At 66.7% G+C, this 57,428-nt stretch carries 51 protein-coding genes (2 of these 51 only partly in view); 36 read left to right on the top strand and 15 right to left on the bottom strand.

What is annotated here, in order from left to right:
- Nucleotides 1-1,231, bottom strand: the 5' portion of a protein-coding gene (gene cydD, locus P0Y50_15720) for a thiol reductant ABC exporter subunit CydD (protein ID WEK39961.1). Its footprint begins 374 nt before the window's first position; the window shows 1,231 of its 1,605 coding nt (coding positions 1-1,231); the start codon lies at nt 1,229-1,231; the stop codon falls past the left edge of the window.
- Nucleotides 1,232-1,425: 194 nt separating this feature from the next.
- Here cydD and P0Y50_15715 point away from each other — a divergent pair, with 194 nt between their 5' ends.
- From P0Y50_15715 to pyk, 8 genes are all read left to right on the top strand, one after another.
- On the top strand, nt 1,426-3,006 hold the full coding sequence (locus P0Y50_15715; GenBank protein ID WEK41592.1) for a cytochrome ubiquinol oxidase subunit I: 1,581 nt from the start codon (nt 1,426-1,428) through the stop codon (nt 3,004-3,006).
- Nucleotides 3,007-3,032: 26 nt separating this feature from the next.
- The gene (gene cydB, locus P0Y50_15710) at nt 3,033-4,181 is read left to right on the top strand and encodes a cytochrome d ubiquinol oxidase subunit II (GenBank protein ID WEK39960.1); all 1,149 of its coding nucleotides are present in this window, start codon (nt 3,033-3,035) and stop codon (nt 4,179-4,181) included.
- 19 nt (nt 4,182-4,200) lie between these two features.
- Nucleotides 4,201-4,350, top strand: coding sequence for a cytochrome bd-I oxidase subunit CydX (gene cydX, locus P0Y50_15705; GenBank protein ID WEK39959.1), 150 nt, complete (start codon nt 4,201-4,203; stop codon nt 4,348-4,350).
- Nucleotides 4,337-5,731, top strand: coding sequence for an oxygen-independent coproporphyrinogen III oxidase (gene hemN / locus P0Y50_15700; protein ID WEK39958.1), 1,395 nt, complete (start codon nt 4,337-4,339; stop codon nt 5,729-5,731). Before cydX ends, hemN begins: the two co-directional genes overlap by 14 nt.
- A 173-nt stretch (nt 5,732-5,904) precedes the next feature.
- The gene (locus P0Y50_15695; protein WEK39957.1) at nt 5,905-7,113 is read left to right on the top strand and encodes an LL-diaminopimelate aminotransferase; all 1,209 of its coding nucleotides are present in this window, start codon (nt 5,905-5,907) and stop codon (nt 7,111-7,113) included.
- 6 nt (nt 7,114-7,119) lie between these two features.
- Entirely contained in the window at nt 7,120-8,064 is a 945-nt protein-coding gene (locus P0Y50_15690) for a DUF808 domain-containing protein (GenBank protein WEK39956.1), read from the top strand.
- An 83-nt stretch (nt 8,065-8,147) separates the two neighbouring features.
- Nucleotides 8,148-9,887, top strand: a complete 1,740-nt coding sequence (locus P0Y50_15685) for an alkaline phosphatase family protein (protein WEK39955.1) — start codon at nt 8,148-8,150, stop codon at nt 9,885-9,887.
- Nucleotides 9,888-10,003: 116 nt separating this feature from the next.
- Complete coding sequence (gene pyk / locus P0Y50_15680) at nt 10,004-11,449, top strand: pyruvate kinase (protein ID WEK39954.1); 1,446 nt, start codon at nt 10,004-10,006, stop codon at nt 11,447-11,449.
- On the opposite strand, the gene P0Y50_15675 is transcribed toward pyk, so the two are convergent.
- Together P0Y50_15675 and P0Y50_15670 are read right to left on the bottom strand one after the other, a co-directional pair.
- A complete protein-coding gene (locus P0Y50_15675; GenBank protein ID WEK39953.1) occupies nt 11,446-12,483 on the bottom strand; it encodes an oxidoreductase in 1,038 nt (345 codons plus the stop codon). The genes pyk and P0Y50_15675 overlap by 4 nt on opposite strands.
- Before the next feature lie 7 nt (nt 12,484-12,490).
- Entirely contained in the window at nt 12,491-13,915 is a 1,425-nt protein-coding gene (locus P0Y50_15670) for a short-chain fatty acyl-CoA regulator family protein (protein ID WEK39952.1), read from the bottom strand.
- 131 nt (nt 13,916-14,046) lie between these two features.
- Here P0Y50_15670 and P0Y50_15665 point away from each other — a divergent pair, with 131 nt between their 5' ends.
- From P0Y50_15665 to tdh, 9 genes are all read left to right on the top strand, one after another.
- Nucleotides 14,047-15,582, top strand: coding sequence for an acyl-CoA carboxylase subunit beta (locus P0Y50_15665; GenBank protein WEK39951.1), 1,536 nt, complete (start codon nt 14,047-14,049; stop codon nt 15,580-15,582).
- A 30-nt stretch (nt 15,583-15,612) separates the two neighbouring features.
- Nucleotides 15,613-16,248: a hypothetical protein gene (locus P0Y50_15660; protein WEK39950.1), complete on the top strand. Its 636-nt coding sequence runs from the start codon at nt 15,613-15,615 to the stop codon at nt 16,246-16,248.
- Between the two features lie 47 nt (nt 16,249-16,295).
- On the top strand, nt 16,296-18,275 hold the full coding sequence (locus P0Y50_15655; protein WEK39949.1) for an acetyl/propionyl/methylcrotonyl-CoA carboxylase subunit alpha: 1,980 nt from the start codon (nt 16,296-16,298) through the stop codon (nt 18,273-18,275).
- A gap of 154 nt (nt 18,276-18,429) precedes the next feature.
- Nucleotides 18,430-19,809, top strand: a complete 1,380-nt coding sequence (locus P0Y50_15650) for a methylmalonyl-CoA mutase family protein (protein ID WEK39948.1) — start codon at nt 18,430-18,432, stop codon at nt 19,807-19,809.
- A complete protein-coding gene (gene scpA / locus P0Y50_15645; GenBank protein ID WEK39947.1) occupies nt 19,806-21,965 on the top strand; it encodes a methylmalonyl-CoA mutase in 2,160 nt (719 codons plus the stop codon). The genes P0Y50_15650 and scpA overlap by 4 nt, the downstream gene beginning before the upstream one ends.
- The gene (gene mce, locus P0Y50_15640; protein ID WEK39946.1) at nt 21,962-22,384 is read left to right on the top strand and encodes a methylmalonyl-CoA epimerase; all 423 of its coding nucleotides are present in this window, start codon (nt 21,962-21,964) and stop codon (nt 22,382-22,384) included. The genes scpA and mce overlap by 4 nt, the downstream gene beginning before the upstream one ends.
- 62 nt (nt 22,385-22,446) lie before the next feature.
- On the top strand, nt 22,447-23,376 hold the full coding sequence (locus tag P0Y50_15635) for a DUF4232 domain-containing protein (protein ID WEK39945.1): 930 nt from the start codon (nt 22,447-22,449) through the stop codon (nt 23,374-23,376).
- 42 nt (nt 23,377-23,418) lie between these two features.
- The gene (locus P0Y50_15630; protein WEK39944.1) at nt 23,419-24,609 is read left to right on the top strand and encodes a glycine C-acetyltransferase; all 1,191 of its coding nucleotides are present in this window, start codon (nt 23,419-23,421) and stop codon (nt 24,607-24,609) included.
- A 161-nt stretch (nt 24,610-24,770) separates the two neighbouring features.
- On the top strand, nt 24,771-25,823 hold the full coding sequence (tdh, locus tag P0Y50_15625) for an L-threonine 3-dehydrogenase (protein ID WEK39943.1): 1,053 nt from the start codon (nt 24,771-24,773) through the stop codon (nt 25,821-25,823).
- A 76-nt stretch (nt 25,824-25,899) separates the two neighbouring features.
- Here the strand turns inward: tdh and P0Y50_15620 are convergent, their stop codons facing one another.
- A complete protein-coding gene (locus P0Y50_15620) occupies nt 25,900-28,299 on the bottom strand; it encodes a TonB-dependent receptor (protein WEK39942.1) in 2,400 nt (799 codons plus the stop codon).
- A gap of 101 nt (nt 28,300-28,400) precedes the next feature.
- Complete coding sequence (locus tag P0Y50_15615; GenBank protein WEK39941.1) at nt 28,401-29,423, bottom strand: DNA topoisomerase IB; 1,023 nt, start codon at nt 29,421-29,423, stop codon at nt 28,401-28,403.
- Between the two features lie 116 nt (nt 29,424-29,539).
- On the opposite strand from P0Y50_15615, the gene rlmJ reads away from it, so the two are divergent.
- Both rlmJ and P0Y50_15605 read left to right on the top strand, forming a co-directional pair.
- Nucleotides 29,540-30,355, top strand: coding sequence for a 23S rRNA (adenine(2030)-N(6))-methyltransferase RlmJ (rlmJ, locus tag P0Y50_15610; protein ID WEK39940.1), 816 nt, complete (start codon nt 29,540-29,542; stop codon nt 30,353-30,355).
- Nucleotides 30,356-30,378: 23 nt separating this feature from the next.
- Nucleotides 30,379-31,110 carry a type 1 glutamine amidotransferase gene (locus tag P0Y50_15605; protein WEK39939.1) on the top strand — a complete coding sequence of 244 codons (732 nt, stop codon included), beginning with the start codon at nt 30,379-30,381 and terminating at the stop codon, nt 31,108-31,110.
- Here P0Y50_15605 and P0Y50_15600 read toward each other — a convergent pair.
- On the bottom strand, nt 31,107-32,165 hold the full coding sequence (locus P0Y50_15600) for a putative sulfate exporter family transporter (protein ID WEK39938.1): 1,059 nt from the start codon (nt 32,163-32,165) through the stop codon (nt 31,107-31,109). The two genes, P0Y50_15605 and P0Y50_15600, sit on opposite strands and share 4 nt — an antisense overlap.
- Before the next feature lie 78 nt (nt 32,166-32,243).
- Here P0Y50_15600 and P0Y50_15595 point away from each other — a divergent pair, with 78 nt between their 5' ends.
- A complete protein-coding gene (locus P0Y50_15595) occupies nt 32,244-33,119 on the top strand; it encodes a LysR family transcriptional regulator (protein WEK39937.1) in 876 nt (291 codons plus the stop codon).
- Between the two features lie 147 nt (nt 33,120-33,266).
- On the opposite strand, the gene hemF is transcribed toward P0Y50_15595, so the two are convergent.
- Together hemF and P0Y50_15585 are read right to left on the bottom strand one after the other, a co-directional pair.
- On the bottom strand, nt 33,267-34,148 hold the full coding sequence (hemF, locus tag P0Y50_15590) for an oxygen-dependent coproporphyrinogen oxidase (GenBank protein ID WEK39936.1): 882 nt from the start codon (nt 34,146-34,148) through the stop codon (nt 33,267-33,269).
- Between the two features lie 65 nt (nt 34,149-34,213).
- A complete protein-coding gene (locus P0Y50_15585) occupies nt 34,214-34,669 on the bottom strand; it encodes a tRNA (cytidine(34)-2'-O)-methyltransferase (protein ID WEK39935.1) in 456 nt (151 codons plus the stop codon).
- 194 nt (nt 34,670-34,863) lie between these two features.
- Here P0Y50_15585 and petA point away from each other — a divergent pair, with 194 nt between their 5' ends.
- From petA to P0Y50_15555, 6 genes are all read left to right on the top strand, one after another.
- The gene (gene petA, locus P0Y50_15580; protein ID WEK39934.1) at nt 34,864-35,421 is read left to right on the top strand and encodes a ubiquinol-cytochrome c reductase iron-sulfur subunit; all 558 of its coding nucleotides are present in this window, start codon (nt 34,864-34,866) and stop codon (nt 35,419-35,421) included.
- A gap of 15 nt (nt 35,422-35,436) precedes the next feature.
- A complete protein-coding gene (locus P0Y50_15575) occupies nt 35,437-36,741 on the top strand; it encodes a cytochrome b N-terminal domain-containing protein (GenBank protein ID WEK39933.1) in 1,305 nt (434 codons plus the stop codon).
- Nucleotides 36,742-36,746: 5 nt separating this feature from the next.
- Nucleotides 36,747-37,622 (top strand): cytochrome c1, encoded by an 876-nt coding sequence (locus P0Y50_15570; protein WEK39932.1) that lies wholly within the window; start codon nt 36,747-36,749, stop codon nt 37,620-37,622.
- A gap of 184 nt (nt 37,623-37,806) precedes the next feature.
- Complete coding sequence (locus tag P0Y50_15565) at nt 37,807-38,151, top strand: hypothetical protein (protein WEK39931.1); 345 nt, start codon at nt 37,807-37,809, stop codon at nt 38,149-38,151.
- Nucleotides 38,152-38,277: 126 nt separating this feature from the next.
- Nucleotides 38,278-39,897, top strand: a complete 1,620-nt coding sequence (locus tag P0Y50_15560; protein WEK39930.1) for a M28 family metallopeptidase — start codon at nt 38,278-38,280, stop codon at nt 39,895-39,897.
- A 72-nt stretch (nt 39,898-39,969) separates the two neighbouring features.
- On the top strand, nt 39,970-41,613 hold the full coding sequence (locus P0Y50_15555; protein ID WEK39929.1) for a M28 family peptidase: 1,644 nt from the start codon (nt 39,970-39,972) through the stop codon (nt 41,611-41,613).
- A gap of 3 nt (nt 41,614-41,616) precedes the next feature.
- Here P0Y50_15555 and P0Y50_15550 read toward each other — a convergent pair whose 3' ends face one another.
- Nucleotides 41,617-43,047 carry a short-chain fatty acyl-CoA regulator family protein gene (locus tag P0Y50_15550; protein ID WEK39928.1) on the bottom strand — a complete coding sequence of 477 codons (1,431 nt, stop codon included), beginning with the start codon at nt 43,045-43,047 and terminating at the stop codon, nt 41,617-41,619.
- Nucleotides 43,048-43,203: 156 nt separating this feature from the next.
- On the opposite strand from P0Y50_15550, the gene aceA reads away from it, so the two are divergent.
- Together aceA and P0Y50_15540 are read left to right on the top strand one after the other, a co-directional pair.
- Nucleotides 43,204-44,484 (top strand): isocitrate lyase, encoded by a 1,281-nt coding sequence (gene aceA, locus P0Y50_15545; GenBank protein WEK39927.1) that lies wholly within the window; start codon nt 43,204-43,206, stop codon nt 44,482-44,484.
- A 17-nt stretch (nt 44,485-44,501) separates the two neighbouring features.
- Nucleotides 44,502-44,711, top strand: coding sequence for a hypothetical protein (locus P0Y50_15540; GenBank protein ID WEK39926.1), 210 nt, complete (start codon nt 44,502-44,504; stop codon nt 44,709-44,711).
- Between the two features lie 70 nt (nt 44,712-44,781).
- Here the strand turns inward: P0Y50_15540 and P0Y50_15535 are convergent, their stop codons facing one another.
- Both P0Y50_15535 and P0Y50_15530 read right to left on the bottom strand, forming a co-directional pair.
- On the bottom strand, nt 44,782-45,918 hold the full coding sequence (locus tag P0Y50_15535; GenBank protein WEK39925.1) for a hypothetical protein: 1,137 nt from the start codon (nt 45,916-45,918) through the stop codon (nt 44,782-44,784).
- A gap of 83 nt (nt 45,919-46,001) precedes the next feature.
- Nucleotides 46,002-46,937: a ribose-phosphate pyrophosphokinase gene (locus P0Y50_15530; protein ID WEK39924.1), complete on the bottom strand. Its 936-nt coding sequence runs from the start codon at nt 46,935-46,937 to the stop codon at nt 46,002-46,004.
- Nucleotides 46,938-47,131: 194 nt separating this feature from the next.
- On the opposite strand from P0Y50_15530, the gene P0Y50_15525 reads away from it, so the two are divergent.
- Together P0Y50_15525 and recN are read left to right on the top strand one after the other, a co-directional pair.
- Nucleotides 47,132-47,986: an outer membrane protein assembly factor BamD gene (locus P0Y50_15525; GenBank protein WEK39923.1), complete on the top strand. Its 855-nt coding sequence runs from the start codon at nt 47,132-47,134 to the stop codon at nt 47,984-47,986.
- Between the two features lie 89 nt (nt 47,987-48,075).
- Nucleotides 48,076-49,785 carry a DNA repair protein RecN gene (gene recN / locus P0Y50_15520; protein WEK39922.1) on the top strand — a complete coding sequence of 570 codons (1,710 nt, stop codon included), beginning with the start codon at nt 48,076-48,078 and terminating at the stop codon, nt 49,783-49,785.
- Nucleotides 49,786-49,794: 9 nt separating this feature from the next.
- Here the strand turns inward: recN and P0Y50_15515 are convergent, their stop codons facing one another.
- From P0Y50_15515 to P0Y50_15500, 4 genes are all read right to left on the bottom strand, one after another.
- Entirely contained in the window at nt 49,795-50,700 is a 906-nt protein-coding gene (locus tag P0Y50_15515) for a cobalamin biosynthesis protein CbiG (GenBank protein ID WEK39921.1), read from the bottom strand.
- A 90-nt stretch (nt 50,701-50,790) separates the two neighbouring features.
- Nucleotides 50,791-51,306 (bottom strand): hypothetical protein, encoded by a 516-nt coding sequence (locus P0Y50_15510; GenBank protein ID WEK39920.1) that lies wholly within the window; start codon nt 51,304-51,306, stop codon nt 50,791-50,793.
- 5 nt (nt 51,307-51,311) lie between these two features.
- Nucleotides 51,312-52,097 (bottom strand): exodeoxyribonuclease III, encoded by a 786-nt coding sequence (gene xth / locus P0Y50_15505; protein WEK39919.1) that lies wholly within the window; start codon nt 52,095-52,097, stop codon nt 51,312-51,314.
- Between the two features lie 104 nt (nt 52,098-52,201).
- Nucleotides 52,202-53,164 (bottom strand): hypothetical protein, encoded by a 963-nt coding sequence (locus P0Y50_15500; protein ID WEK39918.1) that lies wholly within the window; start codon nt 53,162-53,164, stop codon nt 52,202-52,204.
- 122 nt (nt 53,165-53,286) lie between these two features.
- Here P0Y50_15500 and P0Y50_15495 point away from each other — a divergent pair, with 122 nt between their 5' ends.
- From P0Y50_15495 to P0Y50_15470, 6 genes are all read left to right on the top strand, one after another.
- A complete protein-coding gene (locus P0Y50_15495; GenBank protein ID WEK39917.1) occupies nt 53,287-54,369 on the top strand; it encodes an MBL fold metallo-hydrolase in 1,083 nt (360 codons plus the stop codon).
- Entirely contained in the window at nt 54,366-55,139 is a 774-nt protein-coding gene (locus P0Y50_15490) for an enoyl-CoA hydratase (GenBank protein ID WEK39916.1), read from the top strand. The genes P0Y50_15495 and P0Y50_15490 overlap by 4 nt, the downstream gene beginning before the upstream one ends.
- A gap of 55 nt (nt 55,140-55,194) precedes the next feature.
- Nucleotides 55,195-55,698, top strand: a complete 504-nt coding sequence (locus tag P0Y50_15485) for an N-acetyltransferase (GenBank protein ID WEK39915.1) — start codon at nt 55,195-55,197, stop codon at nt 55,696-55,698.
- A gap of 95 nt (nt 55,699-55,793) precedes the next feature.
- A complete protein-coding gene (locus P0Y50_15480; GenBank protein ID WEK41591.1) occupies nt 55,794-56,477 on the top strand; it encodes an outer membrane beta-barrel protein in 684 nt (227 codons plus the stop codon).
- Nucleotides 56,478-56,548: 71 nt separating this feature from the next.
- On the top strand, nt 56,549-57,100 hold the full coding sequence (locus P0Y50_15475) for a DUF1285 domain-containing protein (GenBank protein ID WEK39914.1): 552 nt from the start codon (nt 56,549-56,551) through the stop codon (nt 57,098-57,100).
- Nucleotides 57,097-57,428 carry the 5' portion of a CoA pyrophosphatase gene (locus tag P0Y50_15470; protein ID WEK39913.1) on the top strand. 331 nt of this gene lie beyond the right edge of the window, so 332 of the gene's 663 nt are visible here — the first part of the coding sequence; it begins with the start codon at nt 57,097-57,099; its stop codon lies off the right edge, out of view. Before P0Y50_15475 ends, P0Y50_15470 begins: the two co-directional genes overlap by 4 nt.

Here is a 57,428-nt window from a genome sequence, read left to right as displayed (position 1 = left end):
CGATGCGCCCGGCGACGTCGCCGTCGATGCTCAGCCGGGCCGCGCCGATCTCGACCTCGCCGTCGGTCAGGGGCGCAAGGCCAAGCAGCAGGTGCAGCAGGCTGGACTTGCCCGCGCCGCTGGCGCCCATCAGGGCGACGATCTGTCCGGGCGCGACATCGAGATCGAAGTTGCGAACGACTGGCGCGCGGCCGTCGTAGGCGATGGCGACGTCCCGGAAACGGATGGCGGGTGCCAGGTCGCCGAGCGCCGCGTGCGAACGCCGTATCGACGGCGGCGTGACCAGCGACGGCGCGGCGGCCTCGGCGGCTTGCCGGTCGTGATAGGCGGCGGCCAGGCGGCGCAGCGGCTGATAGACTTCGGGCGCCAGGGCCAGGACAAAGAAGGCGCGCGGCAGGTCCAGGGTTTCCGGCACGGGGACGGGCAGCAGCCGCAGCAGGTTGAACCCGCAATAGACCGCGATCAGGGCGACCGACAGGGCCGAAAAGAACTCCAGGACGCCTGATGATAGGAAGGCGATACGCATCACCCGCGCGGTACGGCGTTCCAGCTCGTCGGCCGCCTTGGCGATCCGATCAGTGGTCGGCGCCACGGCGTCGAAAGCCAGGATCGCCGGAAGCGTGCGGATGCGGTCGACGAAGAGGCCCGACAGCCGCTCCAGCGCCTGGAATTGGCGCCGGCTTTCGCCCGCCGCCGCCGTGCCGGCCAGGGCCATGCCGACGATGAAGGGAAACAGGGTGAACAGAAGCACGCCCGCCGCGACAGGGCTGGCGACGGCCGCCGCCGCGATCAGCAGCAGGGGCGACAGACCGGCGGCCAGACGTAGAGGCGCAAACCGGGCGAAATAGCCGTCCAGGGCGCTCACGCCCTCGACCAGAGCGGTCAGACGGTCGTGGGACCGCACGCCCCGCCCGAACAGATCGGCCAGCAGCTGGCCGCGCACCTGGGTCTTGACCGCCCGGCCCAGCCGCGCGCCGACGACGACGGCGACCTGGCCGATCAGGGCGCGCACGACCAGGCTGAACGCCGCCAGGGCCAGCCAGGGCGCGGCGGCGGCCAGACCGGCGTCGAAGTTGGAAATGGCCAGCGCCAGACCGGCGGCGAAGCCGATGGCGGGCCCGACGTCCGCTACGGTCAACAGGCCGGCCAGCGTCGCCAGCCTGCGCCAGGGCCGACCGGCGCTCTTCAGCCAGGCGGCCGGCGCAACGGCATCGGGCGATAGGGCGGTCATCGGCGAACTCCAGCACGTCCGGGCGCGCGACGCCTTTGGACAAAACGCCGTTGGGCGGAATGTCCAAGGACGAACCGTCCAATAGGATGGCGTGTATGCGGCCGCTTTGATCGAGATCAAGGCGACCAGCCGGGCGTGCTTCTAGGGCCATCCAAACGCCGGCGACCGGACTGGCGTGACGGAGCAAAGCCATGATCGACCTCGCGGTCGTCGACCTGTCCCGGCTGCAGTTTGCGCTGACGGCCCTTTATCACTTCCTTTTCGTGCCCCTTACCCTGGGGCTGTCATTCATGCTGGTCATCATGGAGTCGATCTATGTGATGACCCGCCGGCCCATCTGGCGGACCATCACCCGCTTCTGGGGGGTGCTGTTCGGCATCAACTTCGCCCTGGGCGTCGCGACCGGCCTGACCATGGAATTCCAGTTCGGCATGAACTGGAGCTACTACAGCCATTATGTCGGCGACATCTTCGGCGCGCCGCTGGCCATCGAAGGTCTGATGGCCTTCTTCCTGGAGGCGACCTTTGTCGGGTTGATGTTCTTCGGCTGGGATAAGCTGAAGCCACACACCCACCTGTTCGTAACCTTCATGGTCGCGCTGGGCACCAATCTGTCGGCCCTGTGGATCCTGATCGCCAACGGCTGGATGCAGAACCCGGTCGGCGCCGCCTTCAATCCCGACTCCATGCGGATGGAGGTGACGGACTTCATGGCCGTGCTGTTCAACCCGGTGGCCCAGGCCAAGTTCGTTCACACCGTCAGCGCGGGTTACGTCTGCGCCTCGGTCTTCGTGCTGGGCATTTCGGCCTTCTATCTGCTGCGGGGCAAGCACGTCGGTTTCGCCAAGCGTTCGATGACGGTGGCTTCGGCCTTCGGCCTGGCGGCGTCGCTGTCCGCTGTCGTGCTGGGCGACCAGTCCGGCTATGCCCTGACCGATAACCAGAAGATGAAGCTCGCCGCCCTGGAGGCCATGTGGCACACCGAACCCGCGCCGGCTGGTCTGACGCTGATCGGCATTCCCTCCATGAAGGACCGCCAGACTCACTTCGGTGTCCATGTGCCGTGGGTGATGGGGCTGATCGCCACCCGCACCATCGACAAGCCGGTCGAAGGCATCTTCGAACTGGTCGCCACGGCTGAGGACCGCATCGAATCCGGCGTCATCGCCTACGACGCCCTGGAGAAGGTCAAGGCCAACCCGGCCGATCCCGTCGCGCGCGGCGTGTTTGAGACCCATCGCCGCGATCTGGGATATGGCCTGCTGCTGAAACGCCATGTCGCCGATCCGCGTCAGGCCACGCCTGAACTGATCAAACAGACGGCCTGGGAGACCGTGCCGAACGTGCCGGCCCTGTTCTGGAGCTTCCGCATCATGGCCGGCGTCGGGATGTTCCTGATCGCCATGTTCGCTACGGCCTTCGTGCTGTGCACCCTGCGTAAACACCAGACCAAATGGTTCCTGCGCCTGGCCGTCTTGGCCCTCCCCCTGCCGTGGATCGCCATCGAGTTCGGTTGGATACTAGCCGAGTTCGGTCGCCAGCCCTGGGCGGTGGAAGGGGTGCTGCCCACCTTCCTGGGCGCCTCGTCCCTGACCGTGCCGCAACTGTGGGCCACCATCGTCGGCTTCACCCTGCTGTATGGCGCGCTTGCGGTGGTCGAGGTGCGGCTGATGCTGTTCGCCATCAAGAAGGGGCCGTTCCACGAACAGGAGATGTTCGGCGAACCCAATCCCGAAGCGCCGGCCAAGCGCGTCACCGCGCCCGCCGTGGCCTGACCCAGACCCTTTAAGGATATCCGACAATGGATCTTCCCCTCGACTTCGCCACGCTACGCCTGATCTGGTGGGGGCTGCTGGGCGTGCTTCTTATCGCCTTCGCCCTGACCGATGGTTTCGACCTAGGCGTCGGCGCCCTTCTGCCCTTCGTCGCCAAGACCGACGAGGAGCGCCGCATGGTGATCAACACCGTCGGCGCCACCTGGGAAGGCAACCAGGTGTGGTTCATCGTAGGCGGGGCGGCGATCTTCGCCGCCTGGCCCTTCGTCTACGCCGTCAGTTTCTCCGGCTTCTATCTGGCCATGTTCCTGGTTCTGTCCGCGCTGATCCTGCGGCCCGTCTCGTTCAAGTATCGGTCGAAACGGCCTTCGGCTAAGTGGCGGTCCATGTGGGACTGGGGTCTGTTCATCGGCAGCTTCGTGCCGGCTCTGGTTTTCGGCGTGGCGGTCGGCAATGTCCTGCTTGGCGCGCCCTTCCATCTGGATAGCGATCTGCGCGCCTTCTATGACGGCAATCTGCTGGGCCTGTTCACGCCGTTCAGCCTGATCGCCGGTCTGCTGTCAGTGGCCATGCTGGTTCTGCACGGGGCGTCCTGGCTGTCGGTCAAGGCTGAACAGGGAGCGGTTCTGGATCGCGCTCGCCGCTTCGGCACGATCGCGGGTATCGCGGCCCTGGTGCTGTTCGCGGCTGGCGGCCTGTATGTCGCCTATGGCGGTCTCGGCTACCGGATCACCGGCGCGCTGGACGTCAATGGCTTCTCCAACCCGCTGCGGACGACGGTCGAGGCTGCGCCGGGCGCCTGGCTGGACAACTATGGCCGCTATCCCTGGATGCTGATCGCGCCGGTTCTGGGCTTCCTGGGTTCTGCGGTGGCGCTGGTTGGAATGTGGCGTCGTTCGGCGGCGCTGGCGTTCGGTGGATCGTCGCTGTCGGCCGTTGGCATCATCTCAACTGTCGGCCTGTCGATGTTCCCCTTCATCCTGCCCAGCTCGGTGGATCCCCAGTCCAGCCTGACGGTGTGGAATTCGTCCTCCAGCCACCTGACCCTGTTCATCATGTTGATCGTGACGGGCGTCTTCCTGCCGTTCGTGCTGCTCTACACCGCCTGGGTCTACCGGGTGTTGTGGGGTCGGACATCGACCGCTGCGCTCAAAACCAACCCTGACCTGTACTGAGCCATAGGAGCCAAAGACGATGTGGTATTTCTCCTGGATTCTGGGGCTTGGCCTGGCCGTCGGTTTCGGCGTGCTGAACGGGCTGTGGCACGAGTTTCATCTGTTCGACGAAGGCGACGCCGGGCTTTCCACGCCCGATGCATCGAAAGAGGGCGATGTCCCTCTCTAGTCCGGTCGCGCCATCGTCAGCGCCGGCGTCGTCCGCCGATCTGATCGCGCGCTACGACGCCAATGCGCCGCGCTACACCTCCTATCCGACGGCGGCGCAGTTCACGCCCGCCGTCGGGGCCGGGCAGTGGGGCGACTGGCTGGCCCGCGCGCCGCTGGATCAGGCGGTGTCGCTGTACCTGCATATCCCCTTCTGCAAGCGGCTGTGCTGGTATTGCGGATGCAACACCCGGGCGGTGAACCGCGAAGGCGTCATCGCCAGCTACGTCGATCTGCTGCTTCGCGAAGCCGATCTGGTGCTGGAGCGGATCGGGCGGCCGGTTCGGGTCGGCTCGATCCATCTGGGCGGGGGCACGCCCAATATGCTGGCGCCCGCCGACCTGGAACGACTGTTCGCCGGCCTGGCCTCTCGTTTCGACCTGGGCGACTGTTTCGAGATCGCCGCCGAACTGGACCCCGAGGTGCTGACGCCGGAATGGGTCGAGGCGGCGGGGCGGATCGGCCTGAGCCGGGCCAGCCTGGGGGTTCAGGACCTGTCGCCGGACGTGCAGGCGGCGGTCAACCGGCCCGAACGGTTCGAGACCATCCGCTGGGCGGCCGAGGCGCTGCGGGCGCAGGGTCTGGTCTCGCTGAACCTGGACCTGATGTATGGGCTGCCGCGCCAGACGGCCGAGAATGTCGTCACCACCCTGGGGCTGGTCACGACCCTGCGGCCCGAGCGGATCGCCCTGTTCGGCTATGCCCATGTGCCGTGGATGAAGCCGCATCAGAAGCTGATCAAGGACGCCGAACTGCCCGACGCGCCGCTGCGCTTCCTGCAGAGCCAGGCGGCGGCGCGCTATCTGACCGGCAAGGGATGGGCGCCGATCGGCCTGGATCATTTCGCCCTGCCGCACGACGGGCTGGCAGCGGCGCAACGCGCCGGTCGACTGCGACGCAACTTCCAGGGCTACACCACCGACCCGGCGACGGTTCTGATCGGCCTGGGCGTCTCGTCGATCAGCCGAACGCCTGACGGCTATGTCCAGAACCTGTCTCTGGAGCGGGACTGGCGAGCGGCCGTGTCTGCGGGCGATCTTCCGGCGGCGCGGGGCGTGGCCCTGAGCGCGCAGGATGTCTTCGTGGGCGCGATCATCGAACGGCTGATGTGCGACTTCGCTGTCGATGTCGCCGAAATCGCCGCGCGCCACGATCATCCGGTCGACAGCGTTGCTCACGCCTGGACCCTGCTGGAGCGGTTCGCCGATGACGGGCTGATCGATATCGAGGGGCAGCGGTTAAGCGTCACCGCGCTGGGCAGACCCTTCGTCCGCGCCGTCTGCGCCGCCTTCGATCCCGCCGCCGTTGCTGCGGTCGCCAACCGGCATGCGCGGGTCGTCTGACGCCCGGATCGGAGCGGACGTGACGGCCTTTCGGCGCGCATCGTGCGCTCGACTGGGGATTTTGTCGGTATCCGAGGCAAAAACCGCCTTTCGGCGCTGGTGCGGGCGGTCGCAGGCGCGCTAATCGCTTGGGAGGCCAATCTCAGGCCGCTACCCCGAACGACGAGCCAGTCATGTCCGAAGAATTCTACCGCATGAAGCGGTTGCCGCCCTATGTCATCGCCGAGACCAATGCGATGCGAGCGGCGGCACGCGCAGCGGGCGAGGACGTGATCGATCTTGGCATGGGCAACCCGGACCTGCCGCCGCCCCAGCACGTGATCGACAAGCTGATCGAGGTGGCGAGGAAGCCCGACGCCCACGGCTATTCGCAGTCCAAGGGCATTCCGGGCCTGCGCCGCGCCCAGGCCAATTATTACGGCCGTCGTTTCGGCGTCGACGTCGATCCCGAGACCGAGGTGATCGTCACCATGGGCTCGAAGGAAGGTCTGGCCAGCCTGGCCACCGCGATCACCGAGCCGGGCGACGTGATCCTGGCACCCAATCCGTCCTATCCAATCCACACCTTCGGCTTCATCATCGCGGGCGCGGCGATCCGCAGCGTGCCGACCACGCCGGACGAGAAGTATTTCGAGGCGTTGGAGCGGGCGATGGCCTTCACCGTGCCGCGCCCCAAGATCCTGGTGATGAACTATCCGTCCAACCCGACGGCCGAGACGGTCGATCTGGCCTTCTATGAACGCGTCGTGGACTTCGCCAAGGCCAACGACCTGTGGATCATCAGCGACCTGGCCTATTCGGAGCTGTATTACGACGGCAAACCGACGGTCTCGATCCTGCAGGTTCCCGGCGCCAAGGACGTGGCGATCGAGTTCACCTCCCTGTCCAAGACCTATAGCATGGCGGGCTGGCGCATCGGGTTCGCGGTCGGCAACAAGAAGCTGATCGCGGCCATGTCGCGGGTGAAGTCCTATCTGGACTATGGCGCCTTCACGCCGATCCAGGCGGCGGCCTGCGCCGCGCTGAACGGGCCGCAGGACATCGTCGACAAGAACCGCGAACTGTACCACCGCCGTCGTGACGTGCTGGTCGACAGTTTCGGGCGCGCCGGGTGGGATATTCCCAAGCCTGCGGCCTCCATGTTCGCCTGGGCGCCGCTGCCCCCGGCGCTGAAGCATCTGGGCAGCCTGGAATTCTCCAAACAGCTTCTGACCCACGCCAAGGTCGCGGTGGCGGCGGGCGTCGGCTATGGCGAGAATGGCGAGGGCTTTGTCCGGATCGCCATGGTCGAGAACGAGCAGCGCATCCGTCAGGCCGCGCGCAACGTGAAAGCCTATCTGAAATCGCAGGGCGTCAATGTGCCGCCCAGCCGGGAAGACTGATCCGCCATGCCTTCTGGATTGATTGCGCTGCTGGACGATGTCGCCGGCATCGCCAAACTGGCGGCGGCGTCGCTGGACGATGTCGGCGCGGCCGCCGGCAAGGCTTCGACCAAGGCGGCGGGCGTGGTGGTGGACGATGCGGCGGTGACGCCGCGCTATGTCACCGGCCTGTCGCCCAGCCGGGAGTTGCCGATCATCGGCAAGATCGCGCTAGGGTCGTTTCGCAACAAGCTGATCATCATTCTGCCGGCGGCGCTGCTGCTCAGCGCCTTCGCGCCCTGGGCCATCACGCCCATTCTGATGTGCGGCGGGACCTATCTGTGTTTCGAGGGGGCCGAGAAGCTGCTGGAGGCCTTTGGTCGCGGCGGCCATGACGAGGCGGCGGTCCAGACCGGCGACGCCGCCGCACTGGAGAAGACGACGGTGAAGGGGGCGGTGCGGACCGACCTGATCCTGTCGGCCGAGATCATGGCCATCGCCCTGGCCGACGTGGCCGCCCAGCCGATCCTGACCCAGGCGGCGGTGCTGGTGGTGGTGGGCGTCGCCATGACCATCGCCGTCTATGGGGCCGTCGGCCTGATCGTGAAGATGGACGACATCGGCCTGGTGCTGGCGCGCCGCGACAATGGCGGTGTGCGCGGCCTGGGGCGCGGTCTGGTCAAGGGGATGCCGGTGGTGATGAGCGCCCTGTCGGTGATCGGCACGGCGGCCATGCTGTGGGTCGGCGGGGGCATATTGGTCCACGGCTCGCATACGCTGGGTCTGCATTGGCCCGCCGTGCCGCTGGAGCATCTGTCGCACGCGGTCGCGGCCGCGACGGGGCCGGTGGGGCCTGTGACGGGCTGGCTGACGACGGCTGTCGCCTCTGCGATCGTCGGTCTGATCGTCGGCGGTCTGGTCGTGCTGATCGTCCATCAGGTCGGCCGCCTGCGCGGCAAGGAATCGCACTAAGGTCAAGCTGGCCCTGGCGCCTGTCACGTAGATGCAATCTGCAGCCGCTAGAGGCCGCCTGCCTTTTGTTGGAGTGTCCTGTCATGTCGTCGATCAAGCCTTGGGCCAGGTACGTTTCGCGTAACGCCGCCCTAGCCGTGCTGGCCGCCGTGTCGATGACGGGCGTCGCCAACGCACAGGGGCAAGCTCAGTCGGGCGCGACGCAGAACCCTGCGACCCAGGCGTCGGCTACGGCCCTTGCGCCGCCCAAGCTGATCGTGACCATCGTGGTGGATCAGTTCAGCGCCAATCTGTTCGACCAGTATCGCGGCCGCTTCACCGGCGGTCTGCGTCGCATGGCCGATCAAGGACTGGTGTCGATCAACGGCTATCAAAGCCACGGTTTGACCGAGACCTGTCCCGGCCATTCCACCGTCCTGACCGGGATGCATCCGGTCGAAACCGGCATCCCCGCCAATGACTGGATCGACGCCAAGACGGGCAAGGAGGTCTATTGCCTGGCCTCGACCCGCAATCATCTGGCCCACGGCCGCGACGACACCGACAACGGTCCGGTCGGGACCGAGCAGCTTCAGGCCACGACGGTCGGCGACTGGTTGAAGGCCGTCAGTCCCGAGAGCAAGGTGTTCGGCGTTTCGGGCAAGGATCGGGGGGCCATCAATCTGGCGGGCCATCAGGGCCAGGCCTTCTGGTTCACTGACGGGTTCGGGCTGACCACCTATGTCGAACCGGGACAGACGGCGGAGGGGCGACTGGTGCCCGTCGCCGGCTTCAATCGCGCCTTCAACGCCTGGCTGGCCGCCAACCCCGTGAGCTGGGACTATCAGAACGGCGAGTGCCGCGCCCTGGCCGGCGACTGGACCATCCGGGGCCAGACCTTCCATTCGCAACTGCCGCCAGCCAGGCTGTCGTTCGACAACTCGCCCCTGCTGGACGAGCAGACGCTGAAGGCCGCCGAATATCTGCTGGACACCCAGAAGCTGGGGCAGGGCGCCACGACCGACATGCTGGGCGTCAGCCTGTCGGCCACCGATCGCATCGGCCACGCCTACGGCACCCAGGGGCCGGAGATGTGCGAACAGATGCATCGTCTGGATGTGGCTTTGGGCGCCTTCCTGGACAGGCTGGCTCAGGTTCCGGGCGGCGCCCTGGTGGTTCTGACGGCCGATCACGGCGGGTCGGACTTTGTCGAGCGTCTGCACGCCCAAGGTTATCCCCACGCGCGCCGGCTGGACATGGATGCGATCCAGGCGGTCAATGCGGCGCTGAAGACCCGCTTTAACCTGCCGGCCGAGCCGTTGCAGGCGGGCGGCAGCGGCCTGATGGTCGCCGATGCCGAACATAAATCCCTGCCTGATCCCTTGCGGACTCAGGTCGCCGAGGCGGCGGTCGAGATGCTGCGCCAACTGCCTGATGTGGCCTTCGCCGAGACCCGCGACCGGCTGCTGGCCGAACCGATCCCCGACAGCCGCCAGCCCGAGATGATGACGCTTCGCGAGCGGATGCGCCTGTCGACGGTGGCCGAGCGTTCGCCGGACATCCAGTTCGCCCTGGCCCAGAATGTCAACGCCGGCGGCCGCGTCGGCGGAACGCTCAGCGGCCATGGCACCCCGTTCGAGTTCGACCGCCGCGTGCCGATTATCTTCTGGTGGCCCGGCGCGCATGGCGAGGAACGCTTTCTGCCCATCCGCACCGTCGACATCGCCCCGACCCTGGCGCACCTGATCGGCATTTCGGCCCCCCAGGTCGAGGGGCGCTGCATCGATCTGAACGGGTTCAACGTCGCGGATTGTCCGGCGACGGCGCAGACGTCGGCGCGGTAAACTTCTGTGACGACGCCGTAAACTCGTGTTTCCCGAGGGGAAGGCGGTCTTACGTGCGGCGCGTTTCGTGGGCAGTAAGGGGCGAATCCGCCCCTGAAGGCCAATAGGAAACGTTCATGAACCGAGCTCGCCGCGCCCGCATCGTCGCGACCCTGGGCCCTGCAAGCCGCGCGCCCAGCACCGTCAAGGCGCTGGCGCAGGCCGGGGTCGATGTCTTTCGCCTGAATTTCAGCCACGGCTCGCACGAGGATCACGCCGCCGCCCTGAAGGCCGTGCGCGGCGCCGAGATGGCGCTGCAGCGTCCGCTGGGCGTGCTGGCCGACTTGCAGGGACCCAAGCTGCGGCTGGGCCGGTTCAAGGACGTCGAGATCTCGGTTCGGCCGGGCCATACCATGCGGTTCGACCTGGACCCGACGCCGGGCGACGAGACGCGGGTGCAGATGCCGCATCCCGAAATCTTCAAGGCCCTGCGCCCGGGCATGCTGCTGCTGCTTGACGACGGGCGGGTTCGCCTGCGCGTGGGCGAGCGCAGCGACGACTGGGCGGACGTGACGGTCGAAAGCGGATCCAAACTGTCGGATCGCAAGGGCGTGGCGGTGCCGGAAGCGGTGATCCCGGTCTCGGCGCTGACGCCCAAGGACCGCGAGGATCTGGCCTTCGCCCTGCGGATGGGGGTGGACTGGGTCGCGCTCAGCTTCGTTCAGAAGCCTGAGGACATGGCCGAGTTGAAGCGGATCGTGAATGGCCAGGCCGCCTGTCTGGCCAAGATCGAGAAGCCGGCGGCTCTGGCCGATCTTGAAGCTATTCTGGACTATTGCGACGGGGTCATGGTGGCGCGCGGCGACCTGGGGGTCGAACTGGACCCTGAGGACGTGCCGGTGGCGCAGAAGCAGATCGTTCGCGCCGCCCGCAATCGCGGCGTGCCGGTGATCGTGGCGACCCAGATGTTGGAGTCGATGACCAGCGCCCCGGCCCCGACCCGGGCCGAGGCCACCGACGTGGCCAATGCGGTTTATGAAGGCGCGGACGCCCTGATGCTGTCGGCCGAGACGGCGTCGGGCGACTATCCGCTGGAATCCGTCGGCATCATGAGCCGCATCATCGAGCGGGTCGAACGCGATCCCAACTGGCCCAGCCTGATGGGCGCCGAACACGCGGGCATGGACGAGCATGACGTGGACGCCCTGGTCGGGGCCGCGGCCATGGCGGCCAATGCCCCATCGACCGGCTGTCTGGTGGTGTTCACGACCCTGGGCGGCACGGCGCGGCGGATGGCGCGCGAGCGGCCGTTGAAGCCGATCCTGGTGCTGACGCCGAACCCCAATACGGCGCGCCGTCTGGCCCTGGTCTGGGGGCTGGAGCCGCGTCTGGGCGATCAGCCGGACTCGCTGGAGGCCGTCACCGACGATGCCGTGAACAGCGCCGTCCGATACGGTCTGGCAGAGCCTGGCCAGCGCATCCTGATCCTGGCGGGCACGCCGTTCGGGGCGCCGGGAGCGGCCAATCTGCTGCGTCTGGCCCATGCGCCGGCGGCCACGTCAAAGGGACGCAGAAAGGGCTAGAGCGCGATCTCGCGCCCTTCCGCCGCGCTGCGCAGGCCCGCGTCGATGATCCGCATCGTTATCAGGGCCTGATCGGCGGGGACGGGGGGCGGACCCTTGCCCCGGATCGCATCGCGCATGGCGGCGTAGAAGGCCGGATAGTCGCCACGCTCGGGCGTCGGCGTGGTGCGGATCGGTCGGTCGTCGACCATCTGGGTCAGAACGCCGGGCGACGGGTCCAGCCCCCAGTCGGCGTCGCCGGGGCGCAGGCCCGCCTTGGACTGACCCTCCTGAGCGTCCAGCCCGTGTTTGACGAAACTGCCGCCGTCGCCATGCACGACGTAGCGCAGGCTGGACTCCGCGGTCAGATGGCCCATGTTGAGGATCACCCGCAGCCGATCATAAAGCAGCAGGACATGGGCGTAGTCGATGGCGGTCGCGCCCCGACGCTGGGCCTGCAGGTCGGCGTAAACGCCCAAGGGCGGCCCGAACAATTGTACAGCCTGATCGATCAGATGCGGACCCAGGTCGGCCCACACGCCGCCGTCGCGACTGTCCTTCCAGCGGTCGGTGACGGCGGGGCGAAAGCGGTCGAAATGGCTTTCGAACACGGCGATCTCACCCAGAGCCCCCTCGGCGAGCAGTCGGCGCAGGGTCAGGAAGTCGGCGTCCCAGCGGCGGTTCTGGAAAACGCTGAACACGCCGGGCGACGCGGCCGCGACGGCCGCCACCCTTTCGGCGTCGTCCAGAGTAGCGGCGAAGGGTTTGTCCACCACCACCGACTTGCCGGCCTTCAGAGCCGCGATGGATTGTTCGGCATGCAGGGCGTCGGGCGTGGCGACGACGATCAGGCCGATGTCGGCGCGCGACAAGGCGGCGTCCAGATCAGGCAGCACCTCGACCTCAGGCCAGTCGGCGTGAACCGCTTCGGGCCGCGATGAGACGACGGCGCGCAGGACCAACCCTGGCGTCGCGGAAATCAACGGCGCGTGGAAGGTCTGGCCCGCCAGGCCGTAGCCCACGACGGCGACACCGATCGGATCGTTCGAACTCATGGATCGATCAATAGCGATCCAGACGCGGCCCATCCAGCACATAGGGCACCACGCCGCGCTCGTTTTCCGGCACATGAAGGGTGCGGTCGATGGGCGGGAAGGCGCGCTGGGTGCAGTCGGTGCGCTCGCAGATGCGGCAGCTGACGCCGATGCGGGCGGCGGGGCCGTTCAGGTCCAGGCCCGACGCATAGACCAGGGCCGAGGCGTGCTCGACCTCGCACCCCAGCGACAGGGCGTAGCGACGGTCGCCCGCCAGATAGGAGCCGCTGGGCTTCGACACCGAACGGGCGATGGAGATGTAGCGCGATCCATCAGGCATCTCGGCCAACTGCACCCCGATCCGATCCGGCGCGGCGAAGGCCTCGTGCACGTTCCACAGCGGGCAGGCGCCGCCGAAACGGGCGAACTGGAAGCGCGTGGCGCTGTGCCGCTTGGTGATGTTCCCGGCCATGTCCACGCGGGCGAAATAGAAGGGCACGCCGCGCCAGCCGGGCTTCTGCAGGGTCGAAAGACGGTGGCAGACCTGTTCGAAACTGACCTGAAACCGGGTGCGCAGCCGGTCGATGTCGTGCTTCTCCTCGCGCGCCGCTTCCAGGAAGGCGCGGTAGGGCAGCAGCAGGGCGCCCGCCGCATAATTGGCCAGTCCGACGCGGGCCACGGCGCGGGCGGCGTCGGTGCGGAAGGCGGCCTGATCCAGCTCGGCCTCTATGGTCTCGCGGAACGACAGCAGGGACAGCTGGTGGGCCAGCTGGAACGATCGGCTGGCCCCCGGCTGCCAGGCGTCCAGCGTCAGGACGCGGCTGGTCGGATCATAGCGGCGCAGGGCCTCCTGTCCGGCCACATAGACGACCCGCACCCCGTGCGTGTCGGCCAGTGCGGTCTCCAGCGCCCGTTCGATCTGGCCGTCCTGCACAAGCGTCACCGCCAGCGCCTCGGCCGCCGTGTCCAGGGCGTCGATATAGTTGTCGCGATAGTGGAAGAAGTCGCGCACCTCCTCATAGGGCAAGAGGGCGACGCTGGCGCCGTGCTCGTCCCGGCCCAGGGTGTCGTCCAGCGCCTTCACTCGCTCGTCCAGGCGGCGGAAGGTCTGGTGCAGGGCCAGGAACTGGCGCGCCAGGCGCGGGGTGTTGGCGATTGCTTGTTTCAGCTCTGCGGCGGTCGGCGGCTCCGCCTGACCGGCGATGTCGGTGGTGGCCTCGCGCAGGTCGGCCAGAAGGCGCGCATCCCCCTCCAGATCGAACAGACTGGCGTCCACGTGGAAGGCGCGGGTCAGGGCGATCAGAACCCGGGCGGTGGCCGGACGCTGATTGGTCTCGATCTGCGACAGATAGGACGGCGACAGGCCCAGACGTTCGGCGCAGGCCTCAAGCGTCCAGCCGCGCGCCTCGCGCAACTTGCGAAGTTTAGCGCCGAGAAAAAGCTTCTCAGCCATTTGCAGTTTTGCAAATCATCAGAAAATCCTTTGCAAGTCGGCGCAGTTCCACACTTTTTGCAAAGTTGCGTTTGCATGTTTGCAATGAAGGCGCCACGCCTTCCTTCACGAACAAGAGGCGTAAATCCATCATGACTCAGGCCATCCTTGAAGAACTGGAGCGTCGTCGCACCGCCGCGAAACAGGGCGGCGGCGAAAAGCGTATCGCCGCCCAGCACGCCAAGGGCAAGCTGACGGCGCGCGAACGCATCGATGTGCTGCTGGACGAGGACTCCTTCGAAGAGACCGACATGTTCGTGGAACACCGCAGCCACGACTTCGGCATGCAGGATCAACGCATTCCCGGCGACGGGGTTGTGACGGGGCGCGGGACCATTGGCGGACGTTTGGTCTATGTCTTCTCCAAGGATTTCACGGTGTTCGGCGGTTCGCTGTCGGGCGCCCATGCGGCCAAGATCGTCAAGCTGCAGAAGATGGCCCTGACCACCGGCGCCCCGATCATCGGCCTGTTCGACGCGGGCGGCGCGCGGATTCAAGAAGGGGTCGAGAGCCTGGCCGGATACGCCGACATCTTCCTGCAGAACACCCTGGCCAGCGGCGTCATCCCCCAGATCAGCGTGATCATGGGCCCGTGCGCGGGGGGCGACGTCTATTCGCCCGCCATCACCGACTTCATCTTCATGGTGAAGGACACGAGCTACATGTACGTGACCGGCCCCGATGTGGTGAAGACGGTCACCAACGAGGTGGTCAGCCACGAGGATCTCGGCGGCGCCCGCGTCCATGCGGGCAAGTCGGGCGTGGCGGACGGCGCGTTCGAGAACGATCTGGAGGCCCTGTCGGAAGTGCGCCGCCTGATCGGCTTCCTGCCTCTGTCGAACCGCGAAAAGCCGCCGGTGCGCGAGAGCTATGACGAGCCGGATCGCGACGAGCCGTCGCTGGACACCCTGATCCCGGCCAATCCGAACCAGCCCTATGATATGAAGGAGCTGATCCTGAAGGTGGTCGACGAGGCCGACTTCTTCGAGATCGGCGCAGACTTCGCCCGGAACATCATCACCGGCTTCGGGCGGCTGGACAGTCAGACGGTCGGGATCGTCGCCAACCAGCCCCAGGTGCTGGCGGGCGTGCTGGACATCGATTCAAGCCGAAAGGCCGCGCGGTTCGTGCGCTTTTGCGACGCCTTCGACATTCCGCTGCTGACGCTGGTGGACGTGCCGGGCTTCATGCCGGGCACCAAGCAGGAGTACGGCGCCCTGATCAAACACGGGGCCAAGTTGCTGTTCGCCTATGCCGAGGCGACCGTGCCGAAACTGACCCTGATCACGCGCAAGGCCTATGGCGGCGCCTATGACGTGATGAGCTCCAAACACCTGCGCGGCGACGTCAACTACGCCTGGCCCACCGCCGAAATCGCGGTCATGGGCGCCAAGGGCGCGGTCGAGATCATCTTCCGCAAGGAGGCCGGCGATCCCGAGGCCCTGGCGGCGCGCGAGGCCGAATACAAGGACCGCTTCGCCAACCCCTTCGTGGCGGCGGGCCTGGGCTATATCGACGACGTCATCATGCCCCACGGCACGCGGCGGCGGCTGGTGAAGGCGCTGCGGACGCTGAAGAACAAGGTCCAGGAGAACCCCTGGAAGAAGCACGACAATATTCCACTTTAACGTCCTTGAACCCGGCTACCAAAATTAGCGATGGAAAAAATTCAAAGCACCGCGTTCTGGAAAATTGGCGCTGACATTACGAGCTTGTTCAACTGGGACGCGGTGGGCGCTGTTCTTGTTTTTCTGACTCTTATCCAAGCGATTTCATTATCGAACACAGGAAATAGGCGGTTTGAGGCCCAACAAGCAGTTGTGATCGGTTACGTTAGACTGCAGCTTTTAAAGCTGGCTACGGTTCAAAGATTGACGGCAGGATTTTTGAAAAGCGGCTTGAACGTGCAAGAGCTTCCTTCATCTCAGCTCATTGCAGATTTGTCTGTAGCCTTGAAAGGTATCGATCCGACAACACTGCCAACCCCGGCTACGATTGACGCTGTTGAGCAGTCGATAAGTGCGGTGGAAACGCTGAGAAGTCTTTACGATCCGAACGAGGAAGAGCGAGGCCTGATGGAAGCGTTATTCCCCTTTACGGCAGCCTACACAGAGTATTCGATTAAAATTCTTGATCGAGAAATTGAGGATCGAGACGCTTCATTAATCTCTCGATCTCTGAAGCAAATAAAGCGTGGAAAGCCGCCTCAGCGACCGGATAGCTTCCTTGGAAGCGCGATGGAAGCAGCCAAAAATTCAGAATCCTCACAATCAAATCGCCAAGGGAGTGCCTAATCACCAGGGACGCTTCCTGACGTTGATGAAGGCATCATCGGTATAAAATGTTCTCCAAAATTCTCATCGCCAACCGGGGCGAGATCGCGGTTCGCATCATCAAGACCTGCCGCAAGATGGGCATCCAGACGGTGCAGGTCTATTCGGAGGCCGACGCCGGGTCGTTGGCGGTCGAGATGGCCGACGAGGCGGTGTTGATCGGGCCGGCGCCGGCGGCGCAATCCTATTTGCTGGCCGACAAGATCGTCGAGGCGGTGCGTCAGACGGGGGCGCAGGCCGTGCACCCGGGCTTTGGCTTCCTGTCGGAAAACGCCGGGTTCGCGCGGCGGCTGAGGGACGAGGGAATCGCCTTCATCGGCCCCAACCCCGAGGCCATCGAGGCCATGGGCGACAAGATCAGCTCCAAGAAGCTGGCGGCCGAGGCGGGCGTCTCGACCGTGCCGGGCCACATGGGCCTGATCGAAACGCCGGACGAGGCGGTCAGGATCGCGCGCGAGATCGGCTATCCGGTCATGATCAAGGCCTCGGCCGGCGGCGGCGGCAAGGGCATCCGCGTGGCCCATTCGGACGCCGACATGGCCGAAGGGTTCGCCGCGGTGAAGGCCGAGGCGCTGAACGCCTTTGGCGACGACCGGGTCTTCCTGGAGAAGTTCATCGTCGATCCGCGCCACATCGAGATCCAGGTGCTGGGCGACAAGCACGGCCATGTGGTCCACCTGTTCGAGCGTGAATGCTCGATCCAGCGTCGCAACCAGAAGGTCATCGAGGAGGCGCCGTCGCCCCTGCTGGACGAGGCCACCCGCGCCGCCATGGGGGCGCAGGCCGTCGCCCTGGCCCAGGCCGTGAACTACGATTCAGCCGGCACGGTCGAGTTCGTCGCCGGTCAGGACAAGAGCTTCTACTTCCTGGAAATGAACACCCGGCTGCAGGTCGAGCATCCGGTGACGGAGCTGATCACGGGCGTCGACCTGGTCGAACAGATGATCCGTTCGGCCTGGGGGGAGACGCTGGCCTTCGAACAGAAGGACCTGGCGATCAACGGCTGGGCCATCGAGAGCCGCATCTACGCCGAAGACCCCTATCGCGGCTTCCTGCCCTCCATCGGGCGGCTGGTCCGCTACGAGCAACCCGAAGAAGGCGATCAGGGGGATTATACCGTCCGCAATGATTCCGGCGTCCGTGAGGGCGACGAGATCAGCATGTTCTACGACCCCATGATCGCGAAACTGTGCGCCTGGGGCGAGACGCGGGCGGACGCGGTCGAGGGCATGGCCCGCGCGCTGGAGGACACCCATCTGGCGGGGCTGGGTCACAATGTGCCCTTCCTGGCGGCGGTGATGGACCAGGACCGCTTCAAGTCGGGCGAACTGTCGACCAGCTATATCAAGGACGAGTTCCCGGACGGCTTTAACGGTCTGCGCCCGACACAGACGCAGGAGCGCATCCTGATCGCCTCGGCCCTGGCCATGCACGAGGTGATCGCCGAACAGGACGGCGACCCGTCCGACCGCACCGACTGGATCGTCATGATCGATAAGACGCCGCACGGCGTCAGCCTGTCTTACGACGAGGACGAGGAGATGATCCTGACCCTGACGGGCGGCGGCGACATCCGCCTGTCGGACATCGACTGGCGGCCGGGTCTGGCCCAGTTCAAAGCCGATCTGGACGGGGAGGCCTTCACCGCCGAGGTTCGGCGCGTCGCCGATGGCTTCGACATTCGCCACCGCGCGGCCAGGGCGCGGGTGCGGGTGCTGCGTCCCGAGATCGCACAGATGTATGCCCGCCTTCCGGAGAAGGCGGTGGCGGACACCTCGAAACTGGTGCTGTCGCCGATGCCGGGTCTGGTGGTGTCGATCCCGGTGGTCGTGGGCCAAGAGGTCAAGACCGGCGAGACCGTGGCCATCATCGAGGCCATGAAGATGCAGAACATCCTGAAGGCCGAGCGCGACGGCATGGTGAAGGCTGTGGGGGCCAAGGACGGTGATCCGGTGGCGGCGGACGACGTGCTGGTGGAGTTCGGGTGATGGTTGCGTTTTCCCTCTCCGTCATCCTCGGGCTTGACCCGAGGATCGGACGGTCCGCTGCCTGTGCGGCGCCTTGGGACGCAGAGTCTGTCCGGCGCCCGGTCCTCGGGTCAAGCCCGAGGATGACGCAGTGTGTGGGGAGCGGGCGTCGCGCATGACCTTCCCCATCCCAACCCCGCTGGAGTGGCGTGAGTCGGCTCAGAAGGCGCTGAAGGATCGGCCCATCGAGTCGCTGCTGCATCTGGATGCGGACCAGCTTGTGACGCGTCCGCTCTACGCCGGGGCGACCGGGGTTCAGCCGATCAATGCGCCGCGCCCGTCGGACGCCGAGGGCCGGGCCTGGGACCTGCGCACCCAGGTCGAGGGCGAGGATGCGGAGGCGGTGAACGACGCCATCCTGACCGATCTGCAGGAGGGGGCGGCCTCGGTGCTGATTAGCGGCGGAGTGCTTGCGGATGCAGCGACGCTGGAGCGGGCGCTGGACGGCGTGGCGCTGGAGCTGGCGCCGGTGGCGCTGGACGCAGGGTTCGCGGGCGTCGAGGCGGCGGATGCGCTGGCGGCTGTGGCCAAGGGTTCGCCGCGCGCCATGCTGCGGTTCCATCTGGACCCGATCTCGACCTTTGCAGAGGCGGGCGGATCGCCGCGTGGGATCGACGATGATCTTGACGCAGCGGCCAAGGCGGCCGTGCGTCATGCCGGTGTCTATCCCGACGCCAGCCTTTTTCTGGCCAGCGGGCGCGTGGCGCATGAGGCGGGCGGGTCGGCGGCGCAGGAACTGGCCTTCGCGGCGTCCAGCGCGGTCGCCTATGTGAAGGCGGTGGTCGAGGCTGGCTTGTCGGTTCAGGCGGCGCTGAGGGGCGTGGTCGTCGGCCTGTCGCTTGATCAGGAATATTTCGACGCGTTGGCCAAGGTTCGGGCTATGCGTCTGATCTGGGCGAATCTGTCACGCGCGTTCGGCGCCGAGACGTCGGCGGTGATCGAGGCGCGGTCGTCGCGGCGGATGCTGTCGGCGCGCGATCCCTGGCCCAATCTGCTGCGGCTGACGGCGGCGGGGTTCGCGGGCGCGGTCGGCGGGGCGGATGTGGTGGTGCTGGACGGCTTCACCCGCGCCGCCGGTCGGCCCGACGCCTTTGCACGAAGGCAGGCCCGCAACACCCAGCTGGTGCTGATGGAGGAGGCCAACCTGGGCCGCGTCGATGATCCGGCGGCGGGCAGCTGGTATCTGGACGCGCGGACGCATGATCTGGCGCTGGTGGGCTGGACCGAGTTTCAGACCATCGAGGCCGAGGGCGGGATCATCGCGGCGCTGAAAGGTGGGGTGATCCAGCCCCGCATCGCCCGCGCGCGCGCCGTGCGTGAGGCGGCCCTCAAGAACGGCGCCGCCCAGATCATCGGCGTGACGAAGTTCGTCGATCCTGAGCCGCGTGTGGCGCCGGTCGAGGGGGCGGCCGAAGCGCGACCCTCGGTGACGCCGGGCTGCGAAGCGCTGGCGCCTATCCGCTTTGCCGAAGCCTTCGAGGAGGCGGCCCAATGAGCTTGCCTGACTTCAGCAAGATCGATCTGGACTTCAGCGCGACCGGGCAGGGGCCCGTGCGCGACCCGTGGCGGACGCCAGAGGGTCTGACGGTCGAAACCGCCTATGGGCCGCAAGCGCTGGAGGGGCTGGATCAGCTTCACGGCCTGCCGGGGTTCGCGCCGTTCGTGCGCGGGCCGTATCCGACCATGTATGCGGGTAATCCGTGGACGATCCGGCAATATGCGGGCTTCTCGACCGCCGAGGAATCCAACGCCTTCTATCGCCGCAATCTGGCGGCGGGGCAGAAGGGGCTGTCCATCGCCTTCGATCTGGCCACGCACCGGGGCTATGACTCGGACCACCCCCGGGTGAAGGGCGACGTCGGCATGGCGGGCGTGGCCATCGACAGCATCTATGACATGCGGACCCTGTTCGACGGGATCCCGCTGGACCAGATGTCGGTGTCGATGACGATGAACGGAGCGGTGCTGCCGATCCTGGCCCTGTATGTCGTCGCGGCGGAAGAACAGGGCGTGCCGCACGCCAAGCTGACCGGAACCATTCAGAACGACATTCTGAAGGAGTTCATGGTCAGGAACACCTACATCTATCCGCCCGAACCCTCGATGCGGATCATCGCCGACATCTTCGCCTGGACGGCGCAGGAGACGCCCAAGTTCAACAGCATCTCCATCTCCGGCTATCATATGCAGGAGGCGGGTGCCTCGGCGGACATCGAGCTGGCCTATACGCTGGCGGACGGGATCGAATATCTGCGCGCGGGAACGGCGGCGGGCATGGCGATCGACCGTTTCGCGCCGCGCCTCAGCTTCTTCTGGGCCATCGGCATGAACTATTTCATGGAGGTGGCCAAGATGCGGGCGGGCCGCCTGCTGTGGGCCGAGGCGGTGCGAAAGGAGGGCGGGGTTGATCCCAAGTCCCTGTCCTTGCGCGCGCACTGTCAGACCTCGGGATGGAGCCTGGCGGCGCAGGATGTGTTCAACAATGTCTCGCGCACCATGGTCGAGGCCATGGCGGCGGCGGGCGGCCAGACGCAGAGCCTGCACACCAATGCCCTGGACGAGGCCCTGGCCCTGCCGACCGACTTTTCGGCCAGGATCGCGCGCAATACTCAAATCCTGCTGCAGCAGGAGACGGGGCTGACCAAGGTCATCGACCCATGGGGCGGCAGCTATTACGTCGAGCGTCTGACCCACGAACTGGCCGAACGGGCGCGCGCCCATATGGCCGAGGTGGAGGCGCTGGGCGGCATGGCCAAGGCCATCGAGGCGGGCATTCCAAAGCTGCGGATCGAGGAATCCGCCGCCAGGACCCAGGCCCGGATCGACACCGGCCAGCAGACGGTGGTGGGGGTGAACAAATATCTGAACCCCGTCGCCGACGACATTCCAATGCTGAAGGTCGACAACGCCGCTGTTCTGGCCGCCCAGATCGACAAGCTGAAACGGCTGCGGGCCGAACGCGACCAGACGGCGACCGACGCGGCGCTTGAGGCCCTGACCAACGGCGCGCGGGGGAATGCGAACCTGCTGGAGCTGGCGGTTCAGGCCGCGCGGGCCAAGGCCACGGTGGGTGAGATTTCGGATGCGCTGGAGGCCGCGTTCGGCCGCCATGTGGCGACGGTCCAGACGGTGTCGGGGGTTTACGCCAAGGAGGCGGGGCGCGACCCGCGCTTCGCACGCGCCCGCGACATGGTGGCGACCTTCGTGGAGAACGACGGTGGTCCTCCGCGCATCCTGATCGCCAAACTGGGGCAGGACGGGCATGACCGGGGGCAGAAGGTTGTCGCCACCGGATACGGCGACCTGGGCTTCGACGTGACGGCGGGCAGCCTGTTCCAGACGCCGTCGGAAGCCGCCCGCGATGCGGTTGAGAAGGGCGTTCATGCGGTGGGCGCATCGTCGCTGGCCGCCGGACATCTGACGCTGGTCCCTGAGCTGAAGGCCGAGCTTGAGAAGTTGGGTCGGCCCGACATCATGATCGTGGTTGGCGGCGTCATTCCGCCGTCGGACGTGCAGCCCTTGCTGGATATGGGGGCCGCCGCCGTCTATCCGCCCGGCTCGGCCATTGCGGACACGGCGGTCGACCTGATTGAAAAGCTGAACCTGCGCCTGGGTTACGCCCAGCCTGCGCCGCGAAAGGAAAATGCATGATCGGCGCCCTGAACCACGTCGGCGTGGCGACACCCTCCATCGCGGACTCGATCCGGCTGTATCGTGACGTGCTGGGGGCGACGAAGATCGGCGAGCCGTTCGATCTGCCCGCGCAGGGGGTGAAGGTCTGTTTCGTCGATACCCCGACCGCCCAGATCGAGCTGATCGAACCCTATGACGAGACCAGCCCCATCACCGGCTTCCTGGTCAAGAACCCCAAGGGCGGCCAGCACCATGTCTGTTTCGAGGTCGCCGACATCCACGCCGCCATCGCCGAAATGCGCGCCAAGGGCGTGACCATTCTGGGCACGGGCGAGCCGCGCATCGGGGCGCACGGGACGCTGGTGGTCTTCCTGCATCCCCGCGACATGGGCGGGGTTCTGATCGAGCTGATGGAGACGCCGGGCGGCGATCACTGAACGCGCCAAGCGGAGCCTTTCAGACGGTTCGTTCGTTGATGGCGAAACCAGAAGGACCTGACATGATGTCGCACCGCCTGACCGCCCCACGCCTTGTCAGTATTTTCGCCATCGCCGCCCTGACGGGCGCCGCCGCCTGTTCACAGCAGACGCCCGAGCAGCCGACCGCGCCGGCCGAGCCCCAACCGGCCCCGGCCTCGACCGCGCCATCGGTCGGCTATGCCTGCGAGAGCGGGGCGACCCTGCAGGTGCAGTACGCCGACAGCGACAGCGCGCAACTGACCTACCAGAACCAGACCTACGCGCTGCGCTCGGTCCAGTCGGCCAGCGGCGCCCGCTATATCGGGGCGGGGATGGAATGGTGGACGGCGAGCCGCGATGGTCAGGAGAGCGGCACGCTGAGCCGGCTGGGGCCGGACGGGACGACCGGGGTTGCCGTGCTGGAACGTTGTTCGCGGCCGATCCTAGGGGCCGATATGACGCCGGGACCGATGCCCACGCCAGCCCAGACGCCGACCCCAGCGGCCGGCGGCGTCCTGCCCGCCGCGACGCCCTGCAAGGGGCCGCAGTTGAAGCTGGCGGCTGGCGACGGCGATGCGGGCATGGGAAATCGGGTGCGGAACTTCAGCCTGCAAAACATCGGCGCCCAGGCCTGCAGCCTGACCGGCTACCCGACCGTGACCCTGCAGGACGGACGCGGACGCACCCTGTCGTCCATCCGCGCCGAACAGAGCCCCGGCAGCTATTTCCGTCAGGGCCATGCCCCGACCCCTGTCGAACTCGCGCCCCAGGCCAAGGCCTGGTTTGAAGTGGCCTGGAACGTCATGCCCGACGAAACCATGCAGAAGACCTGTCCTGATGCGGCGACGCTGAAGGTCACGGCGCCCAGCGACACCGCCGCCATCAGCCTGCCTTTCACCTTCACCCCCTGCGGCGGGCGTATCCGCGTCAGCCCGATCCGGGCGGAGGCCAACCCACCGCCGGCGACCTGAGGCGGGTGGAAACCCATCGAAAATCGGCGTAGGTCGCGACCCATGACCCAATCCTTTTACGACCGCGTCGCCAGCGAACTGACAGACATTGACGCACAGGGCCTGACCAAGCCTGAGCGTGTGATCGCCTCGCGTCAGGGGCCGGTGATCCAGGTCGCCGGGCGCGACGTGTTGAACTTCTGCGCCAATAATTATCTGGGACTGGCGGGCGATGAGCGCGTGGCTCAGGCCGGGATGGCGGCGCAAGCGAAGTGGGGGGCGGGCACCGCCTCGGTGCGCTTCATCTGCGGCACGCTGGAAATCCACAAGGAGCTGGAAGCGGCCATCGCGGGCTATCTGGGGTTCGAGGACGCCATCCTGTTCGCCGCCGCCTTCGACGCCAACGGCGGCGTCTTCGAGCCGCTGTTCGGCGAGAACGACGCCATTGTTTCGGACAGCCTGAACCACGCATCAATCATTGACGGCGTGCGGCTGTGCAAGGCCAAACGCTATCGGTTCGCCAACTCTGACATGGATGAGCTGGAGACCCGTCTGAAGGAGGCGCGCGAGGCCGGGGCGCGGGAGATCATCATCGCCACCGACGGCGCATTCTCGATGGACGGCTATATCGCCAAGCTGAATGAAATCCGTGCCTTGGCGGACAAATACAATGCTTTGATCATGGTGGACGACTGCCATGCGACGGGCTTCCTGGGGCCGAAGGGACGGGGCTCTTTCGCGCATCACGGGGTCGAGGTGGACTTTGTCACCGGCACTTTCGGCAAGGCGCTGGGCGGGGCCATGGGCGGCTTCATCTGCGCGCGGAAATCAGTGGTCGAACTGCTGAAACAACGCGCGCGGCCCTATCTGTTCTCCAACGCCCTGGCGCCCGCCGTGTGCGGATCGAGCCTGGAGGCCATCCGCATCGCGCAAGGCGATGAGGGGGACGCCCTGCGTACCCGCCTGTCGGCCAACGCCCATCGCTATCGCGGGGCCATGGCGGATGCGGGGTTCACCCTGCTGGAAGGCGAGCATCCGATCATTCCGGTGATGCTGGGCGACGCCAAACTGGCGCAGGATTTCGCGGCGCGGGCGCTGGAGTTGGGCGTCTATGTGATCGGGTTTTCCTTCCCCGTCGTGCCGCGCGGCCAGGCCCGCATCCGCACCCAGATGTCGGCGGCCCACACCTTCGATCAGATCGACCAGACGGTCGCGGCCTTCACCAAGGCGGGCCGGGAGTTGGGCGTCATCTAGCCGTTTTTGGCCGTCACCCTCGGGTCGGTCCCGAGGGGTATCGCTCCGTCGCGCGATGGCCGGGTTTCAGCGACGGAAAAATACAGGGCGAGGAGGCGTGGGGCCTCAGCCATAGGCCCTCGGGATGAACCCGAGGGTAACGAACAACGAGGAATGCCGTCATGACCGAAATGATGAAAGCCCTGGCCAAGACCGGGCCGGTGCAGGGGCTGGAACTGATCGATGCGCCGATCCCCGTGGCGGGGCCGGAGGACGTGCTGATCAAGGTGCATCGCACCGCCGTCTGCGGCACCGACATCCACATCTGGAACTGGGACGAATGGTCCCAGAAGAACGTCCCGACCCCGATGATCACCGGCCACGAGTTCGCAGGCGAGATCGTCGCCATCGGCAAGGACGTGGATCGCCGCCTGAAGGTCGGCCAGCGCGTCTCGGCCGAGGGACATGTCATCGACCTGAACTCCGAGGCCGCCCGCGCCGGTCACTTCCATCTAGACCCGGCGACCATGGGCATCGGCGTGAACCGTCAGGGCGCCTTCGCCGAGTTCGTGGTGGCCCCGGCCTTCAACGTGATCGAACTGCCTGACGACGTGCCCTATGAGATCGGCTCGATCCTGGATCCGTTCGGCAATGCGGTTCACACCGCCCAACAGTTCGACCTGCTGGGCGAGGACGTGCTGGTCACGGGCGCCGGGCCTATCGGCATGATGGCCGCCGCCGTGGCGCGTCATGCGGGGGCGCGGACGGTGGTTCTGACCGACATCAATGACTTCCGCCTGGAGCTGGCGCAGAAGGTCGCCCCCGGAATCCGCGCGGTTAACACGACCAAGGAAGACCTTAAGGACGTCATGCACGAGCTGGGCCTGAAGGTCGGTTTCGACGTGGCGCTGGAGATGTCGGGTTCGCCCGTCGCCTTCAAGCAATGCGTGGACACCCTGATCATGGGCGGCGGCATGGCCATGCTGGGCATTCCGTCCAAGCCGATGGAGACGGACTGGGGCGCGATCATCCTGAAGGCCCTGACCATCAAGGGCGTCTATGGGCGCGAGATGTTCACCACCTGGCGCAAGATGCTGGGCCTGCTGAAGGCCGGTCTGGACCTCAGCCCGCTGATCACCCATCGGCTGGACTATGCCGATTACCGCGAGGGCTTCGAGGCCATGAAGTCCGGTCAGTCGGGCAAGGTGGTTCTGAACTGGGACAAGGCGGCCTGAGGCATTGATCCTCCCTGTCATCCCAGCACAAGCGCGAGGCTGGCGATCGGTGGGCGCGGGGAAGTTCCCTTTCTGATCAATACCGCGCCCGCAGGGTGATCCCCACCGTGCGTGGGTCGCCCGGATTGCCGATGACCAGGCCAGAGTTGCCGGACTGGACGCTGACGAACTGAAGATAGTCCTCGTCCAGGGCGTTCTTGATCCAGACAAAGGCCTCCCAGCCGTTCTCGGCGCGGAACCCGGCGCGCAGGTTCAGGATCGCATAGCTGTCGATCTGGGTGTAGCGCGAGACCGAGGCGTCGGAGTTGTAGGTGGAGCGATAGCTGGCGTCGGCGCCGCCATAGAATTCGCCCGGCAGACCGAGGAAGCCGCCTCGGCCATGCAATTCGCCGCCTATGGATGCGGCCCAGGGCGAGACGCCGGGCAGGTCCTGTCCCGACAGGTCGCAGGCGACGGTGGTCGCGCCGATCTGCTCCAGCGGGCAGGGGCCATTGGTGAAGGCGTCGTACTTGGCGTCGGTCCAGGCGACATTGGCGTAGAGATCCAGGTTCTGGTTCGGGCGGGCGAAGGCGTCCAGTTCGACGCCTTGGATCACCACCTTGTCGGCGTTGGCCAGATAGCCGCGCAGGGCGCCGGGGCCGCTGTCGACCACATTGGCCTGGTAGTCCTCCACATCCGTCCGATAGGCGGCCAGATTGGCGGTGAGGCGGCGGCCGAAGGCCTGGGTCTTCAGGCCCAGCTCATAGGTGGTGACGACCTCTGGCTTGACCACGGCGTTGGTCAGGGACGGCTGGCCGTTCGGCAGATTGGGGATGCCGGCCATGTTGATGCCGCCCGACTTATAGCCCCGCGCGACGCTGGCGTAGGTCAGGACATCGTCGCTGACGTCATAGGACAGCGAGACCTGGCCCGAGAGGTCGTCGTCTGAAAGACTCGCGTCATAGGCTTGTGGGCGGGCGATGCCGTTGCGCCGGGAGATATAGGTGCTGTCCGTCGTCGCCAGCCCGCCGGTCGTCGTGGCGGCGTAGCGGCCCGCCTTCTCCTCCTTGGTGTAGCGCAGGCCGGGGGTCAGGTGCAGCCGGTCGGTGATGTTCCAGGTCAGTTGGGCGAAGGCGGCGTAGGAATCCGTCTCGATGCGGCTGTCGTTGAAGACGGTGTAGCCGTCGAGCAGCCGGTCGGGCACGCGCTCAAGAGGCGCCCCGGCGACGCGCTGATAGGCGGGGATCAGCCAGTAGCTGGCGTCGCGCCCGTATTCGGTGACGCCTTGGGTTTCAACCGCCTGATGGAAGGCGTAGAGGCCGGCTGTCCAGTCGATGCGGTTGGCGCCGTTGGAGGATAGGCGTAGCTCCTGGCTCCATTGGTCCTGCCAGGACGGGTTGGCCGATTGGCGCGTGATGTCGAGGGCGGTGTAGTCGCGGTCGTTCCGGGGCCCCCAGTCCCAGGAGCGCCAGGCCGAGACCGAGGTCAGGGTAGCCCAGCCGAAATCGTAATCGACGATGGCCGAGACGCCCCGGTGAATCTGGTCCGCCTGGATCGCCCCGTCCACATCCGCGATCCGGTCATACGGATTGGTGCTGGCGGCCCTATAGCCGCGACCGGCGGCCAGGGCCGGGAAACGCTGGTCAAGCGGCTTTTGCGTGTCGCCCACCCGGACATAGACCTGGGTGCAGCAGTCGGGCGTCAGGTCGGCGTAGTCGGCGAACAGGCGCACGCGAAGCTGGTCCGTCGGCTGGAACAGCAGTTGGCCGCGCAGGCTGATGGCGTCCTGGGAATTCTGTTTTCCGCCGACCGTGGCGTTGTCCAGCAAGCCGTCGCGCCGGGTGGACACGACCGAAAAACGCGCCGCCAGTTTGTCGTCGATTATGGGTCCCGAGACGCTGGCCTTCGCCTGGAGGAAGCCATAGTCGCCAAAACTCAGCTCGGCGCGGCCTTCGGGCGTGAAGGACGGCGCCTGGGTGGTGATGTTCAGGGCGCCTGCGGTGGTGTTCTTGCCGAACAGGGTGCCTTGCGGCCCGCGCAGGATTTCGATGCGGTCCAGATCGACGAAGTCCAGAGTCGCGGTGGCGGGGCGGCCATAATAGACCTGATCGACATAGATGCCCACGCCCTGTTCCAGCCCGTCGTTGGCCAGACCATAGCTTGCGCCAAGGCCGCGGATGGTGATGGCGGTGTTGCGCGGGTTCGAGGTCAACAACTGGACGCTGGGCGCCAGTTGGGTGATCTGGCCGACATTGTAGGCGCCGGTGCGGTCCAGCAGTTCTTCGTTTACGACGGTCAGGGCGATGGGCACGTCCTGCGCCCGCTCATTCCGCCGACGGGCGGTGACGACGATGTCGCCGACGCTGGCGACGCTGGGCGTCGTCACCTGAGGCTCGACCGCCTCGTCGGGCGAAGCCAAGGAGACAGCGGGTGCGGCCAGGCAGGACAGGATCGCCGTGGCGGACAGCAGGCTTCGGGCGGTTGCGGATGTTGTCATGGTCCCCCTCCGGCGACGTGATGCGCCGAACGGAAGAGGAGAGGCTTAAATCCTACCAATCAAATGGGGATTTCTAACGCCAGCCGTGAGAACGGCTGAGGTCAGGCGGCAAGTAAATGTTTGATCAGGGCTTTTTCAAAGCCCTTGGTCCCCGATCCGGGCAGGACATCGGCGATCTGACCCGTTTCAAACAGGGCCAAAACCTTTGGGTGGATATAGGAGGCGCGGCATACGGTCGGGGTGTTGCCCAACAGGCCCGCGACGGCCTTGACGCATACGGTGATCTTGCGCTTGGCGTCCGTCGGCGAGGTGGCCGCCTCCATGTCGCGCAGCGCCCGCGCCGCCGAGACGGTGCCGGCCCAGGTGCGGAAGTCCTTGGCCGAGAACTGCTCGCCCATCGCCTCGCGGATATAGGCGTTCACGTCGTCGGAATCGACCGGGCACAGCGTACCGTCCGCCGCACGGTATTTGAACAGCTGTTGGCCCGGCAGACCCTCCAACTGGCGCACGACGCGGGCCAGACGGCGGTCCTTGACGCTGACGCTGTGGTCTTTGCCGCTCTTGCCGCGAAACTCGAACGTCAGGGCCGCGCCGTCCACGTCCAGGTGCCGCTTGTGTAGGGTGGTCAGGCCATAGCTGCGGTTTTGTTTGGCGTAGATGGAGTTGCCGACCCGGATCAGGGTGATCTCCAACAGGCGGACGGCGGTGGCCAGCACCTTGTCGCGACAGACGCCGCGCAGGCCAAGATCATGTTCGACCTTGTCGCGCAGCTTCGGCAGGGCGCGGGAAAAGGCCGGTAGCTTGTCGAACTTGTTCTCGGACCGGGCCGTGCTCCAGTCATTGTGATAGCGATACTGTTTCCTGCCCTTCACGTCGCGGCCGGTCGCCTGGATATGGCCGTTAGCCTTGGGGCAGATCCACACGTCAGTCCAGGCGGGCGGGATGGCCAGGGCGCGGATGCGGGCCAGGGTCTTGGCGTCGGCGACCGTATGGCCCTTGGCGTCCCTGTAGGACCATCCCTTGCCGGATCGACGGCGGGTCAGGCCGGCGAACTCGTCGCTGCAATAGCTGAGGCCCTTTGGAACCTGGGAGGCGATGTCGAAGGCGTGCGATCCGTCGGCCATCCGCCGCGTTTCCTTTTCATTGGTCTTTCAGCCGCTTGCCGAAGACGAGCGACGAACGCGGGGCCTGGGCCGCGAGTTCCGCTTGACCCATGAGGCCGGGCGCGGGACGAGGCGGCATGAACTATCGCCACAGCTTTCACGCCGGAAACTTCGCCGATCTGGTCAAACACGCCCTGGTGCTGTGGCTGGTGAAAACGCGGGGGGCGGCAGGGCCTTTGACGGTGCTGGACACCCACGCCGGGGCAGGGCTTTACGACCTGGCGGGCGATGCGGCGCGGTCCAGGGAGGCTGAAGCGGGCGTGGTCCGGCTGATGAGCGCCGAGGGGCGTCCGCCTCTGATGGAGGGTCTGGCGAACAAGGTGATGGCGTTCAACCCGGACGGCGGAGCGCGGTTCTATCCGGGATCGCCGCTGCTGATCGCGGACGCCCTGGGGCAGGGCGGGCGCTATGTCGGGTTTGAACTGAACCCGCCGGTGCGACAAATGTTGGCTGAGGCGTTGGAGGGGCGCGCGAACGCCGAGGCGCGCGAGGGCGACGGCTATGATCTGGCGGTCGCGGAGGCGGCAAAGGCGCGCGGGCCGCTGGTGCTGATCGACCCGCCGTTCGAAAAGCCCGACGACTATATGCGTTCGGCCGAGACGGCGGTCGCGGTGTTGCGGCGCGATCCTGAGGCGACCGTGGCGATCTGGACGCCGTTGAAGGATTTGGAGACGTTCGACGCCTTCATTCGCAAGCTCCAGGGGCGGGCGGGGCCGACGCTGGTCGCGGAGGCGCGCCTCAGGCCCCTGACCAATCCGATGAAGATGAACGGCTGCGCCATGGTGGTGGTCAATCCGCCACAAGGCGCCGAGGCGGCGGCGGAGGAAATCTGCGGCTGGGCGGCCAAGGCTCTGGGCGACGCCGGCGGTCGTGCAGAGGTCTGGACCTTCTGATGCGACGCCTTAGAGTTCAGCCAATGACCCGCATCGCCATTCTGGAAACCGGCCACCCGCCCGAACACCTTAAGGACGACTTCGACGACTATCCCGCGCGGTTCCGGGCGCTGTTGGGCGAGGGTGTGCCGACGACGCGTTTCAATGTGCAGGCGGGCCATCTGCCGGACGACCCCGCGGTGTTTCAGGGCGCCATCGTCACCGGCTCGGCGGCGGGGGTCTATGACGACCTGCCGTGGATTCCGCAGCTGATCGACTGGCTGAGGGCGGCGCGGGGGCGGACGCGGCTGGTCGGCATCTGCTTCGGCCACCAGGCGCTGGCCCATGCTTTCGGCGGCGCGGTGGAAAAGTCGGATAAGGGATGGGGCGTTGGGCTGCACCGCTATGACGTGCGGGCGAACGAGCCCTGGATGCATCCGCGCGCGCGCGCCATCGCCATTCCGGTGTCGCATCAGGATCAGGTGATCGCGATTTCGGACGATGCACGGGTGATCGCCTCCAGCGGTTTCACCCCCTATGCCGGCCTGGCCTGGGGCGAGGACGCCATTTCGTTTCAGTGCCACCCGGAGTTTCAACCGGAATATGCGGCGGCCCTGATCGAGGGGCGGCGGGGCGCGCGCATCCCGCATGATCTGGCGGACGAGGCGATCAGCAGTCTGAAACGGCCCAACGACCGGGCGGTGCTGACCGCCTGGATCAGGGCCTTCCTGCTGCTGACCCCGCCGCCGGTCGAGGATTACGGCAGCGGGATTTAAAGGCCGAGCAGTCGGATCAGCGCGAGGGCCAGCAACACCAGGGCGCCCAGCGACAGGACGACGGCGGCCACGACCCGGGATCCGACGCGGGCGACGGCGCGGATGTCGGTCTGCAGTCCCAGGGCGGCCATGGCGATGACGGTCAGCAGGCCGGACGCCGCCGCCATCGGCGACAGCAGGCCCTGAGGGATCAGGCCCAGCGAACGCAGGGCGATCATGACCAGGAAGCCGACGATGAACCAGGGCAGCAGGCGAGCCAGGCCGGGCCTTGCGGCGCCGGGCGCGCGGTCGCGGAAGATCAGCGACAGGGCGAGGATCACCGGCCCCAGCATCAGCACCCGCACCAGCTTGACCACCGTCCCGGTCTGGGTGGCGACCGCGCCGAACGGAGCGGCGGCGGCCAGGACTTGCGGCACGGCATAGACGGTCAGACCGGCCAGGGCGCCATATTGCAGGCCGTTCAAATGGATCAGGCCGCCCAGCAGCGGCAGGCCCAGAACCACGACCACGCCCAGAACGGCGGTGAAGGCGATGGAGGCCGCCACCTCCTCGCCATCGGCGTCGATAACGGGCGCCACGGCGGCGATGGCCGAGTTGCCGCAAATGGCGTTTCCGCAGGCGACCAGCAGGGCCATGCGCGGGTTCAGGCCCAGGATGCGGCCGACGCCGAAGCCGATGATGATGGCCAGCGCCACCAATCCGAAGATGCCGACCACAAAGGCCACGCCCAGCGCCGACAGGGTCGCGGCGCTGACCGAGGCGCCCAGCAGCACCACCGCGACCTCCAGCAGGGTCTTGGCCGAGAAGTCGATCCCGGCCTTGAACCGCACGTCCGGGGTCCAGGCGGTGCGGACTGCGGCGCCCAGCAGGATGGCCAGGACCAGCGGCTCCAGCCAGACATGGCCGATCAGGTCACGCTCGATACTGGTCAGGCCGATGGCTGCCAATGTCACCAGCAGGCACAGCATGACGCCGGGACGAACCGCGCCGACGAAGGCCTTCAGCATCGCCAGTCGGGGCGCGGCGATGGGGGCGGGCAGGGCGGTGGACTTCATCGATCACCAGATGCGCCCCGGCTCGACGAGCGTCCAACGGATAGTTATGGTCGTTTCAATCCGATTTGGAGATCAATCGTGACCCTGGAACGCCTGCGCATCTTCATCGCCGTGGCCGAGCGCGACCATGTGACGGCGGCGGCGCGGGCGCTGAACCTGACGCAGTCGGCCGTATCGAACGCCATCGCCGCCCTTGAGGCCGAGCACGACGTGCGTCTGTTCGATCGGGTGGGGCGCGGGATCGTGCTGAACGAAACCGGAAAGGCCTTCCTGCCCGAAGCCAAGGCGGTGCTGGCGCGAGCGCAGGCGGCGCAGGCGGCGCTGGCGGACATGAGCGCATTGCGGCGCGGGCGGCTGGCCGTGTTCGCCAGCCAGACCATCGCCAGCTATTGGCTGCCGCGCCGGCTGGTGGATTTCCACGCGGCCTATCCGGGCGTCGAACTGGCGGTCGAGATCGGCAACACGCGCGAGGCCGCGCAGGCGGTGTTGAGCGGCGCCGCCGAGATCGGCCTGGTCGAGGGGGCGGTGGACGAGCCGGCTCTGTCGCAGATGCAGGTGGGGTCGGATCGGCTGGCGGTGCTGGTGACGCCGGACCATCCCTGGGCGACGCGGCGACGGCTGGAGGCGCGCGAGTTGACCGGCCAGCCGTGGGTGTTGCGCGAAGTCGGATCTGGCACGCGCTCCACCCTGGAGGCGGCGGTGTGGGGCGCGGGCGTCGATCCGGCCGACCTGACGGTGACCATGACCCTGCCGTCCAATGAGGCGGTGCTGGCGGCGGCCGAGGCCGGGGCGGGGGCCACGGCCCTGTCGGAAAGCGTAGCCTATGCGTCGGTGGCGGCCGGTCGACTGGCGACGGCGCCCTTCACCCTGCCCGAACGGCCGTTCCGCCTGCTGCGGCACAAGGAACGGTATCGCAGCCGGGCGGGGGATGTGTTCGTGGCGACGATGGCCTAGGGCCTGTCTGCTTAGAAAACCGTCATCCTCGGGCTTAACCCGAGGATCGGCCGTAGGGCGAGACGGTGACTGACGGCGTCGAATATGCGGTCGATCATCCGATCCTCGGGTCAAGCCCGAGGATGACGGAAATGATTGTGGCTGGACTTAAGGCCACTTCACCATCGGCGGCATGGAGCTGAGGATGGAATCCACGTTCCCGCCGGTCTTCAGGCCGAACATGGTGCCGCGGTCATAGAGCAGGTTGAACTCGACATACCGGCCGCGCCGGACGAGCTGCTCTTCGCGTTCCTCCGGCGTCCACGACTCGGCCATGCGGCCGGCGACGATGCGGGGATAGACGTCCAGAAAGGCCAGGCCGATGTCGCGGGTGAAGGCGAAATCGCGGTCGTAGTCGCCGCTGTCGTGATGGTCGTAGAAGACGCCGCCGGTGCCGCGCGGCTCCTGGCGATGCGGCAGGTAGAAATACTCGTCGCACCAGGCCTTGTACCTGGCGTGCCAGTCCGGGTCGTGGGCGTCGCAGGCGGCCTGCAGGGCGGCATGGAAGGCGACGGTGTCGGGGTGATCCTGACGCCGATCCGCCATCAGCACGGGCGTCAGGTCGCCGCCGCCGCCGAACCAGCTTTTCGTCGTGGCGATGAAGCGGGTGTTCATGTGGACGGCTGGGACGCGCGGGCTGACCGGATGGCAGATCAGACTGATGCCGGTGGCGAAGAAGCGCGGATCCACGTCGGCGCCCGGCACGGTCCTGGCGTAGTCGGCGGGAAAGGCGCCGTGGACGGTCGAGACATGGACCCCGACCTTTTCGAACAGCCGCCCGTGCATCATGCCCATGACGCCGCCGCCGCCCTCAGGGCGGTCCCACGCGGTGCGGACGAACCGGCCGGGCTCGCCGGGGAACAGGTCGTCGGGGGCCGCATCCTCCAGCGCCTCGAAGGCGGCGTGAATGCGGTCGCGCAGATGTTCGAACCAGGCGCGGGTCTCGACCTTCTTCAGGTCGAGCGGATCGGAGAAGACAGCGTCGCTCATGGGCCGCTTGAACCACGTCGCGCCCGCGCCGTCACCCGAAGAGGTTCTTCGGGTCTGGCGTCCTCTCAGGGCTGGCCGACGCCGCTGGTCTGGCGCAGGCCTTCCCACAGGGCGATGCCGGCGGTGACCGAAAGGTTCAGCGACCGGGCGTCGGGGCGCAGCGGCACGACGACGCGGGCGTCGGCGACGGCGTGAACATAGTCAGGCGCGCCCGCGCTCTCCTTGCCGAACAGAAGGATGTCGTCGGGACGGAAGGTGAAGTCATGCAGGGGCGTCGCGCCCTTGGTGGTCAGCAGCACCAGCCGTCCGGTCGGGCGGTCGGCCTGAAAGGCGTCCCAGTCCACATGACGGGTCATATGCGACAGAGGGCCGTAATCCAGGGCGGCGCGCTTCATTGCGCGGTCGTCCAAACGAAAGCCCGTCGGCTCGATCACATGCAGATCGACCCCGAAACAGGCCGAAAGCCGGATGCAGGCGCCGACGTTCTGAGGAATGTCCGGTTGAAAAAGGGCGAGACGCATTCTAAGCCCATTGATACGCGCGACGAGGGGGTTTGTCGCGGTCTATTTGCGAGCGTTTCGCAAGAAACGTCAGCAGCTTGCGTCAGAGGGGCGCAGGTTATGGGCCGTCGGGGAATCCTGCGTCGTTTGTTGGTTTGGCGCCGCGGCTGAGGAAGCCTCAAGAGCTTCTGTTGCGGCGATCGGGAGGTGGAAACTTGGCCGAATCGGTCGTGCATACCCAAGACGCTGGCAATCCCGAAAGCGGCGATCCCAATCGTCGTGACTTCATCTACATCGCGGCAGGCGCCGCCGCGGTCGGCGCAGGGGCGATGATCGCCTGGCCGCTGATCAATCAGATGAATCCGGCCGCCGACACCCTGGCCCTGGCCTCGATCGAGTTCGACCTGACCAAGGTTCAGGAAGGCCAGCAGGTCGTCATCAAATGGCAGGGCAAGCCGGTGTTCGTGCGCTATCGCACCCCGGCCGAGTTGCAAAAGGTCATCGCCGACGACCATGCGCCCGACCTGAAACAACCCCAGACGGACGCCGAGCGCACCAAACCCGGGCATGAGAAATATCTGGTCGTGATCGGTTCCTGCACCCACCTGGGCTGCGTGCCGACCTTTGGCGCGGGCGATTACGGCGGGTGGTTCTGCCCCTGCCACGGCTCGCACTACGACGCTTCCGGACGCATCCGTAAGGGGCCGGCGCCCCTGAATCTGGTGGTGCCGGACTACGACTATCTGTCCGACACCCGCGTCAAGATCGGCTGAGGACAAGGGGGGATCATGAGCGACCACGAGAGCACCTACGTCCCGAAGACGGGCGTCGAGAAATGGCTGGACACCCGTCTGCCCATCATTCGCTTCGGCGCGGACTACATGTCCCTGCCGACGCCGCGAAACCTGAACTATTGGTGGACCTTCGGGGGCATCCTGGCCCTGTGCCTGGTGACGCAGATCGTCACCGGCATTGTTCTGGCCATGCACTATACGCCCAACGTCGACCTGGCCTTCGCCTCGGTCGAGCGCATCATGCGCGACGTGAACGGCGGCTGGCTGATCCGCTACGTCCACGCCAACGGCGCGTCGATGTTCTTCATCGCCGTCTATCTGCACATGCTGCGGGGCCTGTACTATGGTTCCTACAAGGCGCCGCGCGAGATGATCTGGATCATCGGCTGCGTGATCTTCTTCCTGATGATCGCCACCGCTTTCCTGGGCTACGTCCTGCCCTGGGGCCAGATGTCGTTCTGGGGCGCGGAGGTCATCACCAACCTGATCGGCGCCATTCCCGGCATCGGCGAGCCGATCCTGATCTGGCTGCGCGGCGGGCCGGCGATCGACAATGCGACGCTGAACCGCTTCTTCTCGCTGCACTATCTGCTGCCGTTCGCCATCCTGGGCTGCGTGGTGCTGCACCTCTGGGCCTTGCACTCGGCCGGTCAGAACAACCCGGTCGGCATCCTGATTCCCAAGGACCGCGCCAAGAAGGACCTGCTGCCCTTCCACCCGTATTTCACGGTTAAGGACGGGTTTGCGATCATCCTGTTCCTGATCCTGTTCGCGATCTTCGTCTTCTATCAGCCGAACGCCCTGGGCCACGCCGACAACTATATCCCGGCCAACCCGCTGCAGACGCCGGCGCACATCGTGCCCGAATGGTACATGCTGCCCTTCTACGCGATCCTGCGCGCCGTTCCGGACAAGTTCGGCGGCGTGGTGGCGATGTTCAGCGCGATCGGCGTGCTGTTCGTCCTGCCGTGGCTGGATACGTCCAAGGTGCGCTCCATGCGCTATCGCCCGACGATGCGGACCTTCTTCATCATCTTCCTGGTGGTGGGCGTGGGCCTGGGCTGGTGCGGCGGACAGCTGCCGGACGCCCATGTCATCGGGTCGTTCAAGACCTTCACCCTCTTTGACGGCGACCTGAACAGCTATCTGTGGCTGACCCGCTTGTTCACCCTGTACTACTTCGCGTTCTTCTTTGTGATCATGCCGCTGGTCGGTCTGAAGGAGCAGCCGCTGCCCATCCCGGCGACGATTTCCGAGCCGGTGCTGACCGGTGCGGGCGCTGTCGAGCACAAGGGGTGAGGGGCATGACGATCGGAACCAAGACCATGTCGTTCAAGACGATCATCGCCTCGGCCGCCGTCGCCTTGGGTCTCATGGCGGGCGCCGCGCCCGCCCTGGCCTCGGGCGGCGCGGCCCATCCGCGCTCGGGCGGCTTCAGCTTCGAGGGGCCGTTCGGGACCTATGATCAGGGCCAGTTGCAGCGCGGCTACAAGGTCTATCATGAGGTCTGCGCCGCCTGTCACAGCATGAACCTGATGCACTATCGGAACCTGGGCGACGCCCATGGTCCGTTCTGGAATCCGAAATATCCGAACCCGAACGACAACCCTGTCGTGAAGGCTCTGGCCAAGGAAGTGCAGGTCGGCGACATCGACAGCGAAACCGGCGAGGCGATCCAGCGCGACGCCACTCCAGCCGACAAGTTCCGCGCCCCCTATCCGAACGCCACGGCGGCGGCGGCGGGTAATGGCGGGGCCGCCCCGCCCGACCTGTCGGTGATGGCCAAGGCCCGGCACGACGGCGCCAACTACATCTATTCGCTGCTGTCGGGCTATAAGGCCGCGCCGGCTGGCCTGACTATCCGCGACGGTCAGCACTACAATCCCTATATGGCCGGCGACCTGACGCCGTTCTGGGACGAGACGAAGGGCCATGTGCCGCCCGGCGGCTTCATCGCCATGCCGCCGCCGCTGCAGAACGGCCAGGTCACCTATGACGACGGTTCGCCCCAGACGGTGGACCAGTACGCCAAGGACGTCGCCGCCTTCATCGCCTGGACGTCTGAGCCGAAGATGGTGGAACGCAAACAGGCCGGCTTCGGCGTGTTGATCTATCTGCTGATCTTCGCGGGCGTCACCTACGCCGCCTATCGCCGCGTATGGAAGGGCGTCGCCCACTAAGACGGGCGCCAAACGAAAATCCTGAGCCCGCCGAAGTTTGCTTCGGCGGGCTTTTTCGTTACGGAGCATGATTGGGACGGCCCGGAACCGATATGTGCACCGTCAGAAGTTGATTTTCATCGCCTTGAGGTAGCGCGTACTCGCGACCTGTGCCTAAATCGCTGACGAACTTCGGGAGACGACAATGTTCATGATGGTTCTCGGCTTGGCGATGACAGTTTCCGCCGCGCAGCAAACCGCCACACCGACCCCCTCGAACTCGCAGGTCATCTATGCAGTCGGCGGCCTTGCACGTTTCGAAGACAACGACCGTCGCCTGATCGTCGAAAACGAGCGGCGTGATCAAATCCAGCGTTGGCGGCAAGTGGTCATCAACCAGCGCTTCGAGCTAGCTGAGAAACTCGATCGTTTGATCGCCAGCGGCGATTGCGAAGCTGCGCGCGATCTGGCCGTCCGCGGTCGTTATGCTGATATCCGTGAGGCCGTGACAAAAACCTGCGACGCTCGCGAGAGCCCCGTCCCAGGCTGACGTAAGGGCTGGTTTGTATCGACAGCTGGATGATCGCCCCCTAGGGTCGCGTATCGTTGCCGGCTGTGGGGCCTTCAGTTCATGCATCTTGTCTCTTCTCTCGCCGCCGTTCTGTTGGCAAGCGCCTTGTCCGCCTGCGTCACGGCGTCCAATCCCGCTGCGGTTCACACCGTTCCCGCCTTTGACGCCGCGCGCATCTCGCAGGACATCAAGACCCTGTCGGACGACAGTTTCGAGGGGCGGGGCATCGCCACCCCGGCGGAAGAGAAGGTTATCCGCTATCTGAGCGAAGGTTACGCCGCCGCAGGTTTCCAGCCGGGCGGGCCGAACGGTCGGTGGACCCAGGATGTGATCCTGAACCGTTTCACCCAGTCCAACGTCCACGCCTCGCTGAAGCTGGGTGACTGGACCCTGCCCCTGACGCAGGGGAGAGAGGTCGCGATCTCGACCCGCCGCCCGACCGAACACGTCAGCCTGAACGACGCGCCGCTGGTCTTCGTCGGTTACGGCATCAACGCGCCCGAGCGTCAGTGGAACGACTTCAAGGGCCAGGACCTGCGCGGCAAGATTCTGGTCGTGTTGGTCAACGACGCCGACTTCGAGGAGCCGGCGCTGAACACCTTCGGCGGCAAGGCCATGACCTATTACGGCCGCTGGACCTACAAATACGAAGAGGCGGCCAAACAGGGGGCGGCGGGCGTGTTGATCGTCCATGAGACGGCGCCGGCGTCATATGGCTGGCAGACGGTGGCCAATTCGTGGGGCGTGCCGCAGTTCGACATCCTGCGCCAGAATGCGGCGGCCGAACGCGTGCCGATGGAGGGCTGGATTCAGCGTGACGTGGCGGTCGATCTGTTCCGTCGCGCCGGGCTGGATTTCGAGGCGCTGAAGGTTCAGGCGCGCCGCCGCGACTTCCAGCCCGTCGCCCTGACCGGGGCCTCCTTCTCAACCGCGTTCGACGTCGCGACCAATCAGGTCACCAGCCATAATGTCATCGCCCGCCTGCCGGGCACAACCCACCCGGATGAGACCATCCTCTACACCGCCCACTGGGATCACATCGGCATGGGAGAGCCGGATGCGACCGGCGACCGCATCTTCAACGGCGCGGTGGACAACGCCTCGGGCACGGCGGGCCTGCTGGAACTGGCGCGGATGTTCGGTCAGGCGCCGCGCACCGAGCGCTCCATCGTCATGATCAGCTTTACCGGCGAGGAAAGCGGCCTGCTGGGTTCGGAATATTATGCTGTGAACCCGGTGTATCCGTTGGCGAAGACCGTAGGCGGCTTCAACATGGATTCCATGAACGTCTATGGCCGGGTCATGGGGCTGGGCGTCACCGGATATGGTCAATCCGACTTCGACGAGCGTCTGGCGACGGCGATCCAGCCGCAGGGTCGCACCTTGGTTCCCGACCACGAGAATGCGGCCGGCACCTATTACCGGTCGGACCATTTCCCCCTGGCCAAGCGCGGGGTGCCGATGGCCTATGCTGGCAGCCGGGGCGATTTCCGCGATGCACCCGTCGCCGAGCGCGAGGCGGCGCGGGCGGAATACGGCGCCAAACGCTATCACCAGGCGGCGGACGAATGGTCGCCGGATTGGGACTATCGCGGCATGATCGAGGACCTGACGGTCTTCTACGACGTCGGGCGCGCCCTGGCCGACAGCCGCGACTGGCCGCAGTGGAAACCGGGTTCGGAGTTCGCACCCGTCCGCGCGACCACGGCGTCGGAACGCCGCTGATCCTTGATTGACCAGGGAGGGGCGGGAAGGCATCCGCGCCCTTTCGCCTTTCCACGCCTTGAGTAAGCTTGAATGATTCTTCGCCGTCTATCCTTCGTGACCCTTGCGGCGTTTGCCGTGGCCGCCTGTGCGACCGCCCCGGTCACCGGTCCCGCTGCGCAGGTGGACGCCTTCGCCGTCGCCTCGGCCGCCACGCCGCAGTTCAGCGCCCAACGCCTGTCGGACCACATCAAATATCTGGCGTCGGACGAAATGGAGGGGCGGTTCCCCGGATTGGTCGGCGAACGGCTGACACTGGCCTATCTGCAGGCCCAGTATGAGGCGATGGGTCTGGAGCCGGGCGGACGCGACGGATCGTGGTTGCAGCCCGTCGATCTGGTGCGTTTCACGCCGCAGCGCGCGCCGACGGCGTCATGGGCCGGGGCGGATGGTGTGACGCATCCGTTGGTTTCAGGGACCGACATCACCCTGCGCGCCGGGGCGGCCGATCCGAAGGTGAGGATTGCGGGCGCACCGCTGGTCTTCGCCGGCTATGGCATCTCCGGCCCGACCTGGGATGATTACGGCGCGACCGACCTGACCGGCAAGGTGGCCGTCGTCCTGCGCGGACAGCCGGACAGCATGGGGGCGGATCCCAACTTCTACGGCTCGACCACCCACAAGATGCAGGAGGCGCTGAGGCGCGGGGCGGTGGGCGTCCTCACTTTGCAGGATCAGGATAGCCGCTGGCGTCGCGCGGTGGGCGGCGCGGCGCGGCCGCAGATGACGATCAAGGGCGCCCAGGACGCGCGGTTCACTGGGTCGATCAATATGGCGACGGCGACGGCCGTCGGCGGCCCCGCGCTGGAGACAGCGCTGGTCAGGGCCAGGGCCGGGGCGCTGGGCGGCGCGGTCGATCTTGGCGCGCGTCTGGACGTGGACATCGCCGAGACGACCGAGGTTATTCATTCCAACAACCTGCTGGCCAAGATCCCCGGCACGGAACGGCCGGATGAGTATGTCTTCTATTCCGCCCACTGGGACCACATCGGCAAGGCCAGGACACCGAGCGCCGATGGCGACGACATCTTCAACGGCGCCTGGGACAATGCGTCGGGCACTGCCGGGCTGATCGAAATGGCGCGGGCGTTCAAGGCGGGACCGGCGCCGAAACGCACCGTCGTTTTCCTGCACGTCACGGCGGAAGAGCAGGGGCTGCTGGGATCAGAAGCCTATGCCGCCGATCCGATCTACCCGCTGGCCAGGACGGCGGCGGACATCAACATCGACATGCTGCCCTTCACGCCCGCGACGCGGGATGTTGCGGTGTTCGGCGTCGGCAAGTCGGAGTTGGAGGACATCCTGGGCCGGTTCGCGGCCGTGCAGGGGCGGGCGGTGACCGGCGACGGCTATCCCGAAGAAGGCTTCTATTACCGATCAGACCACTTCAACTTCGCGGCAGGCGGTGTCCCGGCCCTGATGCCGTGGACGGGGCGCGATTTCGTCGAGGGCGGGATCGCGGCGGGCAAACCCTATTACGAAGGGCAGATGGAGCGGTATTATCACAAGCTGACCGACGAATGGCGCGCCGACTACGACTTCACGGCGGCCCTGCAGAACCTGGACCTGCTGTATCGGCTGGGGCTGACGGTCGCCGATAGCGCGTCCTGGCCCGCATGGAAGCCGACGGCCGAGTTCAACGCTATCCGCGACCGCACGGCCGACCAGCGACGCTAGGCGTCAGGCCGCGCCGAACGGATAGGGGCTGACCGACTTGGACCAGTCATCGACGGCCAAAGGGCGGTCGACGGGGGCGGCGGCCCGTTCGGCGCAAGGGTGGCGGTGGCACAGGCGGCACGCCGGACCGATGGGCGTCACGTCCGGGCTGTCCAGGTCCAGGCCCCGGGCATAGGCCAGGCGGTGGGCGTGGCGCAGTTCGCAGCCTAGCCCCACGGCCAGGTCATGGCTTTCGCCATAGCTGTCGTGTCCCTGGCGCTCGACCGTGCGGGCGAAGGTGAACCACCGATTGCCGTCCGGGGTCTCGATGATCTGGGTGACGATACGGCCCGGCGTGCGAAACGCCGAATGCAGTCTCCAGCGCGGGCAGGCGCCGCCGAACCGCGAAAAGGGAAAGGCCCCCGCCGCATAGCGTTTTGAGATGTTGCCCGCCTGATCGACCCGCATCAGGAAGAAAGGCACGCCCCGCGCGGTCGGCCGCGACAGGGTGGTCAAACGGTGCGCCGCCTGTTCGTAGCTGACGCCGAACCGGGCTTGAAGACGGGCCAGATCGTAGGCGCAGTCCTCGGCCGCGCGCTGGAAGGCGGCGTAGGGCATCAGGATCGCGGCGGCCAGGGTGTTGGTCAGAGCGACCTTCAGCAGGGCGCGGGTCGCGGCGTCTGGCGCGGCGGACGCCTCGACCGTCTGATGCAGGGCCGGCCCGTGTTCGGCCAGGGCCAACTGATAGGCGATGGCGAAGGCGCGCGACGACGGCCCCAGGGTTTCCGACAGCAGCAGGCGGCGGCGGTGCAGGTCGTAGCGGCGCGTCCATTCCACCATGACCTCGGCGGGAAGAGTGCGGACGCCCAGATCGTGGCGGGCCGCCAGCCGCTGTCGCGCGGCGGGTTCGAACCCGTCGGCGTGGACCGGCGCCTCGGCCGCCAGGGTCTCGGCCAGGGCCTCGCCCATCTGGTCCAGTTCGGGGAAATGGTTGCCGCGCGACTGGATATATTCGCGCACCCAGTCGGCCGGGCTGGATTCAAACAGACCTTCGCCGGTTTCGGCTGCGGCGCGCGCCTTGGCGCGGCCGTCTTCGAACGCCTGATAGAGACGCAAAAGGGCGTCGGCGACGCCGGGCGCTTCCTCCAACAGCTGCACCAGCTCATGCCGGGGGGCGGACAGACCCTTGAACAGCGGGTCGGTCAGGATTTCGGTCAGGCGCGCTTCGTCGGCCGCGCCCGCCTGGTTCAGGCTGCGCAGATCGACATCATAGGTGTCGGCCAGGCGCAACAGAAGCTGGGCCGAAACCGGACGCTGGTTGCGTTCTATGTGATTGAGATAGCTGGGGGAAACGCCGAGGTCCGCCGCCATCGCCGTCTGGGTCAGCGACAGGTCGCGACGCAACCGTTTCAAACGCGCGCCAAGGAACAGTTTGCGATCGGTCGCCATATCCATGTCGGTAGGTGTCATGATGTGACAGTGCATGTAAAGTCGTGATGTGACAAAGTGACTCCTATATTGCCGCTGAGCCGGTGTCATTCGTGACTTTGACGTGGTGTTGTCTGCCGGACGGCGGCTGCGGCCGCGCCCTTCGCACAGACGAGTTCGATCATGACCACCTTCGCCGACCTGGTTCCTTCGCCCGCCGGCCGTTTTGACGGCATCGAGCGCCCCTATACGCCGCAAGACGTCCTGCGCCTGCGCGGTTCGGTGCCGGTCACCCATACGCTGGCCGAACGCGGCGCGAACCGGCTGTGGGAGCTGCTGCACACCGAGCCCTTCATCAACGCCCTGGGCGCCGTCACGGGCAATCAGGCGATGCAGATGGTTCGCGCGGGGCTGAAGGCCATCTATCTTTCGGGCTGGCAGGTCGCGGCGGACGCCAACACGGCGGGCGCCATGTACCCCGACCAGTCGCTGTATCCGGCCAACGCCGCGCCGGAGCTGTGCCGCCGCATCAACCGCACCCTGCAACGCGCCGACCAGATCGAGCACGCCGAGGGCGGCACCAAGCGCGACTGGTTCGCGCCCATCGTCGCCGACGCAGAGGCGGGCTTCGGCGGGCCGCTGAACAGTTTCGAGATCATGAAGGCCTTCATCGAGGCGGGCGCGGCGGGCGTTCACTTCGAGGACCAGTTGGCGTCGGAGAAGAAGTGCGGACACCTGGGCGGCAAGGTCCTGATCCCGACCCAGGCGCATGAGCGCAATCTGGTCGCCGCGCGCTTGGCCGCCGACGTCATGGGCACGCCGACAATCACGGTCGCCCGCACCGACGCCGAATCGGCCCAGCTGATCACCTCGGATATCGACGAGCGCGACCAGCCCTTCATCGACCGCGAGAACCGCACCCCCGAGGGCTTCTTCCGCCTGAAGGAAGGCACGGGCCTGGACCACTGCATTGCGCGCGGCCTGTCCTACGCCAACATCGCCGACCTCTTGTGGTGGGAGACCAGCCACCCCGATCTGGACGACGCCAAGAAGTTCGCCGAAGCGATCCAGAAGAAGCATCCGGGCAAGCTGATGGCCTATAACTGCTCGCCGTCGTTCAATTGGGAAGCCAAGCTGGACAAGGCCACTATCGCTAAATTCCAGCGCGAGCTGGGGGCCATGGGCTACAAGTTCCAGTTCGTGACCCTGGCCGGCTTCCACGCCCTGAACAACTCGATGTTCGAGCTGGCGGACGGCTATCGCGACAACGGCATGGCGGCCTATTCGGAACTGCAGCAGCGGGAGTTCGCCAATGAGGCGCGCGGCTACACGGCCACCCGTCACCAGCGCGAGGTCGGCACCGGCTATTTCGACCAGGTCGCCACGGTCATTTCCAACGGCACGTCCTCCACGACGGCGCTGAAGGACTCGACCGAGACCGCCCAGTTCACCACCGCGGCTTAATCAGGAAAGGAACCGCAATGGAACCGCTGACCCGTACCGAGGCCATCATCGACTTCTGTCTGGCGCCCCTGGCGCTGGATTCAGAGAGTGAGGCCGAGCGTGAAGTGCGCCGTCGCCTGACGCACGTGCTGCGCACCTATCAGGCCAAGACCGCCGCCCCCGTCGCCGTGGACTTCTCGTCCATGCCGTCCCAGGTGATCAACGAGGCGGCCCACGGCTACGAATAGGCCGTCGCTCAAGAAAAAAGGCCCGCCCCGATCGCTCGGGGCGGGCCTTTCGTCATTCTGGAGTGGAGGCCTAGCGGGTGGTCGGGCCTGTGTTCAGCGATTGGGTGGTGACGACGGCGGGCGTCGCGGCCGGGGCGGCCGTCTGGGCCGGGGTTGCCGTCGCGACGGGCGTGCGGGCCGGGGCGCCGGTTTCCTGCGGATCGCCGACGATGATGGTGGTGATCTGCGTGGCCTCGGTGGTGCAGGTGGCCAGATCGCGCGTCACATGACGACCCAGGCAGAAGATGTCCTCATAGCTGGGGCGCGAGGCGGCCAGGCACTGGAACAGCATCAGCTTCGACATATTCAGGCAGAACTCGCTGTTCGGCTCGTGCGTCAAGGCTTCGGTGTTGACCCGGGCTTCGTCGCCGCCCGCGCCCAGGGCGCCCAGGGCCGCAATGGCCAGCGAACGCACGACGGCGGGGGTGTAGGGCGGACCCTTTCGTGAAGGCTCCAGCGCCAGTCCGGTCCCGCTGTTGCCGGCGGCGAACAGCTGAGCCGACTCCTCGGCCGAGGGCAGCATATTGACCTCGGACAGGTGTTTGGCGCCCTCCAACCGAACCTCGCGGTTGGCGATGGGGGTCGTGGCCCAGCGGCGGCGCGGATCGCTGCGGCCCTGGATCGTATAGGCGTCCTGCTCGATGCCCTCGGCGATGGCGCGCATGGCCACGGAATCCTTGCCGATGGTGCTGGCGATCAGGCCGGCGGCGGCGTCGGCGCCGGGCAGGGTGGCGGCATAGGCCGGATCGGCGACGATCTGGGCCACAATCTGCTGACGTTGGGCCGGGTCGATGGCGTACTGGCGCACGCCGGCCACGAACTCGGGCGACTGCATGGCGATGATCGCGCCATAGGCGATCAGGCCGCGCGACAGTTGTTCTGCGTCATACGAGGCGCCCTTGCGGATCGCCGCCTGGATCGATTCCGCATCAGGGAATCCGCCCGGCTGGATGGTGCGGGCCTCGCGCAGGAAGGCGACGTAGATGGAGGCGGCCTCGGCCACGCCCTGATTCAGCGAAATGGGCGGAGGCTGGCGGGCGGCCAGTTCGGCTGCGAGACGTTGCGCCTCCAGCTCAGCCTTGGAGGGTCCGCTCTCGCAGCTGGCGAGTATCATTGCGGCGACGATGGCGACGGCGGAGACGCCGCGGCGCAGGGGGGCCGATTTCATTGGAACATCCTCAAGGCGATCACGCGCGCAAAAGCGCCAACTCTATGGGCGCTTATAAGGCGTTCCTTATGGTTACCCGAGGATTAATCGAACAGCTTGGAGACCGATTCCTCGTTGGCGATCCGTCGGATAGCTTCACCAATCAGCGGAGCCACTGAAACCTTGCGGATTTTCGAGCAGTTCAAAACTTCGTGGGGTTGTTCGATGGAATCCGTGATCACCAGCTCTTTCAGGGGGCCGTCGGTGATGCGCTGCACGGCGGGACCGGACAGGACGCCGTGACTGATATAGGCCGAGACCTCGGTCGCGCCCTGGTCGATCAGGGCCTTGGCGGCGTTGACCAGGGTGCCGCCCGAATCGACGATGTCGTCGAACAGGATACATCGGCGGCCTTCGACGTCGCCGATGATGTTCATGACTTCGCTTTCGCCCGCCTTGGGACGGCGTTTGTCGACGATGGCGAGGTCGGTGTTCAGGCGGCTGGCCAGCGAACGGGCGCGCACCACGCCGCCGACGTCCGGCGAGACGATCATCAGGTCGTCGCCGCGCGGATAATTATCCTTGATGTCCTGGGCCAGAACCGGCGTGGCGACCAGATTGTCGGTCGGAATGTCGAAGAAGCCCTGAATCTGGCCCGCGTGCAGATCCATGGTCAGCACCCGGTCGGCGCCGGCGCGGGTGATCAGATTGGCGACCAGCTTGGCCGAGATCGGGGTGCGGCCGCCGGTCTTCCGATCCTGACGGGCATAGCCGAAATAGGGCATGACGGCCGTGATCCGCCTCGCCGAGGCCCGCACCAGGGCGTCTGTGATGATCAGCAGCTCCATCAGGTTATCGTTGGCCGGGTAGGAGGTGGATTGCAGGATGAAGACGTCTTCGCCCCGCACATTCTCCTCAATGACGGCGAAGACCTCATTATCGGCGAACCGCTTGACCTGGGCCTTGGTCAGGGGCGCATCCAGGTGGTTGGCGATCGCCTGGGACAGTGCGCGGTTGGAGTTGCCAGAGAGCAGCTTCATCGGCCGGTCATCCTTTCGCCGTCATCCGCCCCCCATGAACGGCGGTCGGTTGGCGCGCTCTTTACCAGCGGTGCCGGGCAGGGCAAGTCACATGCGGAGATTTCCTCGGCATGGCGCCGCTCGGTCGCGGGTGCTAGAGATCGCCGCCTTGGTTTCCGGGGGAAGCGGTCCTATGACCGTGTCCTTCACACGTCATGGGGTCGTCCTTGTCCGCTTCTAAGTTCCGTTCCGGCATGGTGCTGATGGCCGCGGCGCTCGCCGCCGTGACGATTTCCGGTTGCTCGGGCACAAAACGCCCCAAGCTCGCCTATGAAGAACGCCCGGTTGAGGCGCTCTACAACACCGGCTACGACCGCCTGCAGCAGCGGCGCTGGTCCGATGCGGTGGACTATTTCCAGGAAGTCGAACGTCAGCACCCCTATTCCGACTGGGCGCGTCGCTCGATCCTGATGCAGATCTACGCCTATTATCAGAACAACAACTACGTCGACGCCATCGCGGCGGCGGATCGGTTCATCCAGCTGTTCCCCGGCAATCCGTCGGCGGCCTACGCCTTCTACATGAAGGCGGTCTGCAACTTTGAGCAGATCACCGACGTGGGGCGCGACCAGGGCTACGCCACCGCCGCCCTGGCCGGTCTGAAGGACGTGGCGCGACGCTATCCCGGCACGCCCTACGCCTCGGACGCCGCCGTCAAGATCGACATGGTCAACGACCAGCTGGCCGGCAAGGAAATGAATATCGGCCGTTATTATCAACGCGCCAACCAGCCGCTGGCCGCGTTGAACCGCTACAAGGCCGTGATCGCCAATCCCGACTATCAGCGCACGTCGCACACGCCTGAAGCCCTGTATCGTCTGGTCGAGGTCAACCTGCAGTTGGGTCTGAAGGAAGAGGCGACCCGCAACGGCGCCGTCCTGGGCTACAACTATCCCGGCAGCCCCTGGTATTCCGAAGCCTACGCCCTGCTGACCGAAAACGGCCAGACGCCGGACAAGGCGCCCGAGGCCAAGCGAGAGAGCTGGCTGAAGCGCCTCATCCCGGGCTGAGGGCTTCGTCGCGCATCGGGGCCGCAATTCCTGATTTGTTCCTGAGCGGGCCGGGTTAGAATGACGGCGATGTCGAATCGCGTGCGCCCATGCTGACCGCCCTGTCCATTCGCGACGTCGTCCTGGTGGACGCGCTGGATCTCGACGTCGCGTCGGGCCTGACCGTGCTGACCGGCGAGACGGGGGCGGGCAAGTCGATCATTCTGGACGCCCTGGGCCTGGCGCTGGGTGGACGGGGCGATGCTGGACTGGTGCGTCACGGGGCCAGACAGGCGGTGGCGACGGCGGTGTTTTCCGCGCCCGACGATCCCGATCTGCTGGCCCTGATCGCCGAAAAGGGATTCGACATCCAGCCGGGCGAGGATCTGATTCTGCGCCGGGTGTTGGGCGCGGACGGCCGCAGCCGCGCCTATGTCAACGATCAGCCTGCCGGGGTGACGGTCCTGCGTGAGATCGGCGCCGCCCTGGTCGAGGTTCATGGCCAGCACGAGACGGTGGGCCTGCTGGGCTGGCGCACCCATCGCGGGGCGCTGGACGCCTATGGCGGTCTGCAGCCGCAGCTGTCGGCGGTGGCCGCCGCCTCGAACAAGCTGAAGGCCGCAGAGGCGAAACTGGCCGAGTTGAAGGCCCAGGCCGCCGACGCCGCCGCGCGTCTGGAGGAAATCAGCCTGAACCTGGCCGAACTGGACGCCCTGGACCCGCGCGCCGACGAGGAGACGGAACTGGCGGGCGAACGGGCGCTTCTCGGCGCGGCGGAAAAAGCCATCGCCGACCTGGCCGATGCGCGCACCCAGTTGGGCGGCGACAAGTTGAGCCAGAAGCTGGGGTCGGCCCTGCGCGCCGTCGAGCACGCGCGGCAGCGGGCCGGGCAGGCGGGGGCCGAGGGCGATCATCCGGTCGTTCTGAAACTGTCCGCTGCCGTCGAGGCCATCGATCGCACCATGGTCGAGGCGGCCGAGGCCATCGCCGCTGTGGACGCCGCCGCCGACGCCTTCGACTATGAGCCGGGTCGGTTGGACAAGGCGGAGGAGCGGCTGTTCGCCCTGCGCGCGACGGCGCGAAAGCTGAACACCAGCGTCGACGCCCTGCCGAGCCTGCGTATTCGTCTGCGCGAACAATTGCGCCTCATCGAAGACGGCGAGGAGGCGCTCACCAATGCGGGGCGCGAGGCGGCGCAAGCGGCCCAAGCCTATGATCTGGCCGCAGAGTTCCTGACCTCGGCGCGCGAGGCGGCGGCCGATCGGCTGACCGCCGCCGTCATGGGCGAACTGACGCCGCTGAAGCTGGAGCGGGCCAGGTTCCGGGTGGCGCTGGAGCGAATCGAGGGGCGGCGCGGACCGGAGGGGCTGGAGACCGTGCGTTTCCAGATCGCCACCAACGCCGGAACCGACTTCGGCCCGTTGGACGCCATCGCCTCGGGCGGCGAGCTGGCCCGCTTCGCCCTGGCCATGAAGGCGGCCCTGGCCAGCCGCGAGGACGTGCGCCAGCCGGTGATGATCTTCGATGAGGTCGATCAGGGCGTGGGCGGGGCGGTGGCCGAGGCCGTCGGATCACGCCTGAAGCGGCTGTCGAACGGCGGCCAGGTTCTGGTCGTGACCCACAGCCCCCAGGTCGCCGCGCGCGGCCACGCCCATTGGAAGGTCAAGAAGGCCGACGCGCCCTCCGAAAACGGCGTCATGACCACCACCACCGTCGTCGCCCTGGACGACCATCACCGTCGCGAAGAGATCGCCCGGATGCTGTCCGGCGCCGCCATCACCGACGAAGCGCGCGCGGCGGCGCGGGCCCTGATCGGCTGATCGCCGGGCTCAGGCGCCGAGAATCCAGCCTTCTTCCTGCTCGACCTGGGCGATCAGTTCGGGAGTTGCGGTCTTGGGCGGGCCGAAAGCCTTGGCCAGATCGCCCGCGTCGTCCATGCGGGCCAGGGCCTCGGCGGTGGTGCGGACCTGGGCCTGGTCCTTGAATTCGCCGGGCTCCAGCTTGGTTTCGAACATGGAGGGCCATACCTCCACCAACAGGGCGGACAGCGGCTCCACGTCTTCGGGCGTCAATTCACGCCATCCCGTGCCGAACGGCCAGACGGCGCCGGACGGCCCCAGGCTTTCCAACAGGCGACGCACGGCCGGGATTCCGACCAGGGTCTGGCCGCCGACGGCGCCCGCGCCATGCATCTGCCAGACGCTCTTGGGCTGAAGCCGGCCCTTGCGAACCGCGTCCTCGGTGACGCGGAACTCGGGGATGTCGGCGCCAGATCCAGCCGGCGGCTTGGTCGTGGTCAGCCAGCGCTGCGCCTGTTTGGCCGGGGCGCCCCATAAGGGCCAGGCCTCGTCGGTCATCAGCCGGTTCATCTTGGCCGCCACCTGATAGCGGTTATTGGTGTTGTCGGCCTTGTCCACGATGTTGGCGGCGATGAATTTCCACATCGCCTGCCAGGGCGCGCCCTCCAGCTTCAGTCGCGCCGCCGTGCCGACGGGATAGCCGAGGTTGAAGTCCAGCCCGACCAGAACGCGGTCACCGCGCTTCCTGTGATCGGCCAGAATGGAGGCCAGCAAGGCCTCGCCCTCGGCGCGGGTGGCGACGTTATGGGTCTCGGCATAGAGACGAAACCGCACGTCGCGCTTGGCCACGCCGATCCACAGCGAGGTGTCGCCCAGCTTCTTGGTTTCTGCGGCGGTCCAGTCGGCGACGACATAGGCGTCGAAAAGGCGGGCCAAGGCGGCCTCCTCAGGTCAAAGGCGTGTCAGGATATGAGCGGGGGCTTCTACCGCTCTCCGGCGACATCGCAAAGGGGCCTGTTGTCCCTGTCAGCCCTTCAGCAGGGCCTCAAGGTGCGACAGCCAGCGCCGGCCCAGCCGCAGCGCCTCGCCCGGCGAGCCGGTCTGGACGGGCAGGGCGGCGTCCCACAGCGCCAGCTCGAACTCGGGGTGGCGGGCGTCGGCGAACATCAGCCGCAGCACAACCTGTTCGGCGTCGGGCGCCAGAACGTCCAGCGACTTGCGCGCCTCGCCGCGCCGGATGCGGGCCACGACATGACCGTCGACGATGATCTCGCCGCCCTCAACCTCCTCGAAGGCGTAGGCCAGACCATGCGCGCCATTGCCCCACAGGACCACCACCTGTTCGACGTCGAAGTTCAGGGCGCAGGCGCGCCCTTCGCCGGGCGACAGGGCCTCCACCTCGGGCGCGGCGCCCAGCGCCTTGAGCATGGCGCGACGCAGGCGGCGGGGCGGCTCCATCCACCAGGACAGCGCCAGAGCCAGCGTCGTCAGCAGCGCCGCCGCCAGGGCGATCAGCAGAACCACCCGAAAGACGTCGGCCATCAGCGTCAGGCCTCCAGGTCGATTTCGACCACCACGGGCACATGGTCGCTGGGCTTGTCCATGTCGCGGGCGTCGCGGTGGGTCTCGACGCCCCGGAACCGGTCCGCCGCCTGAGGCGACAGAAGGGCGAAGTCGATGCGTATGCCGTGATCGCGCTGCCAGGCGCCGGCCTGATAGTCCCAGAAGGTGTAGGTTCCGGCCGGTTCGCCGCCGATCGCGTGCGCGTCGGCAAGGCCCAGGTTCTTCAGCGCGCGAAACGCTGCGCGGCTGTCGGGCTGGAACAGGGCGTCGTCGGTCCAGGCGGCCGGGTTCCTGGCGTCCTCGGCTTCAGGGATGACGTTGTAATCGCCGCACAGGGCCAGCGGCTCTTCGAACCTCAACAGATCCTGCGCGTGCCGGTTCAGACGGTCGAACCAGGCCAGCTTGTAGGCGAACTTTTCGGTTCCGATGGGATTGCCGTTCGGCAGATAGATCGCGCCGACGCGGATCGGGCGGGGCGCTTCGACCAGAGCTTCGATATAGCGGGCCTGTTCGTCGGTTTCGTCGCCCGGCAGGCCGCGCCGGATATCCGACAGCGGATGTTTCGACAGCAGGGCGACGCCGTTGTAGCTTTTCTGGCCGTGGGTCTCGACATTGTAGCCCAGGCTTTCGAAGGCCTCGCGCGGGAACTTCTCGTCCACGCATTTGATCTCTTGGAAACAGGCGACGTCGGGGGTGGCCTGTTCCAGCCACGCCAGCACGGTGGGCAGACGGGCGTTGACGGAGTTTACGTTCCAGGTGGCGATACGCATGAGGCCAAGGCTAGGCTGCGTCTCGCCTTCGGAAAAGACCGTCGTTCAAAAGAAAAGGCCGCCGGATCGCCCGGCGGCCTTTCCTGTCGGTGTCGAACCGTCGCTCAGGGGCGACCGCCGGCGGGGGCGGGCGCCGCAGCCGCAGGGGCTGCAGTCAGCTTGCAGCCGCCGCCGATCTGTTGAGCCGTGGCGCAGGGATAGATCTGCTGCACCACGTTTTCGGCGTTGAGGCGGGCGATGACGCCATCGGCGCCGTCGCACTTGGCCTCATAGAAGACGCCATTGGCGTTGCGGCCCATCAGGCGGGCCTCGCTGACATTGCACGGCGCGGCTTCTGAACCGGCCAGCAGGGTCTTCACATAGCCGGCGTTCTCGGCGGTCGTGGTGAAGTCGCACTTTCCGCTTTCGGCCAGGACCTGGATGCAGGGGGTCTTGGTCCAGGCGCCGGCTTCCTGCTTGATCCAGTAGCCGGCGGCGTCCGAGCAGCCGATCTCATAGACGACGGCGCCGTCGCCGGATTGACCCAGAATCTTGGCCTGATCAACGGTGCAGGGCACGCTGGCCTGTTTTGCGTACTCGCGCAGGAACTTCTGCGTGTCGGTGTTGGCGGCGATGGTGCATTGGGGGCCGACATCCGCAGCCGGATCGGCCGCGCGGCGCTGCTCGGCGGTGTGAGCCAGGATGATGCAGCTGGAGGCCTCGGGCGGCGTCTTGGTTTCCAGCATATAGCCGGGCGCGGCGCCGCAGGCGACTTCATAGACGGTGGTGCCGGCGGCCGTCTTGCCCAGCAGCTTGGCTTCGCTGACCTGGCAGCCGGTTGCGGTCTGGCTCATCTGCTCCTGAGCGGCGGCCAGGATCTGCTCGGCGGTCGGTGCGGCAGGCGCACGCTCGCGACGGGGTTCATTGTTTCGCGCTCTAATGCGCGAAGGCGCCACGGCCTGAGCCGGGGCTCGTACGCCGCTTTGAGCATCGGTTGAATGTGTCCCGGCGTCTTGCGCCAGGGCAGGCGCAGCAACGGCCGTGCTGAACAGAAGGGCCGCGACGGCGGCGAGAATACGGGATTTCATGGGAAACACCTGGGTTCTGAAAACTGGCAGACTTCGTGACCGCCTATTGGGTCGGGGTCAAGGCGGGTGGACGCACCGTGCCGGTCCAGACTACAACAGGCGCGTTGCGATAGGAGACGGACTTGGCGGACGATGGGGCTGCGACTGTGGCGAGAGATGCGCGGGGGCTGACCTATCCGTTCGGCGAAGTTCCGGCGCCGGGAGAGGCGGTTGAGGCGGCGCGCGGCGTGCTGTGGCTGCGATTCGCGCTGCCGTTTCAGCTGAATCATGTGAACGCCTATGCGCTGCGCGATGGCGAAGGATGGGTGGTCGTCGACACCGGATTGAGGACGCCTGACGCCGTCGAGGCGTGGACGGCGGCGCTGGCGGGGCCGCTGGAGGGGCGGCCGATCACCCGATTGATCTGCACCCATATGCATCCTGACCACATCGGTCTGGCCGGTTGGCTGTGCGAGCGGTCGGGCGCGCCGCTTTTGATGTCGCGTCTGGAATATGTGACGGCCCGGATGCTGATGGCCGAGGAGGTCGGCGACGCGCCCGAAGACGGCGCCCGGTTCTTTCGCGCCGCAGGCTGGACGGAGGATCAGATCGCGCGCTGGCGTGCGGACTACGGCGGGTTCGGCAAGGGCGTGACGCCGATGCCGCGCAGCTATCATCGCCTGTCCGAGGGTGATGCGGTCAGGATCGGCGACGACGACTGGACGGTGGTGATCGGGTCGGGCCACAGTCCCGAGCATGTCTGCCTGTGGCGGCGGTCGGACGATGTTTTTCTGGCCGGGGATCAGATTCTGCCGCGCATATCGTCCAATGTTTCGGTCTGGCCAACCGAGCCGATGGGGGACCCGCTGGGCGACTGGATGGCGTCATTGGACCGGCTGCGAGAATTGTTGCCCGAGGGCGCCCTTGTCCTGCCCGCGCACGGCGAACCCTTCCAGGGCGTTCATGCGCGATTGGAGGCGCTGAAGCGCGGGCATGAGACGGCGTTGAAGCGGCTTGACCGAACGTTGCGTCAACCGTCCAGGGTGATCGACGGCTTCCCGGCCGTGTTCGGTCGGGCGGTCGGCGACGGCGTTCTGGGCATGGCGACCGGCGAGGCCCAGGCGCATCTGAACTATCTGGAAAGACGCGGTCGCGCCCGGCGGACGCGCGACGAAAACGGCGTCGACTGGTGGACCGCCGTCGAACAGGACGAGGAAACGACGTGAGCGAACATATCCGCACCCATCTGGCCGACGGCGTCCTGACCCTGACGCTGGACCGGGCCGACAAGAAGAACGCCATCACCCAGGCCATGTATTCGGCCCTGGCCGAGGCGACCGAACGGGCGCGGGCCGACGACGCCGTGCGGGTTCTGCTGCTGCGCGCCGAGGGCGACAGTTTTTCGGCCGGCAACGACATCGGCGATTTCATCGCCCTGGGCTCCGCCGCCGCCTCGACGGGCGACATGCCGGTGTTTCGCTTCCTGAAGGCGCTGGCCGATCTGGATAAGCCGGCGGTGGCGGCGGTGAAGGGCCGCGCGGTGGGCATCGGCCTGACCATGCTGCTGCACTGCGACCTGGTTGTGGTGGCCGAGGACGCCCTGCTGTCCGTCCCCTTCGTCAATCTGGCCCTGGCGCCTGAGGCGGCGTCCAGCCTGTTGCTGCCGGCCGTGATCGGCCATCAACGGGCCTTCGAACTGTTCGCCCTGGGCGAGCCGCTGGACGGCAGAACGGCCCTGGCCTGGGGCATCGCCAACCGCGCGGTTCCGGCCGATCAGGTCGAGACGACGGCGGCGGATCTGGCGACGCGGGTCGCGGCGCGCGCGCCGAACTCCATCCGCAAGACCAAGCGGCTGATGCGCGACGCCGAAGGACTGTGGGCCCTGATGCAGCGAGAGGGCGAGGCCTTCGGTTCGCAGATGAAAAGCCCCGAGGCGATGGAGGCCTTCATGGCCTTCACCCAGAAGCGTGCGCCCGACTTCTCCAGGATCGGCTGACCGTCACAAGACCGCGCCTTGATTTGGCGCGGCTTTGCTTCTAGGTGCGCGCCCAATGTCGCACGCCTTGGCCATATCCACGGGTCTCAGCCGTATTGAAGCCGAGACCCCGGCGGACGCGCAGGGCGTGGAGACGCTGGTCATGGCCGCCTTCGGGCCGGGACGGTTCGCCAAGACGGCGGAACGGCTGCGCGAAGGGTCGGCGCCGTCCGCCGGCTTCGTGGCCCATGCCGAGGGGCGGGTGATCGGTTCGGTGCGGCTGTGGCCCGTCACGGTCGCCGAGACGCCGGCCCTGTTCCTGGGCCCCATTGCGGTGGACGCAGGTCGCCGCAGCGACGGCCTGGGCGCCGAACTGGTCGCGGCCTGTCTGGATCATGCGCGAACCTTGGCCGGGCAGGTCGGCGGGGTGCTGCTGGTGGGGGACCGGGCCTATTTCGAGCGTTTCGGCTTCATTCCCGCGCCTGACGTGGTTCTGCCAGGACCGGTGGATCGTCGGCGCATCCTGTGGCTGACGACCGGCGTCACGAACCTATCCGGCGCGGTCGCCATCGCCCGATAGGCCATTTGAGCTGGATCAAGGCGTGCGTCGCCGTCCGCGCGCATCACCCCCTCGACGCCAAAGAGCGGTCGCATCAGGCGACCTGGACGTCGGGGATAACCGAAGTGAAAGCCTATAAGTTCGCCATCCTGGCCGTCGTCGCTGCGGCCGCCGTCAGCACGCCGGTCCTGGCCCAGAGCGCCGCCGGTTCGAGCGCAGACGCCTGGACCGCGCCGCGCGCCGGCGACTGGATCGTCAATGGTCGCGTGACCGACGTCTTTTCTCAGGCCGACGACGCCATCACGACCGCCGCTGGCGTCGACAGCGGCCTGCACGTCGATGTGGGCGACAGCGTCATGCCCACCCTGGGCTTCACCTATTTCCTGACCGACCATCTGGCGATCGAGGCCATTCTGGGCGCCACCCAGCACGAGATTCGCGCAAAGGGCGGCGCGACGGATGTCGCGGTCCACGAAACCTGGGTCCTGCCGCCGGTGGTGACCCTGCAGTATCGCCCGCTGACCGAAGGCCGCTTCAGCCCCTATGTCGGGGCCGGCGTGAACTATATGGTTTTCTTCGACGGCAAGGATAAGAACGACTTCAAGGTCAAGCTGGATGACGGCTTCGGCTACGCCCTTCAGGCGGGCGCGGACATCGGCGTCAAGGGACCGTGGAGCCTGAACGTCGACGTCAAGAAGGTCTGGTTCAACACCGACGCTGACGTCAACGACGGCGCGCTGAAAAGCGAAGTGAACCTGGACCCCTGGGTCGTGTCCGTGGGCTTCGGCCGCAAGTTCTGATCCGCCGATCCTGAGAAGCACAGGCGCGTTGGACAGGTGACGAACCGGTCCGGCGCGCCTAAGTCTTGTGGATGACGGACGAGGCATCCAAGACCGGGCTAAACGCCCTGGCGCAAGCGGCGAAACAGGCGCCGGGTCGGGGCCTGCCGCCGGTCCACCTGTGGAACCCCCAGAACTGCGGCGAAATCGACATCGTCATTCGGCGCGACGGCGTGTGGATGCATGAGGGATCGCCCATCGGCCGCAAGGAACTGGTGCGGCTGTTCTCGACCGTCCTGCGCAGGGACCCCGACGGCTATCATCTGGTCACGCCGGTCGAGAAGATGAAAATCCGCGTCGAGGATCTGCCGTTCCGCGCCGTGACGCTGGGGCGCGAGGGCGACGACCTGATCTTCACGACCGATGTCGGCGACGAGGTGCGGGCCGGTCGCGACGACGCCATCGTGGTCGAGACCGATCCCGTGACGGGCGAGCCATCGCCTCGCGTCCATGTGCGCCGCGATCTGTGGGCGCGGATCGCGCGGCCTGTCTTCTACGAACTTGTGGAGATGGCCGAGGAGGTGGACGGGCGGCTGATCGTGCGTTCGGGCGCTCAGGCCTTTTCGCTGGGGGCCGTGGCATGAGCCTGGACACGCTGAAGACGCGTCTGAGCCGGAGACTGGCGCCGATCGACAGCTGGCGGCCGGGGGTGAAGCCCGACCGGTCCGACTATGATCTGAACCCCGGCAGCGCGCGGGCGGCGGGCGAGTTGCGGCCTGCGGCGGTTCTGATCCCCGTGGTGGCCCGGCCCGAGGGAGCCACGGTCCTTCTGACACGCCGGGCGGACACCCTGGCAAGGCACACCGGCCAGATCGCTTTTCCCGGCGGACGGCTGGACCCGGGCGAGAACGCTGTTCAGGCGGCCCTGCGCGAGGCGGACGAGGAAGTGGCCCTGAACCCGTCAACCGTCCA

This window comes from Candidatus Brevundimonas colombiensis (assembly GCA_029202665.1).
In the GTDB taxonomy this organism is placed as follows: Bacteria; Pseudomonadota; Alphaproteobacteria; order Caulobacterales; family Caulobacteraceae; genus Brevundimonas; species Brevundimonas colombiensis.
Note: the sequence above shows the minus strand (reverse complement) of the source record. Positions and strands in the feature narration are given on the sequence as shown.

What these genes read in the sequence shown, in the direction of transcription:
- P0Y50_15565 (WEK39931.1), top strand. Translation starts at nt 37,807, where the DNA reads ATGTTCATGATGGTTCTCGGCTTGGCGATGACAGTTTCCGCCGCGCAG.
- P0Y50_15550 (WEK39928.1), bottom strand. Translation starts at nt 43,047, where the DNA reads ATGGATATGGCGACCGATCGCAAACTGTTCCTTGGCGCGCGTTTGAAA.
- P0Y50_15485 (WEK39915.1), top strand. Translation starts at nt 55,195, where the DNA reads ATGTCGCACGCCTTGGCCATATCCACGGGTCTCAGCCGTATTGAAGCC.
- P0Y50_15525 (WEK39923.1), top strand. Translation starts at nt 47,132, where the DNA reads ATGGGGTCGTCCTTGTCCGCTTCTAAGTTCCGTTCCGGCATGGTGCTG.
- P0Y50_15535 (WEK39925.1), bottom strand. Translation starts at nt 45,918, where the DNA reads ATGAAATCGGCCCCCCTGCGCCGCGGCGTCTCCGCCGTCGCCATCGTC.
- P0Y50_15655 (WEK39949.1), top strand. Translation starts at nt 16,296, where the DNA reads ATGTTCTCCAAAATTCTCATCGCCAACCGGGGCGAGATCGCGGTTCGC.
- P0Y50_15660 (WEK39950.1), top strand. Translation starts at nt 15,613, where the DNA reads ATGGAAAAAATTCAAAGCACCGCGTTCTGGAAAATTGGCGCTGACATT.
- P0Y50_15540 (WEK39926.1), top strand. Translation starts at nt 44,502, where the DNA reads ATGGAACCGCTGACCCGTACCGAGGCCATCATCGACTTCTGTCTGGCG.
- P0Y50_15650 (WEK39948.1), top strand. Translation starts at nt 18,430, where the DNA reads ATGACCTTCCCCATCCCAACCCCGCTGGAGTGGCGTGAGTCGGCTCAG.
- P0Y50_15615 (WEK39941.1), bottom strand. Translation starts at nt 29,423, where the DNA reads ATGGCCGACGGATCGCACGCCTTCGACATCGCCTCCCAGGTTCCAAAG.
- cydB (WEK39960.1), top strand. Translation starts at nt 3,033, where the DNA reads ATGGATCTTCCCCTCGACTTCGCCACGCTACGCCTGATCTGGTGGGGG.
- rlmJ (WEK39940.1), top strand. Translation starts at nt 29,540, where the DNA reads ATGAACTATCGCCACAGCTTTCACGCCGGAAACTTCGCCGATCTGGTC.
- aceA (WEK39927.1), top strand. Translation starts at nt 43,204, where the DNA reads ATGACCACCTTCGCCGACCTGGTTCCTTCGCCCGCCGGCCGTTTTGAC.
- P0Y50_15605 (WEK39939.1), top strand. Translation starts at nt 30,379, where the DNA reads ATGACCCGCATCGCCATTCTGGAAACCGGCCACCCGCCCGAACACCTT.
- P0Y50_15635 (WEK39945.1), top strand. Translation starts at nt 22,447, where the DNA reads ATGATGTCGCACCGCCTGACCGCCCCACGCCTTGTCAGTATTTTCGCC.
- scpA (WEK39947.1), top strand. Translation starts at nt 19,806, where the DNA reads ATGAGCTTGCCTGACTTCAGCAAGATCGATCTGGACTTCAGCGCGACC.
- P0Y50_15600 (WEK39938.1), bottom strand. Translation starts at nt 32,165, where the DNA reads ATGAAGTCCACCGCCCTGCCCGCCCCCATCGCCGCGCCCCGACTGGCG.
- xth (WEK39919.1), bottom strand. Translation starts at nt 52,097, where the DNA reads ATGCGTATCGCCACCTGGAACGTAAACTCCGTCAACGCCCGTCTGCCC.
- P0Y50_15570 (WEK39932.1), top strand. Translation starts at nt 36,747, where the DNA reads ATGACGATCGGAACCAAGACCATGTCGTTCAAGACGATCATCGCCTCG.
- P0Y50_15665 (WEK39951.1), top strand. Translation starts at nt 14,047, where the DNA reads ATGACTCAGGCCATCCTTGAAGAACTGGAGCGTCGTCGCACCGCCGCG.
- P0Y50_15530 (WEK39924.1), bottom strand. Translation starts at nt 46,937, where the DNA reads ATGAAGCTGCTCTCTGGCAACTCCAACCGCGCACTGTCCCAGGCGATC.
- P0Y50_15630 (WEK39944.1), top strand. Translation starts at nt 23,419, where the DNA reads ATGACCCAATCCTTTTACGACCGCGTCGCCAGCGAACTGACAGACATT.
- P0Y50_15670 (WEK39952.1), bottom strand. Translation starts at nt 13,915, where the DNA reads ATGGCTGAGAAGCTTTTTCTCGGCGCTAAACTTCGCAAGTTGCGCGAG.
- P0Y50_15475 (WEK39914.1), top strand. Translation starts at nt 56,549, where the DNA reads ATGACGGACGAGGCATCCAAGACCGGGCTAAACGCCCTGGCGCAAGCG.
- P0Y50_15695 (WEK39957.1), top strand. Translation starts at nt 5,905, where the DNA reads ATGTCCGAAGAATTCTACCGCATGAAGCGGTTGCCGCCCTATGTCATC.
- P0Y50_15585 (WEK39935.1), bottom strand. Translation starts at nt 34,669, where the DNA reads ATGCGTCTCGCCCTTTTTCAACCGGACATTCCTCAGAACGTCGGCGCC.
- mce (WEK39946.1), top strand. Translation starts at nt 21,962, where the DNA reads ATGATCGGCGCCCTGAACCACGTCGGCGTGGCGACACCCTCCATCGCG.
- tdh (WEK39943.1), top strand. Translation starts at nt 24,771, where the DNA reads ATGACCGAAATGATGAAAGCCCTGGCCAAGACCGGGCCGGTGCAGGGG.
- cydX (WEK39959.1), top strand. Translation starts at nt 4,201, where the DNA reads ATGTGGTATTTCTCCTGGATTCTGGGGCTTGGCCTGGCCGTCGGTTTC.
- P0Y50_15510 (WEK39920.1), bottom strand. Translation starts at nt 51,306, where the DNA reads ATGGCCGACGTCTTTCGGGTGGTTCTGCTGATCGCCCTGGCGGCGGCG.
- P0Y50_15500 (WEK39918.1), bottom strand. Translation starts at nt 53,164, where the DNA reads ATGAAATCCCGTATTCTCGCCGCCGTCGCGGCCCTTCTGTTCAGCACG.
- recN (WEK39922.1), top strand. Translation starts at nt 48,076, where the DNA reads ATGCTGACCGCCCTGTCCATTCGCGACGTCGTCCTGGTGGACGCGCTG.
- hemN (WEK39958.1), top strand. Translation starts at nt 4,337, where the DNA reads ATGTCCCTCTCTAGTCCGGTCGCGCCATCGTCAGCGCCGGCGTCGTCC.
- pyk (WEK39954.1), top strand. Translation starts at nt 10,004, where the DNA reads ATGAACCGAGCTCGCCGCGCCCGCATCGTCGCGACCCTGGGCCCTGCA.
- P0Y50_15575 (WEK39933.1), top strand. Translation starts at nt 35,437, where the DNA reads ATGAGCGACCACGAGAGCACCTACGTCCCGAAGACGGGCGTCGAGAAA.
- P0Y50_15555 (WEK39929.1), top strand. Translation starts at nt 39,970, where the DNA reads ATGATTCTTCGCCGTCTATCCTTCGTGACCCTTGCGGCGTTTGCCGTG.
- P0Y50_15675 (WEK39953.1), bottom strand. Translation starts at nt 12,483, where the DNA reads ATGAGTTCGAACGATCCGATCGGTGTCGCCGTCGTGGGCTACGGCCTG.
- hemF (WEK39936.1), bottom strand. Translation starts at nt 34,148, where the DNA reads ATGAGCGACGCTGTCTTCTCCGATCCGCTCGACCTGAAGAAGGTCGAG.
- P0Y50_15690 (WEK39956.1), top strand. Translation starts at nt 7,120, where the DNA reads ATGCCTTCTGGATTGATTGCGCTGCTGGACGATGTCGCCGGCATCGCC.
- P0Y50_15620 (WEK39942.1), bottom strand. Translation starts at nt 28,299, where the DNA reads ATGACAACATCCGCAACCGCCCGAAGCCTGCTGTCCGCCACGGCGATC.
- P0Y50_15685 (WEK39955.1), top strand. Translation starts at nt 8,148, where the DNA reads ATGTCGTCGATCAAGCCTTGGGCCAGGTACGTTTCGCGTAACGCCGCC.